The sequence below is a fragment of the Allobosea sp. RCC_152_1 genome (assembly GCF_041360765.1).
In the GTDB taxonomy this organism is placed as follows: Bacteria; Pseudomonadota; Alphaproteobacteria; order Rhizobiales; family Beijerinckiaceae; genus Allobosea; species Allobosea spartocytisi.
In genome coordinates, this window is sequence record NZ_JBFUPU010000010.1 from 110362 (window position 1) to 165775 (window position 55414).

A 55414-nucleotide genomic window follows, 5' to 3' on the forward strand; every position below is an offset into this window, starting at 1 on the left:
GCGAGGATCACGAGGCCGAGGCTGAGGCGCGCCGCATGGAAGCGCTCGAGGTCGAGGCGCTCGCGCGTCTCGGCATTGCCGACCCTTACGCCGATGCCGAGCTCGTGACCGAGCCGGCCCCGTCTTTCTCAGAACATTCACGGCCATGAGCGACGACAGTCGACAATCCCAGAACGAAACCGCCGGCCGGGGCCTCGGCCACTGGCTCGGCCAGTTCCTCGACCGGCTCGGATTGCGCGGCGGCGGCACGGCGCGGGAGGAGATCGTCGAGGCGCTGGCTGAGGCGAATGGCGAATTGGCCGACCTCTCGGCGCAGGAGCGCGCCATGCTCACCAATGTGCTGGGCCTGCGCGAGCGCCGCGTCAGCGATGTCATGATACCCCGGGCGGACATCGTCGCGGTGCCGGCGGATGTCACGCTCGACCAGCTCCTCGCCCATTTCCGCACGGCCGGCCATTCGCGCCTGCCGGTCTTCGACGATTCGCTCGATGATCCCCGCGGCATGGTCCATATCCGCGACTTCCTCGAATACATCGCCGAGAAGGCCCATCCCGCGGGCATGGCCGGCGCCGATGCCGATGAGGCGGGGACGGCTCCGCACGATCTGGCGGCGGTCGATCTGTCCACCCCGCTCGCGGCCACGAAGCTGCTGCGCCCCGTCCTCTACGTTCCGCCCTCGATGCCGGCAGTGGACCTGCTCGTCCGCATGCAGGCGACCCGCACCCATATCGCCCTCGTCATCGACGAATATGGCGGCACGGACGGGCTCGTCTCGATCGAGGACCTGATCGAGATCGTCGTCGGCGATATCGAGGACGAGCACGACATGGAGGAGGCGCCGATCACGCCGGCCGGCGACGACTGCTTCACGGCCGATGCACGCGCCACCCTCGACGAACTCAAGCAGGCGACCGGGGTCGATCTCTCCGGCAACGAGGTCGCCGACGACATCGACACGCTGGGCGGGCTGATCGTCACGCTCGCCGGCCGCGTTCCGGCGCAGGGCGAGATCGTCGACGGACCCGAGGGCCTGTCCTTCGAGGTCCTCGATTCCGATCAGCGCCGCGTGAAGCGCCTGACCATCCGTCGCCGCGACCGGACGGCGCCTGAAGAAGCGGCGATGGAGCCCGGCTGATGCCGATCACTGGGGTCGCGGAGGCCGTCATCCTGGCCTGGGGATGGCGCAGGCGGCTCATCGCCTTTGCCGCTGGCGCCAGCGGCGCGCTCGCCTTGCCGCCGCTGGATCTGTGGCCGCTCGTCGTCCTGCCGATGACCTTTGCCATCTGGCTGATGGACGGCGCGGTCGGGACGACGCGCTGGCAACGCTTCCGCTCCGCCTTCGTGGCTGGCTGGTGGTGGGGCTTCGGCTTCTTCATCGCCGGGCTCTGGTGGCTCGGCGCGGCCTTTCTGGTCGAGGCCGACAAGTTTGCCTGGGCGATGCCGCTCGGCGTCGTCGCGCTGCCGGCTTTCCTCGCGGTATTTCCGGCTTTCGCCTTCGGTGCGGCGCGGCTGTTCTGGCCGAAGGGCGCGGGCCGCATCCTTGTCCTCGCCGCAATGCTGGGGATCAGCGAGTGGCTGCGTGGCCATGTGCTGACCGGCTTCCCCTGGAACGTCTACGGCATGATGCTGGCCGGCGAGATCCATCTCGCGCAGGTCGCTTCGCTCTTCGGGCTCTATGGGCTCACGCTCTTCGCCGTGGCAATCGGCGCGGCACCCGCGACGCTCAGCACCGCGGCGGGCCCGTCCGGGCGCTGGGCGCCGTCGCTATTGGCGTTGGCCGCTCTCGCGGCCTTCTTCGCCTATGGCGTCTGGCGCGTGCCGTCCGGCCCCTCGCCGCTGGTCGCCGGCGTCAAATTGCGGCTGATGCAGCCGAACCTGCCGCAGGACGCCAAGTTCAACGGCAATAACGGCGCGGCGATCCTCGACCACTATCTCGAGCTCAGCGACCGGGCGACGAGTCCGCAGACGCCGGGCCTCCAGAACGTCACCCATGTGATCTGGCCCGAATCCGCCTTCCCCTTCCTGCTCGGGCGCACCCCGCAAGCGCTCGCGCGCATCGCGGCCGCCCTGCCGCCGGACGTGACCCTGATCACCGGCGCGGCAAGGGCCGGCGAGATCCTGCCGGGCGAGGGCCGGCCGCCGATCTACAACTCCATTCAGGTTGTGAACGACGAGGGCGCCATCGTCGCGAGCTACGACAAGGTCCATCTCGTACCCTTCGGCGAATATCTGCCGCCGATCCTCGGCACGCTGATCCGCGCCGTCGGCCTGTCGCAGTTCGTCTCGGTTCCCGGAGGATTTTCGGCGGGAAGCACGCATTTGCCCCTGGCGATCAAGGGGCTGCCGACCGCGGCGCCATTGATCTGCTACGAGGCCGTCTTTCCCGGCGCGGTTGTGCCGCGGGGGCCGCGCCCGGCCTTTTTCCTGAACCTCACCAATGATGGCTGGTTCGGCCAGACCAGCGGTCCCTATCAGCACTTCGCCCAGGCGCGGCTGCGCAGCATCGAGGAAGGCCTGCCGCTCGTCCGCGTCGCCAACACCGGCATTTCCGGTGTCGTCGACGCCTATGGCCGCGTCGTCGCCAGCCTGCCGCTCGGCAGCGAAGGCGTGCTGGATGCTGGCCTGCCGCGCTCGGGCGCCCCGACATTCTATGCGCGATGGGGCGATCTGGTCTTCGCCGGACTCTTGGCCCTTTTCCTCGCTCTGGCCCGGATTTTGCGGGTCTGAGGGCCTAACATTAACTTTTTCGAGACCAGTGGACCGGATCGCTGGCTTGTAATACATCACGACCTCCGCGCCGACCAGGATTGCGGCTCCTGGCCAAGACAATGATGCTAGGACAGGTTGAATGATGATCAAGAAGGTACCCAATCCGATCGACCGCCATGTAGGCAGCCGAGTTCGGATGAGACGCATGCTTGCCGGGATCAGCCAGGAGAGGCTGGGCGAGGCCTTGGGGCTGACGTTCCAGCAGGTCCAGAAATACGAGAAGGGCTCGAATCGCATCAGCGCGAGCCGCCTGCAGCAGATCGCCAAGATGCTCGATGTGCCGGTAGCCTTCTTCTTCGACGGAGCGCCGAGCGGCGATATGCCGGCCGGCGGTTTTTCCGATTCCGCGGCGACGACCTATATTTCGGATTTCCTGTCGACCAGCGAAGGCGTGCAGCTCACCAAGGCCTTCACCCGCATTAAGAATAGTCGGGTCCGCCGCCGTGTCATCGATCTGGTCGAGGCCTTGGCCGAGGAAGACAGCGAAAAGGCTTAGTTTTCGCTTCGTTTTGTTCGACTTGTCGAACGATCTTCCCGATAAACGAATTATAGCGCTTGACGGCGAACGCGTCCGGCTGCATTGACGGGGCGTTTTCCATGCTGGCGCATGCCGCGCCAGGCGCTTTCATCGTGCCCAGATTCAAGGGAAGCCGCGACCGTGTCACGCCAGAATTACCTGTTCACCAGCGAATCGGTCTCGGAAGGCCACCCCGACAAGGTCTGCGACCGCATCTCGGACGAGATCGTCGATCTGTTCTTCAAGGAGGCGGTGAAGGCCGGCTATGAGCCGTCCAAGGTCCGCGTCGCGGCCGAGACGCTGGCGACGACGAACCGTGTCGTCATCGCCGGCGAGGTCCGCACCCATCTCGACGAGAAGCAGATCAAGTCGAAGGTGAAGTCGGCGGCCCGCAAGGCGATCCGCAACATCGGCTACGAGCAGGCCGGCTTCCACTGGAAGACCTGCAAGATCGACGTGCTGCTGCACCCGCAATCGGCCGACATCGCCCAGGGCGTTGACGAGTCCGGCAACAAGGATGTCGGTGCCGGCGACCAGGGCATCATGTTCGGCTATGCCAGCCGCGAGACGCCCGAACTGCTGCCCGCCCCGATCTACTACGCCCACAAGATCCTGGAGACGCTGACGCTCGCCCGCAAGAAGGGCGAGGGCGACGCCGCCAAGCTCGGCCCCGACGCCAAGAGCCAGGTCACCGTCAAGTACGAGAACGGCAAGCCGGTCGGCGTCACCCAGATCGTGCTCTCGACCCAGCATCTCGACGAAAGCCTGTCCTCGGCCGATGTCCGCAAGATCGTCGAGCCCTATATCCGTCAGGCGCTGCCGGATGGCTGGATCTCGAAGGACACGGTCTGGCACATCAACCCGACCGGCAAGTTCGTCATCGGCGGCCCGGACGGCGACGCCGGCCTGACCGGCCGCAAGATCATCGTCGACACCTATGGCGGCGCGGCTCCCCATGGCGGCGGCGCCTTCTCGGGCAAGGACCCGACCAAGGTCGACCGCTCGGCGGCCTATGCGGCGCGCTATCTCGCCAAGAACGTCGTCGCGGCCAAGCTGGCCGACCGCGCCACGATCCAGCTCTCCTACGCCATCGGCGTCGCCAAGCCGCTGTCGATCTATGTCGACCTGCACGGCACCGGCAAGGTCGACGAAGCCAAGCTCGAGGACGTGCTCGGCAAGCTGGTCGACCTGTCGCCGAACGGCATCCGCAACCATCTCGGCCTCAACAAGCCGATCTATGCCAAGACCTCGGCCTATGGCCATTTCGGCCGCAAGGCCGGCCGCGACGGCAGCTTCTCCTGGGAGAAGACCGATCTCGTCGACGCGCTGAAGAAGGCCGTCGCCTGAGATTGACCCCCGGGTCAGGAATGGAAAGGCCGGGGTTCACCCGGCCTTTTTTCTTTGACTTGACGGATAAGGTCGCTGAAACACCCCCGTCATCCCGGGCCCGACCCGGGCTCCATCGTAAGGCTCCGCAGCTCTGTGACGGATTCCGGATCTCCGCTTCGCTGCGTCCGGAATGACGGCTCCATCGGACAAAGCGATACGAAGACGATCATGACCTACGACTCCGATCATGACGAACGCGCCTTCTACGGCCGCCGCAAGGGCAAGGCCTTGCGCGACGGCCAGAGCTTGCTGATCGAAGAGACGTTGCCGCGTCTGCGCCTGCCGGAGGGTGAGATCGCCGACCTCAAGGCGCTGTTCCCGCAGCCCGTCGAGGCGGTGCGGCTCGAGATCGGCTTTGGCGGGGGCGAGCATCTGCTGATGCGGATGCGCGAGAGCCCGCAGATCGGTTTCATCGGCGTCGAGCCCTTCATCAACGGCATGGCCAAGTTCCTGGCGGTCGCCGAGCGCGAGGGCCTGACCAATATCCGCGTCTGGGACGACGATGCCGCGTTGCTGCTGCCGCGCTTCCCGGCCGGTAGCCTCGACGCCATAGACCTGCTCTATCCCGATCCCTGGCCGAAGCGCCGCCAGCGCAAGCGCCGCTTCGTCTCGGAGCACACGCTTGGCTTGTTCGCTCGCGCACTCAGGCCGGGCGGTCGTTTCCGCTTCGCCAGCGATATAGACGACTATGTCGGCTGGACGCTGACGCGCCTGCTCGCCTCGCCGGATTTCGACTGGACGGACGAGCGCGCCGAGGATTGGCGCCGGCCTTATCCCGGCTGGATCCGCACGCGCTACGAGGCGAAGGCGGTCAGGGAAGGCCGCGTGTCCAGCTATCTCACGGCCTTGCGTCGCGCATCCTGAGGAAGCCGAGCACGCGCTGGGCCGTGCTCTGGGCGAGGTTGCGGAAGCTGTCGCGGGCCCGCTCGATGGCGGCTTCCGACTTGCCGAGGTCCTTGCGCAGCGAGATCAGCGCCGCCGTCGTCTCCCAGGACCAGCCGAGCCCGCGTGCGACGAGCAGCACGGCCTCGCGGTCGGAGCCGAGGATGATCTGCTCGGCCGCCGGCAGGCTGAGCTGCGCCAGGACGGCGAGCGCGCAGGTCGCATGTTCGGTCGCCCCGCTCTGGGCCAGGGCGCGCACCTTGGCCTCGTCGAGCTGGCCGGCCTCGTTCAGCTCCTTGATCTCCGTCAGGGCGGCGCTGATCGGGCCGAGCTCGCTAGGCATCTGACCGTCGGCGGCGAGCGCTTCGGCGCCCCGCTCCACGGCGTCGTCGATCTCGTCGACCAGCGCCAGGGCGAGGCTCTCGTTGAGGCGCTTGCGGGCGGAGTTCTTGGCCGCCCGGATCAGTTGCTCGGACAATTCGGTGGGGATGTCGCGGCGCATGCCCAGCGTCGCCTGCAAGGCGTCGTCCTGCACCGCCCGCATCACCAGCACGCCCATGCCGTGCCGCGAGAAGCGCGCTGTCTGGTTGGAGGCGACGGCATGCGTCACCACGCGGCCGCCGCGCAGGATCAGGAAATCGGTGACGGGCTCGCCGAGATTGGGCCGTTCGGTGATGGCGAGCATATGGTCCCGGCCCTTCGCCGCCGAGATCGCGACCAGATCCTGGTCGCTGAGCCGCGGCGATTGAATGAGGACCGGGCGCGCGACGGCGATTTCGTCGAGGGCGAGCTGGTGAATGACGCCGTTCGGCGCGTTCGGGATCGATGCCAGCCGCTCCGCCAGCTCGATGCGGGCATGGAGCTCGATGACGCGCGACAACCGCCCGATCACCACGTCGAAGACGCCGACCTGCTCTTCGTCCATGTGGATGGCGGTGGCGAGGAACAGATCCGTCAACCGGGCGAGGATCTCGGCACGCTCGTGGCCGGAGCCACGCTGTATCGTCGATTCCAGGTCTCGCAGCATCGTGCCGACCGCACTCATCCCGTGTCCTCGCGCAGGGTTTCACCGTGAAGGTGACACGCAAGGATGACCAACGGGTTAGCAGGAAAGGGCAAATCTCGGCCCTTCTGGCGCGGCGGTGGCCACGCTTGCATCTTGCCGCAAGGCGGACTACATAGCGGCCAACAGCTCTGGTATCGGTTAACGCCGGTGATCAAGAGCGGGCCGGCCGGCCCGCTCTTTTTTATTGGCCGCGACCCGCCAGGCAGACGGGACGGCCCGGGGCATGAACGAACCGACAAGCGAACCGACAGCATCATCCGCTCAGGAGCCGCGCCTCGTCGTCGAGAGCGGCGTGGCGGCGCGCGTTGCCATGATCATCGAGCCGGCGATCGTCGATCTCGGTTACCGGCTGGTGCGTGTGCGCGTGACCGCGCAGAATGGCTGCACCGTCCAGATCATGGCCGAGCGGCCGGATGGCTCGATGACGGTCGAGGGCTGCGAGGAAATCAGCCAGGCCGTCTCGCCGGTGCTGGATGTCGACGATCCCATCCAGGCGGCGTATTATCTCGAGGTCTCCTCGCCGGGGATCGACCGCCCGCTGGTGCGCGCGAGCGATTTCGAGCGCTGGGCCGGGCACCTCGCCAAGATCGACACGAGCGAGCTGGTCGCCAACCGCAAGCGTTTCCGCGGCATCCTGCGCGGGGTTTCCGGTACGGATGCGCTGCTGGCCCGCGACGATGCCAGGAGCGACGAGGAGCGCGACGTCGCCATCCCGATGCGATTGATCGCGGATGCGCGTCTCGTGCTGACCGACGCTTTGGTCACCGAGTCGCTGCGTCGCGGCAAATCGGGCCTGCCGCCCGAGATGCCGGCACCCGACGAAGTCGCCGGCCCGAAGAAGGGCCATGGAAAATCGCTCGGCCCGCGTCCGGGCAAGAAGCGCGGACCGGCTCCGCACGAAACAGATACGGAAGAGGAGTGAGCGCCATGGTGGTCGCCGCCAACAGGCTCGAATGGCTGCAGATCGCGGATGCGGTCGCCCGCGAGAAATCGATCGACCGGCAGATCGTGCTCGACGCGATGGAGGACGCGATCGCCCGTGCGGCCCGCTCGCGCTACGGCGCCGAGACCGACGTCCATGCCGAGATCAACACCAAGACCGGCGAACTGCGCCTCGCCCGCCACCTCCAGGTCGTCGAGACCGTCGAGAACCCGGCGATCGAGATCACCGTCGACGAGGCCAAGCGCCATAACCCGGCCGCCCAGGTCGGCGACGTCATCGCCGATCCGCTGCCGCCCTTCGATTTCGGCCGCATCGCCGCCCAGTCGGCCAAGCAGGTTATCGTCCAGAAGGTCCGCGAGGCCGAGCGCGACCGCCAGTACGACGAGTACAAGGATCGCATCGGCGAGATCGTCAACGGCGCGGTCAAGCGCGTCGAATACGGCAACGTCTTCGTCGACCTCGGCCGCGGCGAGGCGATCATCCGCCGTGACGAGATGATCCCGCGCGAGACCTTCAAGGTCGGCGACCGTGCCCGCGCCTATGTCTACGACGTGCGCCGCGAGCCGCGTGGCCCGCAGATCTTCCTGTCGCGCACCCATCCGCAGTTCATGGCCAAGCTCTTCGGCCAGGAAGTGCCGGAGATCTATGACGGCATCGTCGAGGTCAAGGCCGTCGCCCGCGATCCGGGCTCGCGCGCCAAGATCGCCGTGATCAGCCGCGATTCCTCGATCGACCCGGTCGGCGCCTGCGTCGGTATGCGCGGCTCGCGTGTCCAGGCCGTCGTCGGCGAACTCCAGGGCGAGAAGATCGACATCATCCCGTGGTCGCCTGATGTCGCGACCTTCGTCGTCAACGCGCTGCAGCCGGCGGAAGTCGCCAAGGTCGTGCTCGACGAGGAAGCCGACAAGATCGAGGTGGTGGTGCCCGACGAGCAGCTCTCGCTCGCCATCGGTCGCCGCGGCCAGAACGTCCGCCTCGCCTCGCAGCTCACCGGCTGGGACATCGACATCCTCACTGAAGCCGAGGAGTCGGAGCGTCGCCAGAAGGAATTCGTGCAGCGCACCGAGATCTTCATGAACGCGCTGAACGTCGACGAGACGGTCGGCCAGCTCCTGGCGTCCGAAGGCTTCCGCAATGTCGAGGAGCTCGCCTATGTCGAGCTCTCCGAGCTCGCCTCGATCGAGGGCTTCGACGAGGACACCGCCTCCGAGATTCAGAACCGGGCTTTGGAGCACCTCGCCGCCGTCGAGGCTGAATTCGACGAGAAGCGCCGTGCGCTTGGCGTCGAGGACGCCTTGCGCGAGGTCGAGGGCATCACCACCTCCATGATGGTGGCGCTCGGCGAGAACGACGTGAAGACCGTCGAGGATCTCGCCGGCTGCGCCACGGACGACCTCACCGGCTGGACCGAGCGCAAGGACGGTGAATCGACCCGTCATGCCGGCTATCTCGACGGCTTCGATCTCTCTCGCCAGGATGCGGAAGCCATCATCATGGCCGCACGCGTTCATGCGGGTTGGGTCGAGGCTCCGGCGGAGGAGCCCGAGGCAGAAGCCGACGAGGCCGCCGAAGCCTGAGCGGAGCGCCCGCGATGAAGGCGGCGACGCTGAAGGAAGGATCGGAGCGCAGTTGCGTCCTCACCCGTGCGGTGAAGGCCCCCGACGATCTGATCCGCTTCGTCGCCGGCCCTGACGGGACGCTGGTGCCGGATTTGCGGCGCAAGCTGCCCGGGCGCGGTGTCTGGGCGAGCCTCAGTCGCAAGGCCGTGACCGAGGCGATCCGGCGCAAGGCGTTCGAGCGCTCGTTGAAGACGAAGGTCGCGGTTCCCGCCGACCTTCCGGAGATGATCGACGCGCTGATGCTGCGGGACGTGCAGCAGGCGTTGTCGATGGCGAACAAGGCGGGCCTCGTCGTCGCCGGCTTCGGCAAGGTCGAGGCTCTGGTCGAAACCGGCCGCTGCCTCGCCGTCATCGCGGCGAGCGATGGCGCCGAGGATGGCAAGCGCAAGATCGGCCAGGCCATCCGGCGGGCCGAGGCGGCCCGCGAGAGCGAGGGCCTCAAGGTCCGCAGATTGCCCGTCGTCACGATTTTCGCGGCGGCGGATTTGGAATTGGCGTTGGGGCGGGCACATGTGATACATGCCGCGCTTGCTCCGGGTCCGGCGGCGGAGGGTGTCCTCTCCCGCTGGCGTCGGCTCGTCCGGTACCGGACGGACGATACCGCCGCATCCGACCAGAATGAACCCGAAGACACGACCGAACCGGCAGGACCGAACGCGGAATGACCGATAGCAAGACCCCGGGCGACAAGACTCTCAGCGTCAACCCGCCCAAGACCCTGTCGTTGAAGCGACCTGTCGAGCAGAGCACTGTTCGGCAGAGCTTCTCGCATGGGCGCACGAAGCAGGTGGTCGTGGAGGTCAAGCGCCGCGTCCCGGGGCACGAGGTCAAGGAGCCCGTCCCGCCGCGTCCGCCGCAGCCGGCGCCGGCCCAGTCCGCCCCGCGCCCCGCTCCTCAGGCGCCCGCGCCGCAGCGTCCGGCCGGCAGCATGCTGCTGCGCACCCTCTCCGATGAGGAGAAGGACGCCCGCCAGCGCGCTCTGGCCGAGGCCCGCAGCTCCGAGGCAGAGGCGCGCCGCGCCGCCGAGGACGAGGCCCGCCAGCGCGCCCAGGCCGCCGAGCGCGAACGCCAGGAGCGCGAGGCCGCCCTGGCTCGCCAGCGCCAGGAAGAGGAGCGCCGCCGTCACGAGGACGAGCAGAAGCGCCGCGCCGAGACCGTCGTGCGCCAGCGCGACGAGCAGGTCGCCCGCCCGGCTTCGCCGCCACCCGCGCAGCAGCCGCGTGAGTCCGCCCCGTCGCCGGACCAGGCTCCGGCGCCCCAGCCGACCCAGTATTATGGCCGCCCGGCCCCGTCCGGTCCGCGCGAGTTCACGCCGCGTCCGCCGATGCGCGACACCGGCGCGCGCCCGCCGCGGCTGGATTCGCGTCCGCCGCGTTCCGATGCGCCCCGTGCGCCGCGCATGGATGCTTCGGCTCCGGCCGAGCCCGCGGTCGCCCGCCCCGTGCGCCAGGCTCCCTCGGCCAACACCACGCGCAATCGCTCTGATGATGTCGACGTCAAGGCCGCGTTCCGCCGTCCCGGCCTGGGTGCGGGGCCTGGCCGCGGTCCCGCTCCGGCGGCGCCCAAGACGCCCAAGGTCAGCAATGACCGGCCCCGTGGCCGCCTGACACTGTCGACCGCCACCGGGAGCGAGGACGAGCGGACACGCTCGGTCGCCTCGTTCCGTCGCCGCGTGCAGCGCATGACCGGCCACCGCGCCTCCGACGCTCAGAAAGAGCGCGTGATGCGCGAGGTGATCATCCCCGAGACGATCACCATCCAGGAACTCGCGAACCGCATGACGGAACGCGGCGTCGACGTCATCCGCCTGCTGATGAAGCAGGGCGCGATGCACAAGATCACCGACGTGATCGACGCCGACACCGCTCAGCTCATCGCCGAGGAGATGGGCCACACGGTCAAGCGCGTCGCCGAATCCGACGTCGAGGAAGGCCTGTTCGATACGCCGGACACCGACGAGGCCCTGGAGGCCCGCCCGGCTGTCGTGACGATCATGGGCCATGTCGACCACGGCAAGACCTCGCTGCTCGACGCGATCCGCAAGACCAAGGTCGTCACCGGCGAGGCCGGCGGCATCACCCAGCATATCGGCGCCTATCAGGTGACGACGCCGCTGGGCAGCCAGGTGACCTTCATCGACACCCCCGGCCACGCCGCCTTCACGGCGATGCGCGCCCGCGGCGCCAAGGTGACGGATATCGTCGTGCTGGTCGTCGCGGCCGATGACGGCGTCATGCCGCAGACGGCCGAGGCCATCCATCACGCCAAGGCGGCCGGCGTGCCGCTGATTGTGGCGATCAACAAGGTCGACAAGGCCGACGCCAACCCCGATCGTGTCCGGGCCGAATTGCTGCAATACGAGATCCAGGTCGAGACGCTCGGCGGCGAGACGCTTGAGGTCGAGGTTTCCGCCAAGACCGGCCACAACCTCGACAAGCTGCTCGAGGCGATCGCGCTGCAGGCCGAGGTGCTCGATCTCAAGGCCAATCCCGACCGCGCTGCAGAAGGCACGGTCATCGAGGCCAAGCTCGACCGCGGCCGCGGCCCGGTCGCGACCGTCCTCGTTCAGCGCGGCACGCTGCGCACCGGCGACATCATCGTGGCGGGTGCCGAATGGGGCCGCGTCCGTGCGCTCATCGCCGACACCGGCGCGCAGGTGAAGGAGGCGCCGCCCTCCATGCCGGTCGAGGTTCTCGGCTTCAACGGCACGCCCGAGGCCGGCGACCGCGTCGCGGTGGTCGAGTCGGAAGCGCGTGCCCGCGAGGTCACCGAGTACCGGGAGCGGCAGCGTCGCGATCGTCTCGCTGCCCGTGGCGCTGCCTCCGGCGCCGGTCGCTCGCTCGCCGACATGATGCGCGATCTGAAGGAAGGCGCCGGCCGCAAGGAGTTCCCGCTCGTCGTCAAGGGCGACGTGCAGGGCTCGGTCGAGGCCATCGTCGGAGCGCTCGAGAAGGTCGGCAACGACGAGGTGCGGGCTCGCGTCCTGTCCTCGGGCGTCGGCGCCATCACCGAGTCGGACGTCACGCTCGCCCAGGCTTCGGGCGCGGTCGTGGTCGGCTTCAACGTCCGCGCGCATAAGGAAGCGCGCGAGGCGGCGGAGCGGGCCGGCGTCGAGATCCGCTATTACAACATCATCTATAACCTCATGGATGACGTGAAGGATGCGATGTCGGGCCTGCTGGCGCCGACCCTGCGCGAGACCATGCTCGGCAATGCGACGATCCTCGAGATCTTCAACGTCTCGAAGGTCGGCAAGATCGCCGGCTGCCGCGTCACCGACGGCACGATCGAGCGCGGCGCCAATGTCCGCCTGATCCGCGACAACGTCGTGGTCCACGAGGGCAAGCTCGCCCAGCTCAAGCGCTTCAAGGACGACGCCAAGGAAGTCGTGGCCGGCCAGGAATGCGGCATGTCCTTCGAGAACTACCAGGACATGCGCCCTGGCGACGTGATCGAGTGCTACCGCGTCGAGGAAATCAAGCGCACCCTCTGAGGCGGCGCTTCCTGAAACAGCGCGTCATGGCCGGGCTTGGTCCGGCCATCTCGTGACGAGAAGAGCGCGTCCAGCGCCTCATCTTTGAAGAGACGGTCGGGTGAGACCCGGCTGTGACGTTTGATCCGGTCCGATCCCGGAGAACGAGAACCATGGCCAAACCTGCAAAACCCTCCGGTCCGTCGCAGCGGCAACTGCGCGTCGGCGAACTTATTCGCCATGCGCTGGCTGAGATGCTCGCGCGTGGCGACATCCATGACGATGTACTGGCGAAACACGTCATCACCGTTCCCGAAGTCCGTCTCTCGCCGGATCTCAAGCTCGCCACGGCCTACATCATGCCGCTCGGCGGGCAGGATGTTAAGCCGGTGCTCAAGGCACTCGAAGCCAATAAGCGTTATATGCGCGGCGAGATCGCCCATCGCGTGAACCTGAAATACGCGCCGGATATCCGCTTCCGCGCCGATGAGAGCTTCGCCGAGGCCGAGCGCATCGACGCGCTGCTCGATACCGAGCAGGTGCGCCGCGACACGCTGGTGGAGCGCCTGAAGATCGACCAGGACCACGAAGACCAAGCCCCCGAAAACGACCGCCGTGACGATGACCGCTGAGAACCCATCCGAGATCGCCCCGGGCCAGGACGCCGCCCCGGCGCCGCGCCCGAAGAAGCGCGACGTCCATGGCTGGGTCGTCCTCGACAAGCCGGTCGGCATGACCTCGACCCATGCGGTCAGCGTCGTGAAGCGCGCCTTTTCGGCGAAGAAGGCCGGCCATGCCGGCACGCTCGATCCGCTCGCCTCGGGCCTGCTGCCGATCGCGCTGGGCGAGGCGACGAAGACGGTCCCCTTCGTGATGGATGGCCGCAAGGCCTATCAGTTCACCGTCGCCTGGGGCACGCAGACCAATACCGACGATACCGAGGGCAGCGTCATCGCCACCTCGGACAAGCGGCCGGACGAAGCCGCCATCGTGGCCTTGCTGCCGCGCTTCACCGGCACGATCATGCAGACGCCGCCGAAATTCTCGGCGATCAAGATCGCGGGCGAGCGCGCCTACGACCTCGCCCGCGACGGCGAGGATGTCGAGTTGCAGGCCCGCCCGGTCGAGATCGACGCGCTCTCCATCGTCAGCCATGACGGCGCGACCACCACCTTCGAGGCCGAATGCGGCAAGGGCACCTATGTCCGCGCCATCGCTCGCGATCTCGGGCTCGCGCTGGGTTGCCTCGGCCATGTCGCGCATCTGCGCCGCACCCGCGTCGGCCCCTTCGCCGTGGCGGACGCAGCCGCCGTTGAGACCCTGCGCGAGAGCCCGGAGGGCGCAGCCGCGGCGCTGAAGCCGGTCAAGGCCGCGCTGACGCTCATTCCCGAGGTCGTGATCCATCGCGACGCCGCGACCCGCCTCAAGCGCGGCCAGAGCGCCCTGCTGCGTGGCGCCGGAGCGCCGATCGCGGCCGAGGCGGCCTATGCGACCTGCGCCGGCACGCTGATCGCGACCGGCTCGATCGACAACGGCGAGTTCGTCCCCCACCGCGTCTTCAATCTCTGAAGGCGGATGGGCGAAAGCCGCAGGAAGCAACGGTTCGGGGGCCTTGCCCAGGATGGCAGGCTCCTGTTCTGGCGCATCGGCTGCGTTTTCGGGGTCGTTGCCGTCATTCTCGCGACGGCCTGCTATTTCACCTACAGCCATAACCAGAAGCTGCTGGCGCGTGCCGAGCGCGCCTCAGGAACCGTAGTCGAACTCCGGCACGGCGGTGGGAACTCGACCTACCGCCCGGTCGTGAGCTTTCAGACGGCGCAGGGACAGGCCGTCACCTTCGTGACCTCATGGGGCACGAGCCCACCGGCCTATCGCAGGGGCGATCAGGTGATCGTGCTTTACGACGCAGCAACGCCGGACAAGGCCGAGATCGAGGGTTTTCTGTCCCTGTGGCTGGGAACCCTGATCCTTGCTGGCCTCGCCACGGTCTTCGGGTTGCTCTCGGCGACCCTGATGATCGTGGCCAAGCGCGGCTGACCGGCCTCAAGCCGCGCGCTTCAGCCCATCCCGCGCCCAGATCGCACCGAGCGCCGCCACCAGCGCATCGATATCGGCGTCGGAATGGAAGGGCGAGGGCGTGATCCTGAGCCGCTCCGTGCCGCGCGGCACGGTCGGATAGTTGATCGGCTGGACATAGATGTCGAAGCGCGCCAGCAATTCGTCGCTGATCGCCTTGCAAGCCTTCGCCTCGCCGACCATCACCGGGACGATATGGCTGGGGTTCTCCAGATGCGGAATGCCGGCCGCGTCGAGCTTGCGCCGCAGTGCCTGCACCCGGTCCTGCTGGCGCTCGCGCTCGGCCGGGCTCTCCTTGAGATGCGCGATCGCGGCGATCGCGCCGGCCGCCACCGCCGGCGGCAGCGAGCTCGAGAAGATGAAGCCGGAGGCGAAGCTGCGGATGAAGTCGCACAGCGCCGCCGAGCCTGCGACATAGCCGCCGATCACGCCATAGGCTTTCGCCAGCGTGCCCTGGATCAGGGTGAGCCGGCCGGTCAGCCCCTCGCGCTCCGAGACGCCGCCGCCGCGCGGCCCGTAGAGCCCGACAGCATGGACCTCGTCGCAATAGGTCATGGCGCCGAACTCCTCGGCGATGTCGCAGAATTCCGCGATCGGCGCGATGTCGCCATCCATCGAATAGACCGACTCGAAGGCGATCAGCTTCGGCCTGCTCGGATCGAGCGCGGCGAGCTTGCGGCGCAGATCGGCCGGGTCGTTATGGGCGAAGATGTGCTTCTCGACGCGCGAATGCCGGATGCCCTCGATCATCGAGGCATGGTTCAGCGCGTCGGTCAGGACGATGCAGCCGGGGATGCGCGCGGCCAGCGTCGAGAGCGCGGCCCAGTTCGCCATGTAGCCGGAATTGAAGATCAGCGCCGCTTCCTTGCCGTGGAGATCGGCGAGCTCGCGCTCCAGCAGGACATGGTAGTGGTTGGTGCCGCCGATATTGCGCGTGCCGCCGGCGCCGGCGCCCGAACCGTCGAGCGCCTGATGCATCGCGGCGAGCACCTTCGGATGCTGACCCATGCCGAGATAGTCGTTCGAGCACCAGACGGTGACGTCGCGCGGGCCGCTCTCGCCGTGATAGGTCGCGGTCGGAAAACGTCCGACCTGACGCTCCAGATCGGCGAAGACCCGGTAGCGGCCCTCGCGTCGCAGCCCGTCGAGCTCGCTGCGGAAGAAACTCTCGAAATCCATGGCCAGCCTCCTGCGGCGCGCCTCTCCTAGGCCTTTTGGGGTCGCGGCGGAATGGCGCGCGGTGTCGCGGCTGGAACCCTTCTATTTCGAACGTTCGGCCAGTTCCAGCAGCGTTTCGAGCAGGACCTTGATGGCGGTGCCGGCATCGGCCTCGGTCATGTTCTCGCGCGGCGAGTGGCTGATGCCCTTCTCATTGCGCACGAACAGCATGGCGACCGGAGCGATCGCCGCCATCGCCATCGCGTCATGTCCTGCGCCGGAGGGCAGTCGCCGGGCGGAGAGGTTGCTGCCGGCCCGCGCCATGCCGGCGGCGAAAGCGTCCTGCAGCTGCGGGTCCATCGGGACGGCCGCGGCTTTCGCATAGGGCACGATCTCCAGCCCGACGCCGCGCCGCGCCGCGATGGCGCCGAAGCGGTTGCGGATCGCCGCCTCCATCGCGGCCAGCGTCTCGTTCCGGGGCGCACGGTAGTCGATGGTGAATTCGGCGGCGCCGGGCACGACATTGGTCGCGCCGGGCTCGGGGCTGAGCACGCCGACCGTGCCGACGGCGAGCTCATGCGCCGCGGCGATCTCTTCCAGCGCCAGCGCCATTTCGGCGGCGGCGGTCAGCGCGTCCTTGCGCAGGGCCATCGGCACGGTGCCGGCATGCCCTGCCTCGCCGGTGACGCGCACGCGCGCCCGGCTCTGGGCGTTGATGGCGGTGACGATGCCGACGGGCTCGTTCTCGGCCTCCAGCACCGGCCCCTGCTCGATATGCACTTCGAGATAGGCCCGGATCGAGCCGGGCTTGCGGGTGAGCGAAGCGATGCCGGCCGGATTGCCGCCGAAGGCGACGAGCGCGTCGGCGAGCTTCACGCCCTCGCTGTCGCGCGCCTCGAGCCAGGCCGGGTCGTAATGGCCGGCCAGCGCCTCGGAGGTGGAGAGATGCGTCGGAAAGCGGACATTCTCCTCATCGCCGAAGGCGACGACCTCGATCGGGAAGGGCAGGCCGATCCCGGCATCGCGCAGCGCCTGCGCCGCGAGGATGCCGGCGACGACGCCGAGATTGCCGTCGAAGCGCCCGCCATCCTTCACCGTATCGATATGGGAGCCGATCAGCACGGCGGGCGCGCCCGGCACAGTGCCCTCGCGCCGGCCCTGCACCGAGCCGGCCGCGTCGATGAAGGCGGAAAGCCCCGCCACCTCCATCGCACCCTTGACCCATTCGGCCGCCTGCCTGTGCGCCGGCGAGAGATAGAGCCGCGTCAGCTTGCCCGGCTCGTCGGAGAAGCGGTTCAGGCCGGAAAGCGCGGCGAAGGCACGGGCGCCGAGGACGGCGGCGGAGGGAAGCGTCTGCGTCATGGGCGCCAGGTCATAAGTCCGTCGATCGTGAGCCCAGACCCTAGAGCAGGAGGCCGGGAAGCGGGAACCGCTTTTTGGCAAAGCTGCTTCTCCGATCCGGCGTCTCGGTGCTGGGCTGCGTCATCAAGCTGGGTCGTGCGGTCTTGAGACGAAAACTACGCCGTCATTCCGGGCTTGATGATGGATTCCGGATCGGCGCCGCTAACGCGGCTTGTCCGAAATGACGGCGTTTTTCGATGGGGAATCGTGAATCCTAATACGTCGCCCGTCCGCCGGAGAGGTCGAAGACGCCGGCCGTGGTGAAGCTGTTCTCGGCCGAGGCGAGGAAGGCGACCATGGAGGCGACCTCCTCCGGCAGCAGGAAGCGTCCGCGCGGAATCTTCGCGAGCATGTAGCCGATATGCTCGTCGCTCATCTGGTCGAAGATGCGGGTGCGCGCCGCCGCAGGCGTGATGCAGTTCACGGCGATGTCCTTGTCGGCGAGTTCCTTGCCGAGCGACTTGGTCAGCGCGATCACCGCCGCCTTCGATGCCGAATAGGCCGAGGCGTTGGGGTTGCCTTCCTTGCCTGCGATCGAAGCGACGAGGACGATGCGCCCGTAATTGCGCTTGATCATGCCCGGGATCACGGAACGGCAGCAATGCAGCGTGCCGTCGAGGTTGAGCCGCATCACCCGCGCCCAGTCCTCGAGCGGATAATCCCAGGTCTTGTGGTTCGGCCCGGCGATCCCGGCGCTGGTGACGAGGATGTCGACGCTGCCATGTCTGGCTTCGAGCGCATCGCTTGCGGCCTGGACGGCGTCGGCGTCGGTGACATCGACCGCGCTGCCCGTCGCGCCATGGCCGATTTCGGCAGCGGTCTTCGCGGCGAGGCCGCCATCGACATCCCAGATTGCCACAGTCGCACCGCTTGCCGCGAAGCGTTCGGCCACGGCGCGGCCGATCCCCTGCGCGCCTCCCGTCACGATGGCGACGCGCTTCCTTAAATCGATTTGGTTCATTCGCTCAGCCTCCCCGGATTCGTTGCCAGCCAGCCTAGCGAGCGAGGGAGCGGCGAGCCAGAGCCAAGCTGCAGGCTTGCAGCCGTCGCGTGGCCGCTATGCAATCTGTTAATCACTCACCTCGTTTTGCCGCAGTTGAAACCGCCCGTCCGACGTTCCGAAACGGTACGACAGGGGTCTGTTCGTCCCACCCTGCAACAGATGCGGCCGGCGCCGACGCAACGGAAGCGACGGTCTTGTAGGCTTTCGTTTCGGTTCGGAACAAGTCATTGGTTTTGCTGCGGGATCGCCGTTAGTTCTTTCTCCTGGATTGCGTGAAGGCGGCGTTCACCTTTCGCTTGACTTCGCCTTGACCTGAGTGCTGGTTCCGCCTTCACATCCCGTCATCATGAGCCTGCCTCAGTTCTCAGGATCGAAAACGACCGTGCCTGCAGCGCTTTCTATGCCCCTCGCGAACGAGGCCGAGCCCCGCCGGCGCCAAGGCTATGGCAAGCGCGATATCGGCGGCATCGGCATCGCCGTGGTGACCCGCGATACCGCGATCGCCGAGCTGCGCGAGGCCATCGTCGAAGGCGGCCATGTCAAGCTCGCCTTCTGCAACGCCAATCTCGTCAATGTCGCAGCCGGCGACCTGGCTCTGCAGCGTAGCCTTTCGACCTTTCTCGTCCTCGCGGACGGCATCGGCGTCGATCTCGGGAGCTCGCTGCTCTACGGCAAGCCTTTCCCGGCCAATCTGAACGGCACGGATTTCCTCCCGGCCTTCTTCGGTGCGCAGTTGCGGCCGCTTCGCGTGTCCTTGCTCGGCGGCCGCCCCGGCGTGGCCGACCGCGCGGTCGAGAATCTGGCCCGGCGCTATCCGCAGCATCGCTTCAAGGTGGTCTCGCATGGCTACTACGCCCCGGAGGAGGAAGCGCGGCTGCTCGACGGGCTCAAGGCCGAGCGGCCCGATCTGCTGCTGGTCGCGATGGGCAACCCGATGCAGGAGCGTTTCATCGCCGAGAAGCTGAGCACCCAGCATTGCGCGGTCGCCGCCGGCGTGGGGGCTCTGTTCGATTTCTTCGCCGGCGAGGTGCAGCGTGCCCCGGAGGCGATCCGCAAGGCGCGCCTCGAATGGATCTATCGGCTCTGGCTCGAGCCGAGCCGGCTCTGGCGCCGCTATGTGCTCGGCAATCCGGCCTTCCTGATGCGGGTGGCGCGGCAATATCTCGCTAGCGGCCGGCAGGCCGGCTGACGCCCGTGACCTTCAGCTATGCCCTGGCGACGCCGAGCTACAGGGGCGACGTCGATCGTTGCCGCCTGCTCTGCGCCAGCATCGATCGCTTCGTCACCGGCCATGGCGTGCACTATCTCCTGGTCGAGGATCGCGACGTTCCGCTGTTTCGCGACCTCGAAGGGCCGAAACGGCGCATCCTCCCTGAATCGCAGCTCCTGCCGTCCTGGCTGAAGCCCAGGCCGGATCCGTTGAGCCTCGGCCGGCGTCGGGTCTGGACCGGCATGCGCGCGTTGGCGCGGGGCCTCCCGCCGCTGCGCGGCTGGCACGCCCAGCAACTGCGCAAATTCGCGGTCGCCACGGTCGCCGGGGAGGACGTCATCCTCTTCGCCGATTCCGACATGCTGTTCCTGCGGCCCTTCGATCTCGCGGATCTGGAGCGGGACGGCGCCGTCAGGCTCTATCGCAAGCCGGAGGCGATCGCGGCCGACATGGCGCGCCATCGGCCGTGGTGCGAGAACGCCTCGTCCCTGCTCGGGCTCGGCGCGCCGTCCTATCCGGGGCCGGACTACATCAACAACATGGTGAGCTGGCGCCGCGACCACGTGCTCGGGCTGCTCGCGCATATCGAGACGGTGAGCGGCCGCGACTGGGTCTCCGCCATCGCGCGGGACCGGCAATTCTCCGAATACATGATCTACGGCTACTACGTCGAACGCGTCCTCGGGCTCGAGGCCGCGCGGCACTGGCCCGATCCACGCGAGCTCTGCAAGGTCTACTGGTTCCCCGAGGATGTCGCCGGTCTCGACCTGCTGAAGACCTTCGAGGAGGTGCTGGAGCCCTGGCAGGTCGCGGTCGGCGTGCAGTCCTTCATCGGCCAGCCGCTCGACAAAGTCCGGGCGCTGTTCGAGAGACAGGCCTCGGCCTGACCCTCAGCGCTGTTTGTAGCCGCCGCGCGCCAGCAGCCGGTAGGTGAAGCTCGCGGAGACCAGATAGACCAGCCCGAAGACGAGGTTCATCCAGCTCGCCCAGGCCTCGCCTGCGGCGAAGCGGGTCATCACCAGCGAGATCAGCCCTGCCTTCAGCGCCGTCAGCAGGCACAGCAGCACGATCCGCGAACCGGTGCGCTCGCGCGCATAGAGCAGTTCGGCATGGTATTCGACGAGGTTGCGGAAGGCCGGCACCAGCAGCATCGGCGCGAAGAGATAGGCGGCTTCCGAGACATTGCGGCCGAGCAGCCCCGGAAAAGGCTTCAGCGCGATGATGACGGCGACGAGGCCGGCGGTCGAGACCAGCGCGATGCCGATCTCGAAGGCGGCGAGGCGCCGCCCCCCGCCGAGCCCGCGATCCTGCATGATCTTCTGCACCAGCATCTGGTTGAAGCTGCGCACCGGCATGGCGGTGAGGTCGATCACCCTGAGCGCGATGGCATAGAGGCCTGCGGTCCGCTCGCCCGCCAGGCCGAGCACCAGCAGCTTGTCCAGCTCCGACTGGACGTAAAAGACGATATCGGCCGCACCGGCGAAGACGGCATCCGCCATGCGCCGCGGATAGAGCGCCCGCACGAAGCGCCAGCGCGCCGGCGGCAGGAAGGCGGCGAGCGCGACGACGAGGCTCAGGAAGGTTGCGGCGAGATAGGCGCCGGCCCAGATCTCGAGGCTGCGATGGCCGAAGGCGATGAAGAGCAGCGCGGCCAGCGTCCGCAGCGACGAGCCGATGATCACGAGCAGCGCCGCCTGCCGGAAGCGCCTGAGCCCGTTATTGACGATGGCGACGACCTCGACCGGCCGCCAGCACAGCACCTCCGCCACGATGATCAGGGCGAAGGGCAGCGCTGCCAGCCGCTCGGCGAAGAGCAGCCAGTAGGCGCCGGCCGAGATGGCGGCGATCAGCGGCAGCGAGGCGAGGCTCAAGCCCGCGAAGCCCGCCAGATAGGCGCCGAGCAGGCGCGGCTTGACGGTCGCCACCCGATAGAGCGGCGAGACGAAACCGAAGGCGAGCAGGCGCGAGAGGATGAGCCCGGTCGAGGAGGCCGTGGCGAAAAGGCCGAACTCGCCCAAGGTCAACGTATTCGCAACGATAAGGAAGTAGACAAGGGAGATGACGAGCCGGCCGGCCGAGCCGCTCAGGATGGTGAGATAGGAGAGGGTGGTGGCACGGCTCGGTAACATGGACGGTACTCGGGGACGCTGGCCCGGCCCATGCCTGCCATCGCGCGGATGATGGAATTCACTTAGCCGAGAGGCGTTGAGCGACCCTAAACGAAACGGAAGCGCACCAACTTCATGCAGGAAGCCGAACCGGACCGGGACGACCTCGCGCTCACGCGCCGCGCTGCGCTGCGTGCGGGAGCCGTTTCCGCGGCCGTCGCCATGCTCGGCTCCGCCCCGGGGCAGGCGGCCGCGCGCCCGATTGCCATGGGTTCGGCCGCGGAGATCGGCGCTTTCCGGAGCGATCCGCGCTATCGCGAGGCGCTGAAGCGCTATTGCGACGTCGTCGTGCCCATGAACGACCTGAAATGGGAGGCGCTGCGCCATGACCGCGCGCGCTTCGATTTTTCTGGTGCCGACGAGCTCGTCGCCTTCGCCGAGGCCAACCGCAAGGCGCTGCGCGGCCACACGCTGCTCTGGGGCGAGGCCCTGCCCCCCTGGGTCAAGGAGATGAAGACCCGCGCCGAGGCCGAGCGCGAGCTCGTCAACCACATCGAGGTGGTGGTCGATCGCTACAAGGGCCGCATCGCCACCTGGGACGTGGTGAACGAGGTCATCAAATACGACCCCACCTCCGGCGGCCCCTGGCGCGACACGATCTGGCAGCGCCTGCTCGGGCCGGAACATGTCGAGATCGCCTTCCGCACGGCCGCCCGCACCGATCCGAAGGCGCGCCTCGTGCTCAACGATTTCCATTTCGAGGAGCCGGACCCCGGCGCCGCCGCGCGCCGCAAGGTCGCGCTCGACATCTGCCGGCGCCTCAAGGACAAGGGCATCCCGATCCATGGCGTCGGCATGCAGGCGCATCTCTATGCCGAGAAGCAGATCGATACCGACGGGTTGCAGCGCTTCATGCGCGATCTCGACGAGCTCGGCCTCGATGTCGAGATCACCGAACTCGACGTGATCGATTGGAAGATGCCGGCCGATGCCGCGCTCCGCGACAAGCATTCCGCCGCGCTGGTCTCGACCTTCCTGAATGCCGTCGTTTCCGCGAAGCGGCCGAAGGCGATCGTCACCTGGGGTTTGAGCGACCGCTATTCCTGGGTGGGCGAGACCTTCCCGCGCAAGGACGACGCCAAGGCGAGGCCCCTGCCGCTCGATGCGGATTACCGGCCGAAGCCGATGATGGCAGTGCTCGAGCGCTATCGGCGCGGCACGGGGTGAGTTCGGAAAGTGAAGCGTAGCGTCATGTTCACCACCGAAACGGCCGACAAGGATCGACTGGAAGGGGCCGATCGCGGCGCTCCGCCGGAAACGGCGCGCCCGGTCGAGATCGGCCGCCTCGCCGATCCGCTCTGGATCGTGGCGACGCTCTGGCGCCGCAAGGGGCTGATCCTGCTCTGCGCGCTCGTCGGCTTCGGCCTCGCCGTCCTGGCGAGCCTGCTGATCGCGCCGAAATACACCTCGACGGCGCAGCTCTTCATCGACCCGCGCGATCTGCGCGTGCTCCAGAACGACGTCTCCCCGAACACCGTCGGCAGCGACCCGACCTCGATTCTCAGCTATCTCGAAAGCCAGGCACGCGTCATCGCGTCGGACAGCATCAAGTCGCGGGTGATCGAGAAGCTCGGGCTCGACAAGGATCCCGATTATGGCGGACCGGCCCGTGGTGGCCTCCTCTCCGGCCTGTTCGGCCCCGACAAGGCGACGACCGATCGCAACGCCATGCTCTATGCGCTGGCCGCGCTCGACAAGAGCGTCGCCGTGCGTCGCGGCGAGCGCACCTTCGTCATCGACATCTCCGCCACGGCCGGCGACCCGGACAAGGCCGCGCAGATCGCCAATGCCCTCGCCGAAGCCTATCTGGAGGACCAGGCGCAGGTCCGCGTCGATGCAGCCCGGCGCGCCACGTCTGCCCTGACCGCGCGGCTCGAGGAATTGCGCGGCCGCCTGCGCATCGCCGAGGACAAGGCCGAGGCCTACAAGGAAGCCCACAACATCGTCGGGCTCGGCAGCAACAAGTCGCTCAGCGAGGAACAGCTCTCGCTCAACGCCACCCAGCTCGTCGCCGCCCGCCAGCGCACCACCGAGGCCAAGGCGAAATACGACCAGATCGCCGCGACCCGCGCCTCCAACGTCGAGGCCGGCGCGATCCCGGAGGCCGTCGCCTCCAACACGATGACGGCGCTGCGCGCCCAGCTTGGCGCGGCACTCAGCAAGGAGGCCGATCTCGTCGCCTCGCTCGGCGCGCGCCATCCGGCCCTGACGGCCGCCCGCGCCCAGGTGACCGATTCCCGCCGCCAGATCGCCGACGAGCTCAGCCGCATCGCCCGCGCTGCCAAGGCGGAATACGACCGCGCCGCCGAGGCCGAGCGCCAGCTCTCGCGCCGCGTCGACCAGCTCACCACGGCGCAATACGCCGCCGGCCGCGCCTCGGTCGAATTGCGCGAGCTCGAACGCGAGGTTGAATCCTCCCGCGCGATCTACGACGCCTTCCTGAAGCGAGCCCGCGAAACCGGGGAGCTCGGCGGCATCGACACGACCAATGCCCGCGTCATCAGCCCGGCCATGCCGCCGCTGGAGAAGAGCGGCGTCAGCCGCCGCAGCATTGCGCTGCTCGGCGCTTTCGGCGGCGGCGGCGCGGGAGCGTTGCTGGCGCTGGCTCTCGCATTGTTCGCGGTGCCCCGCCCGGTGCCGGAGGAGAAGGCCCCGTCGGCCCGCAGATCCCTCTGGCGGCGCAAGCCGCGCCCGGTCGAGTCTGAAGCCGAGGAACCGGCACCGCCTCCGCCGGCCCGACCGGCACCGCCGTCCGAAGCCGTGATTCTGACGCCTCCTCCGCCTCCGCAGCCGCAGCCGGTCGCGCCACCCGTGCCCGAGCAGCCCGAACCCGTTCCGCCGCCGGTGAGCCCCGCCGCTGTCCAGACGCCTCCCCCGGCCGGCGACAAGGCGGGCTGGCGCCGCCTCATCGCGATTCCGGGCGGTCAGCCGGACCGGAAGCCGGAAAAGCCGTCGCCGCCGCTGGTCCTGACGCCGCTCGGCAAGATTCCGGCGGTGCGTAACCGGCGCTGGCGCCGCGAACTCGAGGCCGCGCGCTCGGTCTTCCAGGCCAAGGCGCATCTCGTCGATGTCATCGACAAGCCGCAGGCGAGCTTTGCCATGGCCGTCGCCGCTGTCAGGGCCGAACTGGTTCATGGCGCCGGCGACAATCCGCGCCGGCGTATCCTGGTGCTCGGCCTGCAGCCGCAGGTGGGCGCGACGACGCTCGCCCTCAATCTCGCGCTCGATGCCGCTCTGGCCGGCCAGCCGGCGCTGCTCGTCGATGCCGCCGACGGCGCTCTCGCCCTGACGCGGATCTTCGCGCCCGATGCGTCGGCCGGTCTGGAAGAGGTGATCGGCGGCAGCCGCACGCTTGCCCGCGCGATCCTGAAGGATGAAGGCAGCGATCTCGCCTTCCTGCCGCGCTCGAACCGGCCGGGCCTGCCCGCGACGGGCTCGCTGGAAAACGGCCTATTCGGCGCAGCGCAGCGTTTCGGACCGGTCATCGTCGATGCCACGGCCGGCAGCGCGCTGGCGCGGCGCTTTGCCGAGGTCGTGGACGACATCCTCGTGGTCTCACGCCAGGCCAAGCTGTCGGATGCCGATATCGAGCGCCTGAAGACGCAGCTCGGCGTCAACGCCAACAAGCTGCGCGGCCTCGTCGTGAACGAGAGCTGAGGCGGCGCCTGCTGGCGGTCCGGACTCCCCAAGCCCTCATCCTAGACTCCTCCTAAGAGCGTGCTGATTTTGTACGGAACCACGCGGTCATCCCGGGCTTGACCCGGGATCCATGCCGGAACGTACCCGACAAGGTTCAGGCATGGATCCCGGCTCTCCGCTTCGCTGCGGCCGGGATGACCCGCATTTTCTTGAAAACGCGGCTGATTCCAAGGAAACGCGCCTTCGGCATTCCTCAGGATGAGGGCTTGACCCCGCTCGACCGACCTCAGTTCTTCTCCGGCTTGCGATACTGCTCGTTGGCGACGCCGAATTCCGACATCAGCCGGCCGAGCGCGACCTGGGTGTGGTAGAGCCCGATCGTTCCCGAGCGGCTCTTCAAGCCGAGCGCGATGCCGCGCGGTACGGAAGCGGCGAGCAGCGCGAGCGATTTCGCCAGCACCTTGAGCCGGCCCGCGGCGCCCGGATTCTGCCGCCGCGCGATCGTGGCCGAGATCGCGCCGTTGCGCAGGCCGCGCGCGGCGATCCAGCCGAATTCGGTGCGGCGCTGCGGCATTGTCTCGCGCTGCGCCGCCTCCTGCACCCACCAGAAGCGGAATCCGGCGGCCCTGGCGCGGGTGAAGAAATCCGTGTCGCCGCCGCCGGTGAAGTCGAAGCTCTCGTCGAGGAAGGGGAAACCCAGCCGTTCCAGCACGTCGCGCCGGATCAGGTAGTTCGCGCTCGAATAGAGCATCGGCACCGGGCCGGAGGCCGCATAATGCGAGCGGAAGACCGGATGCGCCGCGAGCCAGGCCCGCGAGCGGTCGGCGAAGACCGGTGTCACCGAGCCGCCGAAGAGCTCGGCCGGGGCGGTCGCCGCCGCCTTGAGGAAGGCGTCGAGCCAGCCGGGCTCGGCCTCCTCGTCGTCGTCGATCCCCAGCACCTGCTGCAGGGCCGGAAAGCGTGTCAGCGCGCAGCGCCAGGCGGCGTTATAGGCCTTGCAGTTGCCCTGGCGCGGCTCGACGATGACGAGGCCCTTGAACAGCCCGGCTTCGAGCAGGGTCTTCGCGCGCTGCGCGCCGGCCTGTTCCTGGCCCTCGTTCTCGACGACGATCACCGCGAAATCATGCCCGCCGGTTTGCGCCGCCAGCGAGCGCAATGTCGCCTCCAGCATGTCGGGGCGCCTGAAGGTCGGCACGCAGACGACGCTCGCAACGCCGGCCAGCATCTCGGGCGGCGATTGCGCCACCACGCCGAAGCTCTCGGGCGTCGCGAAGCGCAGCGGCGAGGCATCGCCTCGCGCGCCGGCATCGGTCTGTTTCGTCGATTCAGCCGCAACCATGGCGAACCTCATAGATCCGGCCGGCTTAAAGTTCGGTGTTCGCAAAGCGCGATCCACCGGCCTTTTCCGGCAAAGCCTCGTTGAGCATAGCAGACGGGGCGGCTTGACCTGCCGCGGCAATCGGCCGACTGAAAGACATCTTGCCGCGGACCCGCTTTCCTTGCGCCTCGCCTTTCTGACTTCGCTCATTCCGGTTGCCCGGCCGGATACGGGTTTCGAGATCGCCAATGCCGCGATCCTCTCGGCGCTGCGCGCCGCCGGCCATGAGGTGACGGCCATCGGCTTCATGCGCCATGGCGAAACGCCGGCCGATCCCGAGCAGGCCGTTGTCGTGGCCGAGATCGACATCGAGAATGCGGTCGCCTCGACGGGGCGGCAACTGCGCTGGATCGCGGCCGCTTTCCGCTTCGGCCTGCCGGTCGCCTGCGCCAAGCTGAGGCTCGCGGGCGCCGGCCGGCTGGTCGAGGCCGTGCGGGCGCAGGGACCCTTCGATGCGCTCATCCTCAACTCGGTGATGCTGCCCGGCGCTTTCCCGGAACTGCTGGAGATCGCGCCCTGCGTGCTGGTCGAGCACAATATCGAGCACGCCTCGGCGCGGCAGAATGCCGAAAATGCCGGCAATGTCCTGCTCCGCCGGCTCTTCGCCCGCGAGGCTCGGTTGCTCGAGGCCATCGAACGCCGGCTCTGGCGACAGTCGCGCTTCGTCTGGACCCTTGCCGAGGAGGATCGGCGGGCGATGGGCGCCGAAGCCCGGGACAAGTCCGCCGTGCTGCCTCTGGTTTCCGGCACGGCGCCGCCCGCGATCGTGGCGGGGCCGGACGCGCCCGCGAGCTTCGACATCGGGCTGATCGGCACCTGGACCTGGCTGCCGAACCGGGTCGGCCTCGAATGGTTCCTGCAGGAGGTCTGCCCGCTGCTGCCGGACGATCTGCGGATCGCGGTCGCCGGCCGCGTCCCCTCCGAGCTGCGCATGCCGCTCAATGTCACGCTGGTCGGCCGCGTCCCGGCCGCCGACGCGTTCCTGCGCTCCTGCCGCATCGTGGCGCTGTCGAGCCGGGCCGGCACGGGGGTGCAGCTCAAGACCATCGAGGCGATGCAGCTCGGCCTGCCGGCCGTCGCCACCACCTTGTCCTGTCGCGGCTTCACTGAATTGCCGGCTAACTTCACGCTCGCCGACGGCGCGCCGGACTTCGCCCGCGCGCTCGCGGAGCGGCTGGCCGTGATCAGGGCCGGCGACGCGCAGCGCATCGATGGCGAGGCTTTCCTGACGCGCCAGCGGGCGGCGCTCGCCGCCGGCCTCGCACAGGGCCTCGCCGCGGCGGCGCGCTGAGGCCCATCCGCCGATTTGCCTCCTGCGGCCGTCCGGGGCTATGAATCGGCGCACGCCTGCCAGCGTGCGCGGACCATCGCCCAGCCCGAGGCCGGCCCATGCGCATCGAAAACGATCCCAAGCTCGACTTCCGCGACGTGCTGATCCGCCCCAAGCGCTCGACGCTGGGCAGCCGCGCCCATGTCGACGTCGAACGCAGCTTCCGCTTCCCGCACACAGGCGCGGAATGGAAGGGCTTCCCGCTGATCGCGGCCAATATGGACGTGGTCGGCACCATGGCAATGGCGCGGGCGCTGCGGAAGCACGGTGCCATGGTCGCCCTGCACAAGCACTACGACGCCGAGGCCCTGATCGCCTTCTTCCGCGAGCCGGAATCGGCCAACGCCTTCTATTCGCTCGGCACCACCGAGGCCGATCACGACAAGCTCAAGGCCGTCCACGCCCAGTCGCCGATCTCCAAGATCTGCCTGGACGTCGCCAATGGCTACACCGAGAAATTCGTCGATACGGTCAAGGCGACGCGTGCCGCCTTTCCCGACGCGGCGATCATGGCCGGCAACGTCGTCACCGGCGACATGACCGAGGCGCTGATCCTGGCCGGCGCCGACATCGTCAAGGTCGGCATCGGGCCGGGCTCGGTCTGCACTACGCGCAAGATGACCGGCGTCGGCTATCCGCAGCTTTCGGCCATCATCGAATGCGCCGATGCGGCCCATGGGCTGAAAGGCCTGGTCTGCGGCGATGGCGGCCTGACCGTGCCGGGCGATGTCGCCAAGGCTTATGGCGGCGGCGCCGATTTCGTGATGATGGGCGGCATGCTCGCCGGCCATGACGAATGCGAGGGCGAGATCCGCTACGAGGAGCGTGACGGCGAGAAGGTGCCGGTCGCGATGGTCTTCTACGGCATGTCCTCCGACACGGCGATGCACAAATATTCCGGCGGCGTCGCCAAATACCGGGCGTCCGAGGGCAAGACCGTCGAGGTGCCCTATCGCGGCCCGGTCGAGGGCACGATGCAGGAGATCATGGGCGGGGTGCGCTCGGCGATGACCTATATCGGGGCGGTCTATCTGAAGGAGATGTCGAAGCGCACCACCTTCATCATGGTCGGCGCCCAGCTCAACACGGTGTTCGGCAACTGACTGACGCCTCCCGGCAGGAATGCTCACTTCGTCGGGTACCGCTTGCGGTCCATCTGTTGCATAGTCCCGGCCTCAATGCAGAAAGCCGCTCACGGCTTCGGGGAGACGATATGACGATCAGGATTTTGGGTGCGGCTGCCTTTCTCGCCGCCGGGGTTTCGCTGGCGAGCGCTCAGCAGCTGGCGCCGAGCCCCACACTCGATGCCGTGAAGGCGCGCGGCAATCTCGAATGCGGCGTGCATCTCGGCCTGCCGGGCTTCTCCTTCGCCAATGACAAGGGCGAGTGGACCGGCCTCGACGTGGATTATTGCCGCTCGCTCGCGGCCGCCATCCTGGGCGACGCGACCAAGGTCAAGTTCACGCCGACCTCGGTGCAGCAGCGCTGGCCGATCCTGCAATCGGGCCAGGTCGACGTGCTCGCGCGCAACTCGACCATCACCTTCTCGCGCAACGCCACGCTCGGCCTCAACTTCCAGGGCATCAATTTCTACGAAGGCCAGACCTTCATCGTCCGCAAATCGGCGAATGTGAAGGAGGCCGAGGGCCTCGACGGCGCCTCGGTCTGCGTCGCCGCCGGCTCGACCGAGGAGAAGAACGCCGCCGACTGGTTCCGCGAGCGCAATCTCAAGGTCACCATCACCAATTTCCAGAAGAACGACGACGCCATCGCGGCCTATGACGCCGGGCGCTGCGACGCCTACACCGCCGGCGTCGGCGCGCTCGCCGGCCAGCGCATCAAGCTCAAGGTCCCCGACGATCACATCATCCTGACCAAGCCGATTTCGAACGACCCGCAGGGGCCGGTGACGCGCTGGGGCGACGAGCGCTGGCAGCTCATCGTGCGCTGGGTGCTGAACGGCACCATCGCGGCCGAGGCGCTCGGCGTCACCTCCAAGAACGTCGACGAGATGAAGGCGAGCTCGAAGAATTCCGAAGTCCGCCGCCTGCTCGGCGCCGAGGGTGGCTTCGGCGAGATGATGGGGCTCCCGAACGACTGGATGTATAACGCCATCAAGCAGGTCGGGAATTACGGCGAGAGCTATGAGCGCACCGTCGGCATGGGATCGCCGCTGAAGCTCGAGCGCGGCCAGAACCAGCTCTGGACCAAGGGCGGCCTGCTGTTCACCCCGCCCTTCCAGTGAGAGCGGTCTGAAGAACGTCATGGCCGGGCCTTGACCCGACCATCTCGGAAACCAGCCTGAGCGTCACGAGATTCCCGGGTCTGCGCTTCGCACCGCCCGGGAATGACGCCCGCGACTCCTGATCGAGGCCGGCGTGAGCAGCTTCCTCTCCTTCATCAACGACAAGCGCGTCCGCGACTGGCTCTATCAGATCGCCGTTGTGGTCCTGCTCGTGGGCCTGACGATCTTCTTCGTGCGCAACGCCTCGGAGAACATGGTCAAGGCCGGCATCGCCTCGGGCTTCGGCTTCCTCTGGCGCACCTCCGGCATCGAGGTGCCCTTCGTCCTCACCGGCTACACCCAGGCCGACAACATCCTCGGCCTGTTCTGGGTCGGCGTTGCCAACACCATGCTGGTGACGGTGATCGCCATCATTCTCGCCACCGCGCTCGGCTTCGTCGTCGGCATCGCCCGGCTCTCCTCGCACTGGCTGCTCTCGACCATCGCCGGCGCCTATATCGAGTTCGTCCGCAACATCCCGCTGCTGTTCTTCGTGCTGTTCTGGTATTTCGGCGTCATCGCCGCCCTGCCGGCGCCGCGCCAGAGCATCGGACTGTTCGGGGTCGCCTTCCTCAACAATCGCGGCCTGACGATTCCCCTGCCGGACGGCATGGACAACCTGCGCATCGCCGGCCTGATCATCCTCGCCTGCGTCCTGGCTTACGCCGCTTTCCATGTCTGGGCTCGCAAGCGACAGGAGCGGACCGGGCTCCACGCGCCGACGCTGCGCGTCGGGCTCGTCCTGCTGCTCGCGGTGCCGGTGCTGGCCTTGACCTGGGCCGTGCTGGCGACGCGCTGGGACGTGCCGGTGCTGCGCGGCTTCAATTATCGCGGTGGCTTCGCAGTCATCCCTGAATTCGTCGCGCTGCTGGCGGCGCTCGTCACCTACACGGCGGGTTTCATCGCCGAGATCGTGCGCGGCGGCATCCAGTCGGTCTCGCATGGCCAGACCGAGGCGGGTTCGGCGCTCGGCCTGCGCTCCGGCCAGATCCTGCGGCTCGTCACCATCCCGCAGGCGCTGCGGGTGATGATCCCGCCCTTGACCAACCAGTATCTCAACGTGCTGAAGAACTCCTCCTTCGGCGCGGCCATCGCCTACCCCGATCTGGTCAGCCTGTTCATGGGCTCGGCGCTGAACAACACCGGCCAGGCGATCGAGATCATCGCGATGACGCTTGCGGTCTATCTCGTCATCGGGCTTGCGGTTTCGGCGATCATGAACTGGTACAACGCCCGCATCGCTCTGGTGACGCGATGAGCGGCCTGGCTTCCCCCCGGAGCGCCTCGTCGCTCTCGCTCTGGCGCGAGCGCCTATTCGGCACGCCCTTCACCGCCTTCGTCACGGTGGTGCTGGCGCTTGCCATCGCCTGGGTCGCGGTGCCGCTGATCCGCTGGGCGCTGATCGATGCGAGCTGGCGCGGCACGACCCGCGCCGACTGTACCGCAGGCGGGGCCTGCTGGGTCTTCATCCGCGCCCGCTTCGGCCAGTTCATGTATGGGCTCTATCCCGCCGACCAGCGCTGGCGCGTCGATATCGCCGGCATCGCCTTCGTGCTCGGCGTCGCGGCGGTCGTCTTCGCGCCGCAGCGGCTCAAGCTGAAGCTCGGCGTCGCCATGCTCGTCCTGCTGCCGCCGCTCGGCATCTGGCTGCTCTCCGGCGGCTTCGGCCTGCGCCATGTCGAGACGCGCGACTGGGGCGGGCTGATGCTCACCCTGTTCATCTCGGTCTATGCGAGCCTGATCGCGATCCCGCTCGGCATCCTCTTCGCGCTCGGGCGGCAATCGGGGCTGCGCGTCATCCGGTTGATCAGCATCATCTTCATCGAGTTCTGGCGCGGCGTGCCGATCATCGCGGTGATCTTCCTGGCTTCGCTGCTGCTGCCGCTGATCATGCCGGGCGGCATCGACATCGACCGGCTGGCGCGCGCCGTGATCGGGCTCGGCTTCGTCATCGCCGCCTATATGGCCGAGGCCGTGCGTGGTGGCCTGCAGGCGCTGCCCAAGGGCCAGCGCGAAGCCGCGACGGCGCTCGGACTGACCTATTGGAAGGCGACGGGGCTGATCGTCCTGCCGCAGGCGCTGCGCATCTCGCTGCCGGCGATGACCAACGAGTTCATCGCGCTGATCAAGAACACGACGCTGGTGCTGGTCGTCTCGATCCTCGACCTGCTCGGCATCGCCCAGGCCTCGCTCGCCGATCCCAACTGGGTCGGCATGAACATGGAGGCCTATGCCTTCTCGGGCGCGATCTACTGGCTGATCTGCTTCGCTCTCTCGCGCTGGAGCCGCTCGCTGGAGAAGCGGCGCAGGTTGTGAGGATGCCGCTTGCCGTCATGCTCGGGCGGAGCGAAGCGCAGACCCGGGAATCTCGTTCGGGAGAAGGCTCTGGCGCCTCCTCGTCATGAGATGCTCGGGTCAAGCCCGAGCATGACGCAAGCTTTCGACCAGCCAACAAAAAACCGGCCTTTCGGCCGGTTTTCTGATTTCAAAGCCATCGGCCTGATCAGGCTCGCACCTTGCTCCGGTCGCGCCGGCGGTCGGCAGCGGGCTGGTAGGCGATGCGGGCGTGGTGGCTGCAATAGGGCATACCGGTCTGCGAGCGCGCGCCGCAGAAGCGGAATTCCGGCGTCGTCGGGTCGCCCATCGGCCAGCGGCACATATATTCGCGCAGCTCCATGATGGTGACCCGCTCCGAGAACGGGATCACCACGTCCTCGGACGGCCGCGGCGCCTGCTCGGCCTCGATATCGGCTTCAGGCTGCGTCGCGAAATGCGGAGCGAGCGCATGGGTGCCGCGGGTGGCGCCGGCGGCGTTGTTCATCGGATGGCTCGGCGCCCGTGCCGGGGCCTTGCGCGGGGCGGCATTGCGCGGCGTGGCCGGCGCAGCGGCGCTCTTGGCACGGCCCGACAGGCCGAGCCGGTGCACCTTGCCGATCACCGCGTTGCGCGTGACGTTTCCGAGCTCGGCGGCGATCTGGCTTGCGCTCAGACCGTCGCTCCAGAGCTTCTTGAGCAGTTCGACCCGCTCGTCGGTCCATGCTCCGGCTTCGTTCATCCGCATCACCTGTCTTGTCCGGCCGGCCCCTCGCGGTGCCGCCCTTAAGGGTGCTTCGTGGCGGAATCCGGAACCGGCGGCTTCTGTCGCTGAGACAAAAACCGTTGCTTCCGCAACAGACGGGACTGGGGACGCCGCACGAAATGTCGTATCTGACGAATGAGACCATACAAGGGGCGGTGACTCGCGGACAAGAGTCGCCGAATCCGAATTGGGCTTTTCCCCAGGCGATTCGCGATTGGCGGGTCAAGCGAATCTTTTCGGCAACACTGCCGTCACGGCAGAGCCGGCAAGGGAATCGGCGGCATGGAATTGACAGTGCCGGCTGCCTTAAGCATATTTATCCACAAGGTGACGCCGCCCGCTCGGGCGGCGCTTATGTTTTGCGGATCAAGGCCCCGAACGATGCGGATGACGGCGCGACGAGAGGTCAGGAACTGGCTGCGACGATAACGTCGTCGCCGGGTCGCAACTTGGCCGCATGCTGCGGCATCTCACCCGGATCGCGTTCTCGACCCCAGCGCCAATCCGTTCTCATCCGTCCCCCTCGCGAGGATTTTGCCTCATGGCTCCCGCCCCCGTTTCCGCCAGCCAGTCCGTGCTCGTGCCGACCTATGCCCGCGCTCCCGTCGCCTTCGAGCGCGGTGAGGGGCCCTGGGCGATCACCGCCGACGGCACGCGCTATCTCGATTTCGGCGCCGGCATCGCCGTCAATGCGCTCGGCCACGCCCATCCGCATCTGGTCAAGACGCTGACCGAGCAGGCCGGCAAGATCTGGCACACCTCGAACCTCTATGCGGCGCCGGAAGGCGAGCGCCTCGCCCGCCGGCTCTGCGAGGCAACCTTCGCCGAGCGGGTGTTCTTCACCAATTCGGGGGCCGAGGCCAATGAGTGCGCCATCAAGATGGCGCGGAAATACCATGCCGCGAAGGGCCATCCCGAGCGCTACCACATCGTCACCTTCGAGGGCGCCTTCCATGGCCGGACGCTGGCGACCATCGCCGCCGGCGGCCAGCAGAAATACATCGACGGCTTCGGCCCCAAGGTCGACGGCTTCGACCAGGTGCCCTTCGACGACGAGAAGGCGCTGCGCGCCGCGATCACGCCCGAGACCGCCGCGCTGATGATCGAGCCGATCCAGGGCGAAGGCGGCTTGCGCTCGGTGCCCTCGCGCTTCCTCAAGCTGCTGCGCCAGATCTGCGACGAACAGGGCCTGTTGCTGATCTTCGACGAGATCCAGACTGGCGTCGGCCGCACCGGCAAGTTCTTCGCCCATGAGCACTACGGCGTGACGCCGGACATCATGTCGATCGCCAAGGGCATCGGCGGCGGCTTCCCGATGGGCGCCTGCCTCGCGACCGAGGAAGCGGCCTCGGGCATGACGCTGGGCACGCACGGCACCACCTTCGGCGGCAACCCGCTCGCCATGGCGGTCGGCAATGCCGTGCTCGACGTGGTGCTGGCGCCGGGCTTCATCGAGAATGTCGGCCAGATCGCGCTTCGGCTGAAGCAGTCGCTGGCGGAGCTCAAGGACAGGCACCCCGACATCATCGCCGAGATACGCGGCGAGGGGCTGATGCTCGGCCTCAAGCTCCACACGCTCAACACCGACTTCGTCAACGAGGCCCGTGCCCAGGGTCTCCTTGTCGTCGGCGCCGGTGACAATGTCGTGCGCCTGCTGCCGCCGCTGATCATCACCGAGGCGGATGTCGCTGAGGCGGTCTCGCGGCTCGACAAGGCGGCGAGCGCCGTCGAGGCGACGCTGAAGCGCCCTGCGGCAGAGTAAGTTCAACCGATCCCATCCAGCGAAGCGAAGGAAGCGCCCGTGACGCGCCATTTCCTCGACCTTTCCGATTTCTCCGGCAGCGAGCTGCGCTCGATCCTGCGCGCCGGCGAGGAGATCAAGGCGCGACGCCGCACCCCTGCCGCCGCGGGGGACCGCCTGCTCGAAGGCAAGGTCATCGCCATGATCTTCGAGCAGCCCTCCCTACGGACCCGCGTCTCCTTCGATGTCGGCATCCGGGAACTCGGCGGCTCGCCGATGATGGTGACCGGCCGGGAGATCGAACTCGGTGAGCGCGAGACCATCGCCGACACCGCCCGCGTGCTGTCGCGCTATGTCGATGCGATCATGATCCGCATGCTCGACCATGATGCCGTGGTCGAGATGGCGAAATACGCCTCGGTCCCGGTTATCAACGGCCTGACCAAGCGCCAGCATCCCTGCCAGGTCATGGCCGATGTCATGACCTTCGAGGAGCGCAAGGGCTCGATCAAGGGCAAGCGCATCGCCTGGACCGGCGACACCAACAACGTGCTGACCTCCTGGATCCATGCCGCCGGCCGGCTCGATTTCGAGCTCGCCATCGCCACGCCCGAGGAGCTGGCGCCCCCACCGGCCCTGGTCGCCTGGGCGAAGAAGCAGGGTGCGAAGCTCTCGCTGACCACCCATCCCGAGGCGGCGGTCGAGGGCGCCGATTGCGTCATTACCGATTGCTGGGTCTCGATGGGCGACGAGGAAGGCACCCGCCACAACCTTCTGCGGCCCTACCAGGTCGATGAAAGGCTGATGGAGCGCGCCGAGAAGGAGGCGATCTTCATGCATTGCCTGCCGGCCTCGCGCGGCGAGGAGGTCACCGACCAGATCATGGACGGCCCGCAATCGGCCGTCTTCGACGAGGCCGAGAACCGGCTGCATGCGCAGAAAGGCATCCTCGCCTGGTGCTTCGGCGGGGTCGCGGCCTGATGGCCGCCGACGTCACGGCCGGGTTCGACGACAGCGTCCTGCCCTTCGCCGTCCCCGATCTCGACGTGCGCGGCCGCGTCGTGCGGCTGGGCGCGTCGATCGACACCGTCCTCGCGCGCCACGATTATCCCGAGCCCGTCTCCCGCGTGCTCGGCGAGGCGGCGGCGCTCACCGTGCTGCTGGGCACGGCGCTGAAGTTCGAGGGGCGCTTCCAGCTCCAGACCAAGAGCGATGGCGCCATCCCGATGATGGTGGTCGACTTCACCGCCCCTGACAATTTCCGCGCCGTCGCCCATATCGACGAGGCGAAGCTCGTCGAGGCGGTCGCGCTGGACAAGCTCTCGACCGGCGATCTGCTCGGCGAAGGTCATCTTGCGATGACCATCGACCAGGGCTCGGCGACGACGCGTTATCAGGGCATCGTGCCCCTGACGCGGCAGAGCCTGGAAGAGGCGGCGCACCAGTACTTCCGCCAGTCCGAGCAGATCCCGACGCGGGTTCGGCTCGCCGTCGGCACCGTCACGACCGGAGGGCGGCCGCATTGGCGCGCCGGCGGCATCCTCGTCCAGTTCATGCCGCATTCGCCCGAACGCCTGCGCGCGGCCGACATCCATCCCGGCGACGTGCCCGAGGGCCACGAGATCCTGGCCGGCAACGACCCCGACGGCGTCAGTGACGATGCCTGGATGGAGGCGCGCTCGCTGGTCGAGACGGTCGAGGACCATGAACTGCTGGACCCAACGCTGGCGAGCGAGCGCTTGCTCTATCGCCTGTTCCATGAGCGCGGCGCCCGCGTCTTCGAGCCGGTTGTCGTGCACGAGGCCTGCCGCTGCTCGCGCGAGCGCGTGCTCTCGATGCTGCGCGGCTTCTCGCCCGAGGATCGCCGCGCCATGATCGCCGATGACGGCAAGCTCGGCGTCACCTGCGAGTTCTGCTCGCGGCGTTATTCCTTCGAGCCGTCGGAGGTCGAGCAGGGGGTGACGTCGGGACTTTGAAGGCCGTCGTCATTCCCGGGCGACGCGAGGCGGCGGCCCGGGAATCTCTTGCCGAATGAGACGGCAAAGCCCTCGCGTCACGAGATGCTCGGGGCAAGCCCGAGCATGGTGCCCGCGATTACCCCGCTTTGCACTCCGCTATCAGCTTGCGCATGAAGGCCTCGCCGGCCTGGAGCTGCTCCAGCGTGATGTACTCGTCCGGCTGATGCGCCTGGTCGATCGAGCCGGGACCGCAGACCACGGTCGGCAGGCCAGCGCGCTGGAAATGCCCCGCTTCGGTCGCATAGGCGACGGCGATGGTGTGGTTGCGGCCGGAGAGGCGCATGGCGAGCCGCTCCGCTTCCGAGCCGGGATCGGGCGCGAGGCCCGGCACATCCGAGGTCATCACCGTCTCGATGGTCGAGGACGGCGCCGTCTTCCGCATCCGCGCCAGCACCGTTTCCGACAGGCGGCCGAAGCGCGCCGGTCCGGCCTCCGGGTCGGAGCCCGGCAGGGTGCGGATTTCCCAGGACAGCTCCGCCTTGTCGGCAAGGATGTTGCGGGCGATGCCGCCATGGAACTTGCCGACATGGACGGTGTCATAGGGCGGGTCGAAGCGGCCGCTCCCGTCGGGCCGCTCCTTGGCCTCCTCCTGCATCCGGTCGAGCTCGGCTGCCAGCAGGGCGCCGGCGTGGACGGCGCTGGCGCCGAGCTGCGGCTTGGAGGAATGCGCCGCGAAGCCTGCGATCGACGTCAGGAAGGTGCGGATGCCCTTATGCGCGTCGGCGATGTCGAGCGATGTCGGCTCGCCGACGATGACCGCGAGCGGCCGGGGCAGCGTCCTGCCCATCGCGGCGATGCCGTCGATGACGCCGAGGCAGGTCACCTCCTCGTCATAGGAGAAGAACAGGTGGATCGGCGTCCTGAGCCCGGCCGCCAGAAAATCCGGCACCAGTGCCAGCGCGAGCGCGACGAAACCCTTCATGTCGACGGCGCCGCGCCCATAGGCGCGCCCGCCCTCCACATGCAGCGTGAAGGGATCGCGGCTCCAGGCCTGCCCCTCGACCGGCACGACATCGGTATGGCCCGAGAGTACGATGCCGCCCCGGTCCTGCGGCCCGAGCGTGGCGAAGAGCGCCGCCTTGTCGCCGGCGGCGTTGGGGAAGCGTGTGGAGGCGACGCCCCAGCCGGCGAGATAGTCCTCGACGAAATCGATCAGCGGCAGATTGGATTTATGGCTCACCGTATCGAAGGCGACGAGGCGGGCGAGCATCTCGAGCGGCGTGTAGCGCTGCCCGGCGGGCGGATGGGCGGTCAATGCAGAACCTTCTTCACATGGGGGGAATCGAGCGGAAACAGCGGCACCTCGACATCGAAGATCTCGCCGTTCTCGCCGAGCATGGCGTAGAAACCGTGCATCGAGCCATCCGGCGTCGCCAAGGGGCAGCCCGAGGTATAGCTGAAGCTTTCGCCCGGCCGCAGCACCGGCTGCCGGCCGACGACGCCGTCGCCGCGCACCTCATGGACTTCGCCATGCCCGTCGGTGATGAGCCAGTGGCGCGTCAGCAACTGCACGGTCTGCGTCGAGAGATTGGCGATCTCGATCGAATAGGCCCAGAAATAGCGGCCTTGCGGCGGCGATGATTCCGCTTCCATGAATTTCGGCACCGCGGTCACACACACGCCATGCGTCTGCGCCTGATACATTGCCAGGACTCCGAACCAAAATGACACCGAACTTCAAAGACGCCGGACTTCGAGAACGCCGCGCCTCCAGGGCCGCGGGCCTAGCTGTCGCCGTGCTGTTATGAACCGGCTGGCGGCAGCGTCAATGCCGCCGGCATGCATGCAGGCGTGGACAACACGGCGAAAGCCGCGCATTCGGCTTGGCCTGCGCCCGCGCCTTCGCTAGCCCTAACCGATTATCCTCGCGGACCTCGCATGCTGCCCTTCAAGCCCGGAATCCAGCCCGACAGCTCCATCCGCGCCTTCATCGAGCAGGGCGTGATCCGGCTCGCCCATCCGCCGGCCGAAGGGCAGGTGCAGCCGGCAAGCCTCGACCTGCGCCTGGGCGAGCGCGCCTATCGCGTGCGCGCCAGCTTCCTGCCCGGCCCGGACCGCACGGTGCGCGGCCGCATCGACGAGCTCTCCCTGCACGAGATCGACCTGACGCGCGGCGCCGTGCTGGAGACCGACTGTGTCTACATCGCCGAGCTGATGGAAGGCCTGCGGCTGCCGAAGGGCCTGCGCGCCGCGGCCAACCCCAAGAGCTCGACCGGCCGGCTCGACGTCTTCACCCGCGTCATCACCGACCGGGCCCGCGAGTTCGACCTCGTCGAGGACGGCTATGAGGGCCCGCTCTTCATCGAGATCTCGCCGCGCACCTTCCCGGTGCTGGTGCGCTCGGGCTCGCGGCTCTCGCAGATCCGCTTCCGGACTGGCGAGGCCCGCCTCGACGACCGGGCGCTGCAGGAGGTCCATGCCCGCGAGACGCTGGTCAGCGCCGCCGAGCCGTCCTTCCAGGGCGGCGTCGCCGTCAGTGTCGACCTCTCCGGCTTCGATGGCCTGCTCGGCTATCGCGGCAAGCACTACACCGCGTTGATCGATGTCGACCGGGTAGGGGCTTATCGCGCCGCCGATTTCTGGGAGCCGATCCCCGATGACGGTTCGCGCAGCCTGATCCTCGATCCCGGCCAGTTCTATATCCTCGCCTCGAAGGAGGCGGTGCATGTCCCACCTGATTACGCGGCCGAGATGACCCCCTTCGACGCGCTGGTGGGCGAGTTTCGCGTCCACTATGCGGGCTTCTTCGACCCCGGCTTCGGCCACAGCGCCGCTGGCGGCCAAGGCGCGCGAGCCGTGCTCGAGGTGCGTTCCCGCGACGTGCCTTTCATCATCGAGGACGGCCAGATCGTCGGCCGGCTGGTCTACGAGACGATGGCGGCCCGACCGGCCGCGCTTTACGGCGCCGGGTTGAGCTCGAACTATCAGGGCCAGGCCCTCAAGCTCTCGAAGCATTTCAAGGGCTGAGCTTCTCCCGGAAATTCCCGGATGACACCTGCTCGCGGAGCCGCTATGAAACTGCGCCTGCCACGGCGCTGCTTTGCAGTCCGGGCGGCATGCGGGCGTAGTTCAGTGGTAGAACGTCAGCTTCCCAAGCTGAATGTCGTCGGTTCGATCCCGATCGCCCGCTCCAAATTTCCTTGAAGCTTCAGCATGTTGTGGCGGCCTGCCGTGAGACCTGCGCTTGCCGGCGTGGCCTTCGCCCTTAGCCCGGGTTGAAGACCGACCAGCCGGTAGCCTCGGCGAGCCGCTCCAGCGCGAGCGTTCCCAGCATGGAATTGCCGTTGGCGTTGAGGCCCGGCGACCAGGCCGCGATCGCGGCCTTGCCCGGAGCGATGGCGAGGATGCCGCCGCCGACGCCGGATTTTCCGGGCAATCCGACGCGAAAGGCGAAATCGCCCGAGGCGTCGTAATGGCCGCAGGTCAGCATCAGCGCGTTGATGCGCCGTGCCCGTTGGGCCGAGACGACCCGCGGCCCGCCCGGCAGATGCAGCCCGCCATGCATCAGGAAGCGCCCGGCCATGGCGAGCTGCCGGCAGCTCATGGCGATGGCGCATTGGTGGAAATAGACGCCGAGCGTCAGCTCCGGCGCATGGTGGATGTTGCCGAACGCCTTCATGTAGTTGGCGAGCGCGATGTTGCGGAAGCCGGTCGCCTGTTCGGCCCGCGCCACCGCCTCGTCGATGATGATGCCGTCGTCATCGGCAAGATAGCGCGTGAAGCGCAGCAATTCGCCGATCGCCTCGCGCGGTGCGTGCCCGGCGAGATTGATGTCGGAGACCACCAGCGCGCCGGCATTGATGAAGGGGTTGCGCGGGATGCCCTGCTCGCGCTCGAGCTGCACGATCGAGTTGAACGGCGTGCCCGAGGGTTCGCGCCCGACACGGCGCCAGAGCGTGTCGCCGACCTTGCCCAGCGCCTGTGTCAGCGCGAACACCTTGGAGATGCTCTGGATCGAGAAGGGCTCCTCGCTTTCGCCGGCGCTGTGGACGGCACCCTCGGCGGTCACGACGCAGAGTCCGAACTGGCGGGGATCGACGCGGGCGAGCGGCGGGATATAGCTCGCGACCTCGCCTCGGTCGCTTGCGTCGCGCATCTCCGTCGCGATGTCCTGCACCAGGCGCGCGAGATCGGCCAAGCTTCCCCTCCTGCCCTTCTGTCGCAATGAGGCAAGCCCGATGCACGCGCTCAGGTCAAGCGAGGCGGGGGCGATGCCGCCTCTTCGCCCTTGGAGCCGGATGATGCCATCTGAAATCTGAATCCGTCTCTCGCCGAGGAGTCGCAGCAGGATTCCTGCGAAAAACCGGTTCTCCCTTAGTGCAGGAGAGGGCGGTTGCCGGCGCCCTGCCCGTCGATGACGGCGCGCTGGCTGGCGATGACGCAAAGCGATTTTCCGCGCGACTTCGCCTGGTAGAGCGCTGCGTCGGCCGCCACCATCAGGGCGTTCATGTCGGTTCCGTGCTCAGGGGCCAGCGCAATGCCGACCGAGGCGCCGATATGCAGCCGGTGGCCGCTGTCGAGCTCGTAGGGCTCGGAGATCTCCGCAACGAGGCGCTCGCCGATGCGCTGCAGCTGCACCCGCTCGGTCTGCTCGGACAGGACGACGAATTCGTCGCCGCCGATCCGCGCGGCAAGGTCGGAGCTGCGCACGAGGCCGCGCAATCGCTCGGCGACGAGCTGCAGCAGCGCGTCGCCGGCCGGGTGGCCGTGGGTATCGTTCACGGATTTGAAGCCGTCGAGATCGAGATAGATCAACGCCAGGCCGTGCGGGGCGGAGGCACTGCCGAAGCGGGTCTCGAAGGCACGTGTCAGCCCGGCCCGGTTCGACAGGCCGGTCAGCATGTCGTGACGGGCGTGGAAGGCGTTCTCGCGCTCGGCCCGCATCGTCGAGATCAGCATCCCGTTCAGCTTGTAGGCCGCGACCGTCATGCTGAAGAGATAGAGCGGGATCTGCATGAAGGTGATGAGCATGATCGGCTCGCCGGCGAACAGCGTCGCGAAGCAGCATGGTCCCAGCGTCAGCCCGATCATCACGCCCGCCATGCGCGGCGCTCCGAAATTCCGGAAGCAGATGCCGCCGACCATGGCGGCTGCCGACAGGCAGGCGAGGGTGGCGACGACCCAGTCGCCGCTCGTCAGGCTCAGAAAGGTGCCGGCGCCGATGCCGGCCGCCCAGGCCACGCCGAGCAGGAGATAGGTATCTGTCCAGGTTGGCTCACCGCGTTCCGCCCTGCGGCGGGCGTTGATGAGCACGAAGAGCCGGGCGAGGCAGCACAGCACCTCGAAGACGCACCAGAGCTGGAACGGCAGAGTCGGGATGCGCCAGGCGATCAGGAAGGAAACAGCGAGCGAGTTGATGACGCCGCCGGCGAAGATCGGCAGCGTGCCGAACAGGCTGGCGATCAGCGCGGCCCTGATCTCGGCGGGAACGTCCGGGCCGGCATCGGCGAGCCAGCGCGTCACGCGCCAGCGCGGCAGAGTGTAACGCAGGGCTGCACCGCTCATGGGGCCGGTCGAAGTCCTCGCTGCGAACAGGTCCGATGCGGTGCCTGCTCCAACAGGCTGTCTAACGTCGAGCGGTTACGATTCGGTTCGGCTGGCCCGCATTATTTGCATGGCCCGCAACCGGATCGGACGGGGCTCAGCTCGCTTCGCGGTAGACCCAGACCCGCGCCGGCGGAATGTTGCGCAGGACCCAATCGGAGACGAAGGCCTTCAGGCCGGAGCCCTTGCGCGGGATCGGCGAGATCACCGAATAGGTGAACTGGATGAAGGGCGCGCCTTCGACCATCAACGGGAACGCCTCCTTCGCCAGCGCCGTCCGGCTCGGGGGCGGGCGGTTGAACAGGGGCAGGCTCGAAACCAGGGCGGCGGCCTTCTCGGTCAGGTGCCCCGCCAGCGTCGTCGAGAGGGCGTAGGCATCGCCCTGGACGACGGTGGCCCGCGGGAAGCGCTTGCGCAGCAATTCGCAGAATTCGGGGCTGTATTCCACGAGGATGAGACGCTCCTCGTCGACGCCGCGCTCGATCAGGGCTTCGGTCACGGGACCGGTACCAGGGCCGATCTCGATGACGGGGCCGGGCTGCTCCGGATCGACATAGGACGCCATGCGCCGCGCCAGGGCCGGGCTCGACGGGGTTACCGAGCCGGTCCGCAGCGGATCGTCGATCCAGGATTTGATGAAGCGCGCCTCGTCGCCCAGCTTCTCCGCGGCCACGCTGACGCGGCTCTTGAGCTTTTCCGCCTTGTTGCGGACCTCGCCTTCGACCTTGTAGCGGACGGCCGCGACCTTGAGCCTGGCCTCGGCCACGCAATCGACCAGATCGGCCGCGGTGACGCGCACCTCGCCTTCGAGCCGGCTGGCGACGCGCGACTGGCCGAGCCGGGCCGCGATCGAGCCCGCGCGCGGCGGACGATGTCTGATCGTCGAAGACATGATACCCCTTGCGCGCCCCGAACTTCGCCTTCAAGCGCTGCGGAACGTTACCCACCCGGCATATGGGGTCAAGTCCGGCCTCTCGCCAAGCCCCATCTCGGCCGTTGGCCATGAAATGGCGTCAGATCAGCGGCCGCGGCGCTTTGCTTTGCTCGTAGACAGCGGCCATGCGGGCGGTAAGGCGCGGATTCAGCAGGGTCAGCCGTCCGCCGGAAATGGTGAACAGCCCCGCCTTGCGCAGTTTCGACCAGGTCTTGCTGGTATGGACGAGGGAAAGGCCGAGCGCATCGGCAAGCTGTTGCTGCGACAGGGGAAAGTCGAAGCTGCCGTCGCTGACCAGCCCGAGCGCATCGGCGCGGCGATAGAGCGTGATGACGAGGGCTGCGATACGCTCGCTGGCATTGCGCTGGCCCACCGAGGTCAGGTTGTCGTCGATCATGGACTCCTCGCGGGAGCCCAGCCAGGCGAGCTCATAGGCGAGATTGGGCATCCGCACGAACAGGTCCCAGATCCGTTTGCGCGGGAAAACGCAGAGTTCGACATCGGTGAGCGCCTCGATGCCGTGCTGGGCCGCGGCGAGCAGGGAGGCCTGCAGGCCGACGATGTCGCCGGGCAGGAGAAAGTTGAGGATCTGGCGGCGCCCGTCCGGCAGGGATTTGTAGCGGAAGGCCCAGCCCGAGAAGAGCGTGTAGAGCTCGGCGCTTTCCTGGTCCGGGCTAATGATGTCGCTCCCCGCCTTCAGGCTGCGGTGATCGGTCTTCATCGCCTGGATGAAACGGATCTCGTCATCGGTCTTGTCCTCGAAGGCGGGCTTCATGCGCAAAGGACAGGCAAGGCAGGGCGTGCCGATGCGGCCCGGCCTCGAATTGAGGTTCATCATTGAATCTGTTCCCCCCTCGCGGCGGAAGATTGCGCCGGCGGCCGAATAACGCCGGGAAGCCGTTCGGCGTTCCACGAGGGCCGGTTTCGACCAGCTTTTGCCTTCGTCGTCCCGTCCCGGGGAACCGGAAACCGTCCGGCTGCGTTTCTATCTCGTAACAGCCGGCCCATCCGGGCTGGCGCAGGCGTTGGGAGACGAAGATGCTGAACGACAGCCTGGCCCCCGCCAAGCGCGCCTTGTTCTTTTTCGGCTGCATGGCGGCCGTGGTGACCGGCCTGAGCTTCGGCGCCGGCTTGCAGATGCCGACCGACCAGAGTTCGACCACCGTCGCCGCCTTGCGGGGTCATGCGCAGCCGGGTGAAGCCCGCTTCGCCGCCGTCGATCGGGCGGACCGCAGCGAGAACGCCGCCCGCCGCAGCATCCCGGCGCCGTCGAAGCAGGCGATGGCGGATGGCGTCCGCGCCCTGATCCTGCGCTAGAGCATTTCCGCGCTTCTCCGATCTCCTTGTTTTATCGCATTTTCTTCACGCAAACCGCTGTCCACTTCGCTCGAAAATGCTCCAGGAGCAGCGGAACCAATCACGCTTTTCCGCGTTGAGCCCGCAGCGCATCCTCGCGCCGCACTTCAAAGCCGCCCTGGGGCGGCTTGTTTTTTGCGGGTGAAGGGCGCCGACAGGGGAACCGATGCATCTGCGTGTCCGCCATGCCACGACCTACCGCTATGCCGAGCCGGTCAGCTTCGGCCCGCATCGGCTGATGCTCAGGCCGCGCGACAGCTTTGATCTGCGGCTGGTCGATACTGCCCTGGCGATCTCGCCTCCTGCGATGCTGCGCTGGATGCACGATGCCTATGGCAACCCGGTCGCCGTCGCGACATTCGCGGAACCCCACGACACGCTCGAGATCGTCAGCGAATTGATGCTCGAGCGCTTCGGTTCGGCGCTGCCGCGCAGCAGGCTCGCACCGGGCGCGGCCTTGACCGGTGTCGTCTACAGCGACGGCGAACGCATGGTCCTGCAGCCCTATCTCCACCTCGCCGCGGCCGATCCCGACGGCGTGATCGAGCGCTGGCTCGCCGATTTCCGTGCCGGGTTCGGCCCGGGCTCGGGCCATCTCCTGCGCGATCTCGCCCATGCGATCCATGCCGGGCTGAGCTACGCCGTCCGCTACGACGAGGGTACCCAGCATCCGGCCGACACGCTGCTGCTCGGCAGCGGCTCCTGCCGCGACTACGCCTGGCTGTTCATCGAGCTGGCGCGCCGCATGGGTTTCGCGGCGCGCTTCGTCACCGGTTATATCCAGGATCAGACGCCGGACGCGGCCGGGCTCATCTCGCCCGTCGGCCTGACGCATGCCTGGGCGGATGTCTTCATCCCCGGCGATGGCTGGGTCGAGTTCGATCCGACCAATGATCTCGTCGCCGATCGGCAGCTTCTGCGCATCGCGGTGGCGCGTGTCCCCGAGGACGCATCGCCGATCGCCGGCAGCTTCACGGGGCCGCCGGGCGCCTTCCTGGGGTTGAGCGTCGGTGTCCTGATCGAACCGGTTGAGGCTCCGCCGGAAAAGCCCTGCTGACCGACGCGCTGGAGACCCGCCCGCGCAGCGGTCTCAGCCTTTATGGCTGACGCGCCAACGCCCGAGATTGCGCCCCTCCGGCGGTCCGGACTGAACCGCCTCGATCTGCGCGAGCAGGCCGGCGAACAGGCGCGGTGGCTCCTGATGCACGATCTCCCGGTCGGCCTCGATCGCGACCTCGATCGTCGTGTCGTCGAGATCGTGGACCGTCAGCGTGATCCGCACCCCGGGCGTGCTGCGCAGCACGCGTGAGGCGACGTCGGCGACGAGAAAGCCGAGAGGGATGATGCGATCGACCGACAAGGTCGCGGCTGTCTCGATCCGGCCCGAGATCCACTGATCGCGCCGGCGGATCAGGTTCGAGATCATCGTGACGACGTCCTCGAGGAACAGGTCGACCCGGACCGGTTGCATCTCGCCATCCGCGAGGGTGAAGCGATAGGCTGCGGACAGGACGTGGACGCGGCATTCCGCGTCGGCCAAGGCGAGCCTGGCCTCGTCGCGATAGTCGCGCTTGGTCAGCCCGATATAGCTCTGCACCACCTGGAGGCTGTTCTTCACCCGGTGATGCAGTTCGCGCACCAGGAAGCGGTTGTCGTCGAGGGCGGTCTGCAGGCGCCGCTGCCGCACCTCCTGCTCGTCCACCATCATGTTGAAGGCTTCGGCGACGCTGCGGATGTCGCTCGGCATGTCGTCGGCGACGGCCGCACGCGCCGCCCGTCGCGCGGTCGCACGGGAGCGGGCCGCCGCCTCGATGCTGCGCAGCCAGCGCACGCAGTGCCGGTCGATGGCGCGCAGATAGACGATGCACAGCAAGGTCAATGTCAGCAACGGCGCGAGCAGGAGCACCGCGAACTGGATGCGCGCGGCCTGCTCGCGCGAATCGTCGAAGGAGGCGACGACGTAGAAATCGGGTTCGGCGACCATGCGCGCGACATAGACGCGTTCGTCGCCCTGGCGGCTCGGCGCGCGCCAGCGCTCCAGCTCCTGCGGGAGACGGGCATCGCGCGGCAGCCAGCCCAGAGCCTCGCCGTCGCCGCGGCTGGCGACCACGCCGCTGCCTTGCGAGACGAGCGCGACATCCATGTCCGTGCCGCCCTCGCCGAGGTCGAAGACGTTCTCCAGCACCTCGGGCTCGATCAGCAGCAGAGCCTCGCGCAGACCCGCTCCGGATGCCGTCGGATTTTCGGTATGCACGGTGAGATAGCGCCGGTTGCCGATCGTGGCCTGGTCGTAATGCGACTTGCCGAGATCGATGCCGCTCCAGGGCGCCACGGCGGGAAGGTCGCGCAGGCGCGTCGCCGTTCGATCCAGCGTTTGCGCATCGATACCGGCATCGAGCGCTGCGGTGCAAAGCTGCCCGTCGGCGCCGCGCACCAGCACGGCGGAGAAGCCGCGGACCTGGGCGAGCATCTTGAGGCCGGCCTCCCTGCAAAGCTCGGGCGAAAGCCCGGCTTCGGCCGTGGCCGTGCCGAAGGACAGGAGCGAGCGCAGGGCGCCGCGATACCAGATCCGCGTGCGAATGGCGAACTCGTCGGCCGCCCGGATCTGCGCGGTCTCGATCGCGCCGGTGATGGTGCGATAGGCCGTGGCCGCGGCCAGGGCGGTCACGCAGCCGATCGGAAGCGCGATCGCGATCAGCAGCGCCAGCAAGCGCCCCCGGACAGTGCTGAATCGCGTCAGGCGCATTCAGGAGCCGACTGGTTCGGAGCCCGCCCTTTGCATGGCGGCAGCGCTGGTCCGATCCGGTCCGAGATCGTCGACGCTGCCAATGGAGAGGAGTTCGGCGAGCTTGGTGCGGGCACGATTGACGCGGCTCTTGATGGTTCCGATCGCGACGCCGCAGATCTCCGCCGCCTCCTCATAGGAGAGCCCGGTCGCGCCGACCATGATCAGCACCTCGCGCTGCTCCTCGGGCAACTTGGCCAGCGCCTTGCGGAAGTCGGCGAGATCGAGATGGCTTTCCTGGTTGCCATGCGTCGCCAGACGCTCGGCATAGGTTCCTTCGCTGTCCTGCACCTCGCGGCCGCGCTTGCGGTAGAGCGAATAATAGGTGTTGCGCAGGATGGTGAAGAGCCAGGCGCGCAGGCTCGTTCCCGGCTCGAACTTCTCCGAATTGCCCCAGGCCTTGAGCAGCGTGTCCTGAACGAGATCGTCGGCGAGCTGCATTGAGCCGGAGAGAGAGGCGGCGAAGGCGCGGAGATTCGGAATCTCCTTGATCAGGCCGTCCTTGAACTCATTGGCCTTGAAGTCGCTCGCCTTGCAGTCATTGGCACTCATGGGACGACGCTCCGCCTGCGCGCTGCTCCGTCGCCTCCAGCTGCGCCAGCAGCACGAGAAACTTGTCGGGTATCGGCGCGTTCACGATGTCGTCGTAATGCGCTTTCAGCGAGCGGCCGATGGATTCCTGGACCCTGGGATCGAGAACCATGTCGAGATCGTCGTTGTCGCCTCCGGGATCAGGCATTGCAGCATCCAGATTCGTCATATCAGCCCTCGCGCCGAGACCAGGCCTGCTTTTCCAGCAGGTCCCGCATGTAACTTCCGATCATGGCGGAACCAGCCTCGGGCGGCGACGGCGACACCAATGCGCCCTAATAACAGCCTCCCTCTTGAAAGGTTCCCACTTTCCAAAAAAATAAATTGCTTGTCTCCTGCGGTACCTAAGTCATTATCCGCGCACAATAAAAAGGACGGTTTGATGACGATAGCCAAGGAAATTGCGCCTTATCTTCCTTACCTGCGCCGCTTCGCTCGCGCGTTGAGCGGCACGCAGACCAGCGGCGACGCGCATGTCGTCGCCATGCTGGAAGCGCTCATCGCCGACCCCTCCAGCTTTCCCCGTGACCTGGACCCGCGCATCGGGCTCTACCGGACCTTCCTCAAGCTCTGGTCCTCGGTCGGAATCGACACGCGCGAGACGGTTGTCGAGCTCGGTAATTCGCCGGCCGAGCGCAATCTCGAGGCACTGACGCCGCGTCCGCGCCAGGCCTTCCTGCTACGGACCGTGGAGGGCTTCTCGATCGAGGAGGTTGCCGCGATCATGGAAATCTCGTCCCCGGACGCCGCCGCGCTGGTTCAGATCGCGGGCCAGGAAATCGCCGAGCAGGTCGCGACCGATGTCCTGATCATCGAGGACGAGCCGATCATCGCGCTCGACATCGAGACGATGGTCGAGGAGCTCGGCCACAGCGTCACCGGCATTGCGCGCACCCAGCGCGAGGCGATCGCTCTGGTCGCCAAGAAGCGCCCCGGGCTCGTGCTCGCCGATATTCAGCTGGCCGATGGCAGCTCCGGTCTCGACGCCGTTAACGAGATCTTGACCTCGATTGACGTGCCGGTGATCTTTATCACCGCCTATCCGGAGCGGCTTTTGACGGGCGACAGGCCGGAGCCGGCCTTCCTCATCACCAAGCCGTTCCAGCCCGAGGCGGTGAAGGCTGCGATCAGCCAGGCGCTGTTCTTCGATCGCCGGGCCGGCCGGAAGGCGGCGTGAAGGATCTGTGAAGGATAATTGGGCTCGCCTTCGCTGCGGGCCTTGCTTTTGGCGCACGCTGCGGAACAAGCCTCGTCACGCTGCGTTCGCGACTTGATGTCGGGTTGGTTTGCAGTTGGGGAGGGTGTGGGCCATGGCAACGACCTTCGTGGTTGCAGCAGGGGGCGCGGCGACGGTTGCGGCTGCGTTGTTTTCCGGAACGGTGCAGCCTGGAGCGATCAGCAACGAGATTCTCTCGCTGGCGCTCGCGGCATTGACCAGCATTGCGGTGGCCAGCGCTTCGGCCCTCGACGGCTGATCTGGCCCGCTCGCAGCCTCGCTGTGGCATTGGCTCTCTGTTGCGGCTTGCCGCTTCTTTCCGACGTCCCTGCCGCCGCGCAGGCGTCGCGGAAGGACGGCGGGGCGTTTTCGCGCACGCTTCCGCCGGTCCGGCCGGCCGAGCTTGGCCCTTCCACTGAACAGCAGACGATGCGGCCTGCCGCAGCTCCGGGGGGCGCTGCCGCGCAGCCTCTCGCCAGCGAGCGGCCGGAAGCGCTACCCCCGGGCGGGGAAACGTCCTGCCTGGCGGCTCTCAAGGCAATCCCGGGCAACAGCGTCGAGGCCGCCGATCCGAAGCTCGCGCAGGGCGATCCCGCCTGCCGCGTCGACGAGCCCGTCATCGTGAAGGCACTTGCCCTCCGCGCAACCGGGACGGCGGGCGCGGGCACCGTCACCTTCGCGCCGCCGGTGACGCTGAGCTGCGTCATGGCGAAGACCGTCGCAGGCTGGCTCGACGACAGCGTCCGGCCGCTGGCACGGGGACATTTCGACAGCGATCTCACCGAATTGCGCGTCGGCGGCGGGCATGAATGCCGGCGACGCAACCGCGCCTCGGCCGGGCCCGTCAGCGAGCATGCCACGGGCAAGGCGCTCGACATCTTCGCGTTCCACCTCGGCGAGGGGAAAGCCGCGACGCAGGTTTCGGTGGAGAAGCCGGCCGGCCTGGCTCAGAACCGGTTCCTGACGGCCGTGCGCCAATCGGCCTGCGGCGCGTTCATGACGGCGCTGGGGCCCGGCTCGGATGCCGCCCACGCCAATCATCTGCACATCGACATTCAGGAGCGCCGCACGCATGCCTCGCGCTTCTGCCAATAGGTTCGCGGTCGTTTTGCGCTCAGAAGATCAGCTTGAAGCGGCGGGCGGCGAGCTCACTGGCCGGGTCGGCCTCAGGCTCCGAGCCGTCGACCAGCCTCAGCGCGGCGCGGCGGGCGGCCATCACCTGAAGGGCCGCCTCGCATGCGAGCCCGTCGGCGAGCAGATCCTCGAGCTCCCAGAACGGCGGCACGAGCAGATCCGGTCCGGCGGTCGGCTCCGGGGGTGTCGGGGTTTTCCCACTCAGGCGACTCACGGACATCGACATTCCCATGCCAGGATGAAGCCGCAACGCAACAGGCTCTCGGTGGTTCCATTATGCCGGAACTGTGGGCATCTTGAGGCGTTTCGTTGGGTCACCCGGAGCCGGACCCGATCGTGTCGAAATCGACCCGAACAGTGCATCCGTCTTCGCATATTGATAGGGAATGCATGATCACCCAGATTGCAGTGCGATCCGGGCGGTGAGTCCTCTGGCGGGAGCTTTCAAGATGAGCATTCGGCACTACACGTCATGCTTCGGCGCCGCGGCCGCGCTCGCCTGCCTGTTCGGCCCGGTCCCGGCGCGGGCGCAGTCGGGGCCTCCGACCGGGCGGCTGTCCTGTACGGTCGGGGCGAGCTTCGGGGCCGCCGTGAAGACGCAAAAGCCGCTCGAATGCCGTTTCAGGCCGAGGCGAGGGCCGATGCAGTACTATACCGGCATCGTCCGCCAGTTCGGCCTCGATCTCGGCTCGATCCGCCCCACGACGATGTCCTGGCATGTCTACGGCCCTTATGCGCGCGCTCCGCTCGGCGCGCTGAACGGCCGCTACACGGCGCAGACGGCCGCCGCCGCGCCCGCAAGCGGTGCCGCCTCATCGCCCTTGATCGGCGGCGAGGATGACAAGGTCAGCTTGCAGCCGCGTGCGATTCAGACGACGCGCGGCTTCAATGCCGCCGGTGGCGTCACGCAATTCGAGTTGACGCTCGCGAGCTCCGGTACCGGGCGCCGGCGCTGATCGCGTGGGAGGGGGCGCTTACCCTTTGCTAACCGTGATCCGGCAGAATTGAGTCAAACCGGATGTAATCCTGGCGGCGGCGCGTTGGAGGCAGGAACATCGTGACCCCTGTTACGTTGGGGGGTAACAGGTTGAAGTGAGTGAGAAAGCCGTTCCAATGGCTGCTGTTCGCGTTCTGATTGTCGAAGACGACCCGTTCATCGCCATGGACATCGAAATGGCGGTGGCGGAGCAGCTCGGCGAGGCGGCCGAGCTCATCGTCGTCGAATCCGTCGCTCAGGCCCGGCGGGCTGCAGCCGGGCAGCTCTCCTGCGCCCTGCTCGACATCGACGTCGTCGACGGCAAGACCTTCGAAGTCGCGGACACGCTGCGCAAGACCGGCATTCCCTTCGCCTTCGTGTCCGGCTCGGCGCCGCAGGAGGTGCCCAAGCCGCTGCGGCAGGCCCGCTTCCTGCGCAAGCCCTTCTCGACGCGGGAGGTCGTGGCTTTCGTCATGGCGGCGATCGGGGGCATCGTTCCCGAAAGCATCGCCTGATCCGCCTGCCCCCAGAGGTCAGGCGCCGTCGCGCTTCGGGAAAATCACGGTGACACGAGTTCCCGGGCGGTCGGCGCCGGGGTGAAGCGGCAGCGTCGTCATCGTCGCCCGCATGCTGCGCAGCAGGCTCGCGATCACGGTCTGGCCGAGCCCCTTGCTGTGGTTCTCCGCCGGCATGCCGATGCCGTCATCCTCGATGGATAGCGACAGGGCCGGCTCGCCGTCCTGCTCGGCGCGTTCGAGGCGGATCGCGATCCGTCCGGCCATATTGTCCGGAAAGGCATGCTTGATCGCATTGGTGACGAGCTCGTTGACGATGACGACGTAGGACACCGCGTCGCGGCCGGGCAGCCGAATCGAATCCATGTCGAGCTCGATCGTGATCGGCCGCCCTTCCGCCGATTTGGCGATCTCGGCGAGCAGGTCCTCCATATAGGGACGCGCCTCGATGGCATCGGTCTCAATGTCCAAGCGCAGCCGCCTTTGCCCGGCGGCGATCGCCTGGATGCGGGACTGCGCCTGCCCCAGCGCCGCCTTGACCGCAGGCTCGCGCGTCTGCCGGCTTTGCACGTTCAGCAATGCGGAGACCATGGCGAGGTTGTTGCCGACGCGGTGATTGACGTCACGCAGCAGCGCCTCGATGCGCAGGCGCTCGCCTTCGAGCTCACGGGTCCGATCGTTGACCATCTGCTCGAGCTCGGCATTGCTGACCGCCAGCTCCGTGCTGCGACGCTGGCGCCTGCGCAGGAGTTGCCAGGCGGCGAAGGCCAGCCCGGCAAGGGCGACGACGATGCCGGTGCTTCCCCAAAGGCGTCGCCGTTCCTCGCTGCGGTAGAGCGAGCGCAGGCGGATGTTCTCCGTCTGCTGGATTTCCTGGACCGCGTCGCGCAGCTTGTCCATCGTGGCGATGCCGGGCCCGTCGCGCATCATGGCGACGGCCTCCTCGCGGCGCCCGTTGCGCGTGAGTTCGATCGTCCTGTTCAGCTCGGTGAGCTTGAGCCGCATGGTCTCGCGCAGGCTGGCCACGCGCTGCTTCTGGGCAGGGTCGGCATCGACCAGCGCCTCGAGCACGTCGAGCTCCGGACCGGCCGTCGCACTGCCTTCGGTGAAGGGTTCGAGATAGGCGGCCTGACCGGTCAGCAGATAGCCGCGCTGGCCGGTCTCGGCATCGCGGAGCCGGCCGAGGAAGCGTTCCGCCCGTTCCCGGATCTCGATCGCGTGCGAAACCTGGTCCGCGGCGTGGCGCGCCTGCAGATTGATCCAGGCCGCCAGAACGATCGCGATGGCGACGACGCCGATCGCGCCGATCGTGATCGTTGCTGAGCGCAGCCGCGCGCCGAGCAGGGGAAAGGCGGGGAGCGGCAAGCGGTTCCGGGGCCTCACGAGATCAGACATGCCTGTCCTGTTACAGGACGCATACCCGTATCCCTATGTAAAAAGACAGCCTCCGTCCACCCGCGCCGGGTGAGGCGCTTCAGGCCTCATCCGTGTCCTCGCCGTCACCGCCCGAAAAAAGCTGCCGGCCGAGGACGGTGCCCAGCACCGCGATTCCGGCCAGGGCCGCGATGCGCCATCCGGTCCGCGAGGTCAGCATCTTGGCGGCCAGCGGAGCGGCGGCGAAGGCCGCGGTGGCGGCGATCGGGCGCTGCGGGCGCGGGCGGTTCCTGACGAAGAGCGCGATGCCGAAGGCGATCAGTGCCGAGATCGCGAGGCCGCCCGCGATCCACAGGCTTGCCGCGACCGCGCCATAGCGCTCCGTCAGAACGATGTGCAGCGCATTGAGCGCATAGCCTCCGGCGCAGAGCAGCAGCAGGGCCGCGAAGGCGAACAGGCCGAAGACCGTGGCGTTGCGTTTCACCGTTCCGGAGACTTCCGAAGCGATGAAGGAACCGAGCCCCCCGAACATCGGCTATCGCGCCGAAAGGTAGCCGACGAAGAGGCCGACGGCGGCCGCCAGCCCGAGCGCCCGCAGGGGCCGCTCGCGAATCTCGTCCTCGACCAGCTTCTGCAATTCTGTCGCCTGTTCCTTGGCGACGTCGACCATCCGGTCGGTATCGACGCCGACGGAGCGCAGCCGGTCGCTGACGGTTGCGGCGATATCCTCGGCGCTGCGGGTCAGGGTCTCCTCGAGCGCGCTCGCCTGACGCTTGGCACGGGCACCGGCGCGGCGCGCTTTCTGCGCGACATCCTCGGTGCCGGCTTCGATCCCGGCCTTGGCGTCCTTGACGGCCGCGGCCGCCGAACGTTTCGGAGATGTCGTTCTTGCCATGACGCTGGTTTCCTGTCGCTCGATGCCGTGAAGACCAATGGTGTCCGGACTGGACGTTGGCCGCAAGAGACCCGCCTGATGCGGGTCTCTCTCATGGCGCCAACGCGGGCGGACCTGCTTCTGTTCCGCAGCCGGCGACGGGGCGAGGCTTCAGTGCGCCTCGTCCCAGTTGCCGGCGGCGCGGGCCTCGACGGCGAGCGGCACCCTGAGCTGCACGGCCGGATGCGGCGCCTCGATCATCACCCTCTCGATCACCGGCAGCGTCTTCTCGACCTCCTCGTCGGGAACCTCGAAGACGAGCTCGTCATGGACCTGCAACAGCATGCGGGCATTGAGCCGCTGGGCGGCGAGCGCCGCGTCCATGCGGATCATCGCCCGGCGGATGATGTCTGCGGCCGAGCCCTGGATCGGGGCGTTGATCGCCTGGCGCTCGACGAAGGCGCGCTCGGACGGGTTCTTCGAGGCCACCGCCGGGAAATGGCAGACGCGGCCGAAGATCGTGGTGACCTGGCCATGGGCGCGCACATGGGTCTTGGTCTGGTCCATGTAGTCGCGGATGCCGGGGAAGCGCTCGAAATACTTGCGGATATAGGCGCTGGCCTCCTCGCGGCCGATGCCGAGCTGGTTGGCCAGCCCGAAGGCCGAGATGCCGTAGATGATGCCGAAATTGATCGCCTTGGCGCGGCGGCGCACCTCGCTCGGCATGCCCTGGACGGGAACGCCGAACATCTCTGAGGCCGTCATCGCATGGATGTCGATGCCATCCGCGAAAGCCTGCCGAAGTTGCGGGATCTCGGCGATATGGGCGAGCAGGCGCAGTTCGATCTGGCTGTAATCGGCCGAGACCAGCTTGAAGCCCTTTTCCGGAATAAAGGCCGTCCTGATCTTGCGCCCGGCCTCGGTGCGGATCGGGATGTTCTGCAGGTTGGGCTCGGACGAAGAGAGCCGGCCC

54 protein-coding genes and 1 tRNA gene (2 of these 55 running past the window's edge) are annotated in these 55414 nt (G+C 67.7%); 34 read left to right on the forward strand and 21 right to left on the reverse strand.

Annotated features, from left to right (window positions below):
* The 6 genes from ybeY to trmB all read left to right on the forward strand — a co-directional run.
* On the forward strand, positions 1-149 hold the 3' portion of the coding sequence (gene ybeY, locus AB6806_RS24875) for an rRNA maturation RNase YbeY (RefSeq protein WP_370955759.1). Its footprint begins 436 nt before the window's first position; the window shows 149 of its 585 coding nt (coding positions 437-585); its start codon lies beyond the left edge, outside the window; its stop codon occupies positions 147-149.
* Complete coding sequence (locus AB6806_RS24880) at positions 146-1135, forward strand: hemolysin family protein (protein WP_142023424.1); 990 nt, start codon at positions 146-148, stop codon at positions 1133-1135. Before ybeY ends, AB6806_RS24880 begins: the two co-directional genes overlap by 4 nt.
* Positions 1135-2727, forward strand: a complete 1593-nt coding sequence (gene lnt / locus AB6806_RS24885; protein ID WP_370955760.1) for an apolipoprotein N-acyltransferase — start codon at positions 1135-1137, stop codon at positions 2725-2727. The genes AB6806_RS24880 and lnt overlap by 1 nt, the downstream gene beginning before the upstream one ends.
* 124 nt (positions 2728-2851) lie before the next feature.
* A complete protein-coding gene (locus tag AB6806_RS24890) occupies positions 2852-3265 on the forward strand; it encodes a helix-turn-helix domain-containing protein (protein ID WP_185748081.1) in 414 nt (137 codons plus the stop codon).
* Between the two features lie 111 nt (positions 3266-3376).
* Positions 3377-4633 carry a methionine adenosyltransferase gene (gene metK / locus AB6806_RS24895; RefSeq protein ID WP_210323529.1) on the forward strand — a complete coding sequence of 419 codons (1257 nt, stop codon included), beginning with the start codon at positions 3377-3379 and terminating at the stop codon, positions 4631-4633.
* Between the two features lie 210 nt (positions 4634-4843).
* Positions 4844-5539, forward strand: coding sequence for a tRNA (guanine(46)-N(7))-methyltransferase TrmB (gene trmB, locus AB6806_RS24900; protein ID WP_370955761.1), 696 nt, complete (start codon positions 4844-4846; stop codon positions 5537-5539).
* On the opposite strand, the gene AB6806_RS24905 is transcribed toward trmB, so the two are convergent.
* Positions 5514-6602, reverse strand: a complete 1089-nt coding sequence (locus AB6806_RS24905; protein WP_142023422.1) for a DUF2336 domain-containing protein — start codon at positions 6600-6602, stop codon at positions 5514-5516. The genes trmB and AB6806_RS24905 overlap by 26 nt on opposite strands.
* 244 nt (positions 6603-6846) lie before the next feature.
* Between AB6806_RS24905 and rimP the strand changes: the two genes are divergently transcribed.
* The 7 genes from rimP to AB6806_RS24940 all read left to right on the forward strand — a co-directional run bounded on the left by rimP (position 6847) and on the right by AB6806_RS24940 (position 14694).
* Positions 6847-7545 carry a ribosome maturation factor RimP gene (gene rimP, locus AB6806_RS24910; protein WP_051988256.1) on the forward strand — a complete coding sequence of 233 codons (699 nt, stop codon included), beginning with the start codon at positions 6847-6849 and terminating at the stop codon, positions 7543-7545.
* Positions 7546-7550: 5 nt separating this feature from the next.
* Positions 7551-9143, forward strand: coding sequence for a transcription termination factor NusA (gene nusA / locus AB6806_RS24915; RefSeq protein ID WP_038365079.1), 1593 nt, complete (start codon positions 7551-7553; stop codon positions 9141-9143).
* Positions 9144-9157: 14 nt separating this feature from the next.
* The gene (locus tag AB6806_RS24920) at positions 9158-9850 is read left to right on the forward strand and encodes an RNA-binding protein (protein WP_142023421.1); all 693 of its coding nucleotides are present in this window, start codon (positions 9158-9160) and stop codon (positions 9848-9850) included.
* Positions 9847-12678: a translation initiation factor IF-2 gene (gene infB, locus AB6806_RS24925; protein WP_142023420.1), complete on the forward strand. Its 2832-nt coding sequence runs from the start codon at positions 9847-9849 to the stop codon at positions 12676-12678. Before AB6806_RS24920 ends, infB begins: the two co-directional genes overlap by 4 nt.
* Positions 12679-12830: 152 nt before the next feature.
* On the forward strand, positions 12831-13289 hold the full coding sequence (gene rbfA, locus AB6806_RS24930; protein WP_038365076.1) for a 30S ribosome-binding factor RbfA: 459 nt from the start codon (positions 12831-12833) through the stop codon (positions 13287-13289).
* Positions 13279-14226 (forward strand): tRNA pseudouridine(55) synthase TruB, encoded by a 948-nt coding sequence (truB, locus tag AB6806_RS24935; RefSeq protein ID WP_142023434.1) that lies wholly within the window; start codon positions 13279-13281, stop codon positions 14224-14226. The genes rbfA and truB overlap by 11 nt, the downstream gene beginning before the upstream one ends.
* Positions 14227-14232: 6 nt before the next feature.
* Positions 14233-14694, forward strand: a complete 462-nt coding sequence (locus AB6806_RS24940) for a DUF3592 domain-containing protein (protein ID WP_051988254.1) — start codon at positions 14233-14235, stop codon at positions 14692-14694.
* A 6-nt stretch (positions 14695-14700) separates the two neighbouring features.
* Here the strand turns inward: AB6806_RS24940 and hemA are convergent, their stop codons facing one another.
* The 3 genes from hemA to AB6806_RS24955 all read right to left on the reverse strand — a co-directional run bounded on the left by hemA (position 14701) and on the right by AB6806_RS24955 (position 18253).
* On the reverse strand, positions 14701-15912 hold the full coding sequence (gene hemA, locus AB6806_RS24945) for a 5-aminolevulinate synthase (protein WP_142023419.1): 1212 nt from the start codon (positions 15910-15912) through the stop codon (positions 14701-14703).
* 81 nt (positions 15913-15993) lie between these two features.
* Entirely contained in the window at positions 15994-17253 is a 1260-nt protein-coding gene (locus AB6806_RS24950; RefSeq protein WP_142023418.1) for an allantoate amidohydrolase, read from the reverse strand.
* A 253-nt stretch (positions 17254-17506) separates the two neighbouring features.
* Positions 17507-18253: an SDR family NAD(P)-dependent oxidoreductase gene (locus AB6806_RS24955; protein WP_038365070.1), complete on the reverse strand. Its 747-nt coding sequence runs from the start codon at positions 18251-18253 to the stop codon at positions 17507-17509.
* 442 nt (positions 18254-18695) lie between these two features.
* Between AB6806_RS24955 and AB6806_RS24960 the strand changes: the two genes are divergently transcribed.
* Both AB6806_RS24960 and AB6806_RS24965 read left to right on the forward strand, forming a co-directional pair.
* Positions 18696-19484 carry a WecB/TagA/CpsF family glycosyltransferase gene (locus AB6806_RS24960; RefSeq protein ID WP_051988253.1) on the forward strand — a complete coding sequence of 263 codons (789 nt, stop codon included), beginning with the start codon at positions 18696-18698 and terminating at the stop codon, positions 19482-19484.
* A 5-nt stretch (positions 19485-19489) separates the two neighbouring features.
* Positions 19490-20392, forward strand: coding sequence for a DUF6492 family protein (locus AB6806_RS24965; RefSeq protein ID WP_142023417.1), 903 nt, complete (start codon positions 19490-19492; stop codon positions 20390-20392).
* A gap of 3 nt (positions 20393-20395) precedes the next feature.
* Here AB6806_RS24965 and AB6806_RS24970 read toward each other — a convergent pair whose 3' ends face one another.
* Positions 20396-21634: a lipopolysaccharide biosynthesis protein gene (locus AB6806_RS24970; RefSeq protein WP_142023416.1), complete on the reverse strand. Its 1239-nt coding sequence runs from the start codon at positions 21632-21634 to the stop codon at positions 20396-20398.
* 114 nt (positions 21635-21748) lie between these two features.
* On the opposite strand from AB6806_RS24970, the gene AB6806_RS24975 reads away from it, so the two are divergent.
* Together AB6806_RS24975 and AB6806_RS24980 are read left to right on the forward strand one after the other, a co-directional pair.
* The gene (locus AB6806_RS24975; protein WP_370955762.1) at positions 21749-22840 is read left to right on the forward strand and encodes an endo-1,4-beta-xylanase; all 1092 of its coding nucleotides are present in this window, start codon (positions 21749-21751) and stop codon (positions 22838-22840) included.
* Positions 22841-22864: 24 nt separating this feature from the next.
* Positions 22865-25330, forward strand: coding sequence for an exopolysaccharide transport family protein (locus AB6806_RS24980; protein ID WP_370955763.1), 2466 nt, complete (start codon positions 22865-22867; stop codon positions 25328-25330).
* Between the two features lie 268 nt (positions 25331-25598).
* On the opposite strand, the gene AB6806_RS24985 is transcribed toward AB6806_RS24980, so the two are convergent.
* Positions 25599-26651, reverse strand: a complete 1053-nt coding sequence (locus AB6806_RS24985) for a glycosyltransferase family 2 protein (protein ID WP_370955764.1) — start codon at positions 26649-26651, stop codon at positions 25599-25601.
* A 160-nt stretch (positions 26652-26811) separates the two neighbouring features.
* Between AB6806_RS24985 and AB6806_RS24990 the strand changes: the two genes are divergently transcribed.
* The 5 genes from AB6806_RS24990 (at position 26812) to AB6806_RS25010 (ending at position 32620) form a co-directional block, all read left to right on the forward strand.
* Complete coding sequence (locus tag AB6806_RS24990; protein WP_370955765.1) at positions 26812-27981, forward strand: glycosyltransferase; 1170 nt, start codon at positions 26812-26814, stop codon at positions 27979-27981.
* Positions 27982-28079: 98 nt separating this feature from the next.
* Positions 28080-29123, forward strand: a complete 1044-nt coding sequence (locus tag AB6806_RS24995; RefSeq protein WP_038365063.1) for a GMP reductase — start codon at positions 28080-28082, stop codon at positions 29121-29123.
* Between the two features lie 110 nt (positions 29124-29233).
* A complete protein-coding gene (locus AB6806_RS25000; protein ID WP_038365060.1) occupies positions 29234-30265 on the forward strand; it encodes an amino acid ABC transporter substrate-binding protein in 1032 nt (343 codons plus the stop codon).
* Positions 30266-30398: 133 nt separating this feature from the next.
* Entirely contained in the window at positions 30399-31562 is a 1164-nt protein-coding gene (locus tag AB6806_RS25005; protein WP_260368382.1) for an amino acid ABC transporter permease, read from the forward strand.
* Positions 31559-32620, forward strand: a complete 1062-nt coding sequence (locus AB6806_RS25010) for an amino acid ABC transporter permease (RefSeq protein WP_191123791.1) — start codon at positions 31559-31561, stop codon at positions 32618-32620. The genes AB6806_RS25005 and AB6806_RS25010 overlap by 4 nt, the downstream gene beginning before the upstream one ends.
* A 187-nt stretch (positions 32621-32807) precedes the next feature.
* Here AB6806_RS25010 and AB6806_RS25015 read toward each other — a convergent pair whose 3' ends face one another.
* The gene (locus AB6806_RS25015) at positions 32808-33359 is read right to left on the reverse strand and encodes a GcrA family cell cycle regulator (protein WP_038365055.1); all 552 of its coding nucleotides are present in this window, start codon (positions 33357-33359) and stop codon (positions 32808-32810) included.
* Between the two features lie 565 nt (positions 33360-33924).
* On the opposite strand from AB6806_RS25015, the gene AB6806_RS25020 reads away from it, so the two are divergent.
* From AB6806_RS25020 to AB6806_RS25030, 3 genes are read left to right on the forward strand one after another with little or no spacing between them, the layout of a single operon-like run.
* Complete coding sequence (locus AB6806_RS25020; protein ID WP_113252821.1) at positions 33925-35145, forward strand: aspartate aminotransferase family protein; 1221 nt, start codon at positions 33925-33927, stop codon at positions 35143-35145.
* Positions 35146-35184: 39 nt separating this feature from the next.
* The gene (gene argF / locus AB6806_RS25025) at positions 35185-36105 is read left to right on the forward strand and encodes an ornithine carbamoyltransferase (protein ID WP_370955766.1); all 921 of its coding nucleotides are present in this window, start codon (positions 35185-35187) and stop codon (positions 36103-36105) included.
* A complete protein-coding gene (locus AB6806_RS25030) occupies positions 36105-37100 on the forward strand; it encodes an Hsp33 family molecular chaperone (protein WP_112762539.1) in 996 nt (331 codons plus the stop codon). The genes argF and AB6806_RS25030 overlap by 1 nt, the downstream gene beginning before the upstream one ends.
* A 118-nt stretch (positions 37101-37218) precedes the next feature.
* Here AB6806_RS25030 and argE read toward each other — a convergent pair whose 3' ends face one another.
* Both argE and apaG read right to left on the reverse strand, forming a co-directional pair.
* Positions 37219-38352, reverse strand: coding sequence for an acetylornithine deacetylase (argE, locus tag AB6806_RS25035; protein WP_370955773.1), 1134 nt, complete (start codon positions 38350-38352; stop codon positions 37219-37221).
* A gap of 41 nt (positions 38353-38393) precedes the next feature.
* Positions 38394-38786, reverse strand: coding sequence for a Co2+/Mg2+ efflux protein ApaG (gene apaG / locus AB6806_RS25040; RefSeq protein WP_142023407.1), 393 nt, complete (start codon positions 38784-38786; stop codon positions 38394-38396).
* A gap of 234 nt (positions 38787-39020) precedes the next feature.
* On the opposite strand from apaG, the gene AB6806_RS25045 reads away from it, so the two are divergent.
* Positions 39021-40109, forward strand: a complete 1089-nt coding sequence (locus AB6806_RS25045) for a 2'-deoxycytidine 5'-triphosphate deaminase (RefSeq protein ID WP_038365045.1) — start codon at positions 39021-39023, stop codon at positions 40107-40109.
* Between the two features lie 91 nt (positions 40110-40200).
* Positions 40201-40275: transfer RNA gene (locus tag AB6806_RS25050), tRNA-Gly, on the forward strand.
* A gap of 72 nt (positions 40276-40347) precedes the next feature.
* Here AB6806_RS25050 and AB6806_RS25055 read toward each other — a convergent pair.
* From AB6806_RS25055 to AB6806_RS25070, 4 genes are all read right to left on the reverse strand, one after another.
* Positions 40348-41280, reverse strand: a complete 933-nt coding sequence (locus AB6806_RS25055) for a glutaminase (protein ID WP_038365043.1) — start codon at positions 41278-41280, stop codon at positions 40348-40350.
* A gap of 176 nt (positions 41281-41456) precedes the next feature.
* Positions 41457-42647 (reverse strand): diguanylate cyclase domain-containing protein, encoded by a 1191-nt coding sequence (locus AB6806_RS25060; RefSeq protein ID WP_142023406.1) that lies wholly within the window; start codon positions 42645-42647, stop codon positions 41457-41459.
* Between the two features lie 136 nt (positions 42648-42783).
* Positions 42784-43578 (reverse strand): class I SAM-dependent methyltransferase, encoded by a 795-nt coding sequence (locus tag AB6806_RS25065; protein WP_113252820.1) that lies wholly within the window; start codon positions 43576-43578, stop codon positions 42784-42786.
* Between the two features lie 121 nt (positions 43579-43699).
* A complete protein-coding gene (locus AB6806_RS25070; RefSeq protein WP_133561329.1) occupies positions 43700-44458 on the reverse strand; it encodes a Crp/Fnr family transcriptional regulator in 759 nt (252 codons plus the stop codon).
* Positions 44459-44658: 200 nt separating this feature from the next.
* Between AB6806_RS25070 and AB6806_RS25075 the strand changes: the two genes are divergently transcribed.
* Together AB6806_RS25075 and AB6806_RS25080 are read left to right on the forward strand one after the other, a co-directional pair.
* A complete protein-coding gene (locus tag AB6806_RS25075) occupies positions 44659-44937 on the forward strand; it encodes a hypothetical protein (RefSeq protein WP_112762410.1) in 279 nt (92 codons plus the stop codon).
* A gap of 205 nt (positions 44938-45142) precedes the next feature.
* The gene (locus AB6806_RS25080; protein ID WP_142023405.1) at positions 45143-46033 is read left to right on the forward strand and encodes a transglutaminase family protein; all 891 of its coding nucleotides are present in this window, start codon (positions 45143-45145) and stop codon (positions 46031-46033) included.
* Between the two features lie 33 nt (positions 46034-46066).
* On the opposite strand, the gene AB6806_RS25085 is transcribed toward AB6806_RS25080, so the two are convergent.
* Genes AB6806_RS25085 through AB6806_RS25095 form a run of 3 tightly spaced genes read right to left on the reverse strand, consistent with a single transcriptional unit; the run spans position 46067 to position 48521 of the window.
* Positions 46067-47722: a histidine kinase dimerization/phosphoacceptor domain -containing protein gene (locus AB6806_RS25085; protein WP_142023404.1), complete on the reverse strand. Its 1656-nt coding sequence runs from the start codon at positions 47720-47722 to the stop codon at positions 46067-46069.
* Positions 47723-48313 (reverse strand): sigma-70 family RNA polymerase sigma factor, encoded by a 591-nt coding sequence (locus AB6806_RS25090; RefSeq protein ID WP_038365035.1) that lies wholly within the window; start codon positions 48311-48313, stop codon positions 47723-47725.
* Positions 48300-48521, reverse strand: coding sequence for a NepR family anti-sigma factor (locus tag AB6806_RS25095; RefSeq protein ID WP_038365032.1), 222 nt, complete (start codon positions 48519-48521; stop codon positions 48300-48302). Before AB6806_RS25095 ends, AB6806_RS25090 begins: the two co-directional genes overlap by 14 nt.
* 213 nt (positions 48522-48734) lie before the next feature.
* Here AB6806_RS25095 and AB6806_RS25100 point away from each other — a divergent pair, with 213 nt between their 5' ends.
* The 3 genes from AB6806_RS25100 (at position 48735) to AB6806_RS25110 (ending at position 50663) form a co-directional block, all read left to right on the forward strand.
* Positions 48735-49529 carry a response regulator gene (locus tag AB6806_RS25100; RefSeq protein ID WP_038365029.1) on the forward strand — a complete coding sequence of 265 codons (795 nt, stop codon included), beginning with the start codon at positions 48735-48737 and terminating at the stop codon, positions 49527-49529.
* Positions 49530-49662: 133 nt separating this feature from the next.
* On the forward strand, positions 49663-49827 hold the full coding sequence (locus tag AB6806_RS25105; protein WP_162719994.1) for a hypothetical protein: 165 nt from the start codon (positions 49663-49665) through the stop codon (positions 49825-49827).
* A gap of 170 nt (positions 49828-49997) precedes the next feature.
* Positions 49998-50663, forward strand: a complete 666-nt coding sequence (locus tag AB6806_RS25110; protein ID WP_185748078.1) for an extensin-like domain-containing protein — start codon at positions 49998-50000, stop codon at positions 50661-50663.
* A gap of 19 nt (positions 50664-50682) precedes the next feature.
* On the opposite strand, the gene AB6806_RS25115 is transcribed toward AB6806_RS25110, so the two are convergent.
* Entirely contained in the window at positions 50683-50922 is a 240-nt protein-coding gene (locus AB6806_RS25115) for a hypothetical protein (protein ID WP_370955767.1), read from the reverse strand.
* A 229-nt stretch (positions 50923-51151) separates the two neighbouring features.
* Between AB6806_RS25115 and AB6806_RS25120 the strand changes: the two genes are divergently transcribed.
* Both AB6806_RS25120 and AB6806_RS25125 read left to right on the forward strand, forming a co-directional pair.
* Positions 51152-51658 (forward strand): DUF992 domain-containing protein, encoded by a 507-nt coding sequence (locus AB6806_RS25120; RefSeq protein WP_051988248.1) that lies wholly within the window; start codon positions 51152-51154, stop codon positions 51656-51658.
* Positions 51659-51815: 157 nt separating this feature from the next.
* Positions 51816-52193 (forward strand): response regulator, encoded by a 378-nt coding sequence (locus tag AB6806_RS25125; protein ID WP_112762414.1) that lies wholly within the window; start codon positions 51816-51818, stop codon positions 52191-52193.
* An 18-nt stretch (positions 52194-52211) separates the two neighbouring features.
* Here AB6806_RS25125 and AB6806_RS25130 read toward each other — a convergent pair whose 3' ends face one another.
* From AB6806_RS25130 to polA, 4 genes are all read right to left on the reverse strand, one after another.
* Positions 52212-53588, reverse strand: coding sequence for a sensor histidine kinase (locus AB6806_RS25130; RefSeq protein WP_142023401.1), 1377 nt, complete (start codon positions 53586-53588; stop codon positions 52212-52214).
* Positions 53589-53667: 79 nt separating this feature from the next.
* Positions 53668-54099, reverse strand: coding sequence for a hypothetical protein (locus AB6806_RS25135; RefSeq protein ID WP_038365022.1), 432 nt, complete (start codon positions 54097-54099; stop codon positions 53668-53670).
* A 3-nt stretch (positions 54100-54102) separates the two neighbouring features.
* The gene (locus tag AB6806_RS25140; protein ID WP_038365020.1) at positions 54103-54462 is read right to left on the reverse strand and encodes a DUF883 C-terminal domain-containing protein; all 360 of its coding nucleotides are present in this window, start codon (positions 54460-54462) and stop codon (positions 54103-54105) included.
* Positions 54463-54612: 150 nt separating this feature from the next.
* Positions 54613-55414 carry the final stretch of a DNA polymerase I gene (polA, locus tag AB6806_RS25145; RefSeq protein WP_142023400.1) on the reverse strand. 2240 nt of this gene lie beyond the right edge of the window, so 802 of the gene's 3042 nt are visible here — the last part of the coding sequence; the start codon falls outside the window, past its right edge; its stop codon occupies positions 54613-54615.

Excerpts from the sequence above, each read along its gene's own strand:
- AB6806_RS24880 (WP_142023424.1), top strand. The coding sequence starts at position 146 with ATGAGCGACGACAGTCGACAATCCCAGAACGAAACCGCCGGCCGGGGC.
- lnt (WP_370955760.1), top strand. The coding sequence starts at position 1,135 with ATGCCGATCACTGGGGTCGCGGAGGCCGTCATCCTGGCCTGGGGATGG.
- AB6806_RS24890 (WP_185748081.1), top strand. The coding sequence starts at position 2,852 with ATGATCAAGAAGGTACCCAATCCGATCGACCGCCATGTAGGCAGCCGA.
- metK (WP_210323529.1), top strand. The coding sequence starts at position 3,377 with ATGCCGCGCCAGGCGCTTTCATCGTGCCCAGATTCAAGGGAAGCCGCG.
- trmB (WP_370955761.1), top strand. The coding sequence starts at position 4,844 with ATGACCTACGACTCCGATCATGACGAACGCGCCTTCTACGGCCGCCGC.
- AB6806_RS24905 (WP_142023422.1), bottom strand. The coding sequence starts at position 6,602 with ATGAGTGCGGTCGGCACGATGCTGCGAGACCTGGAATCGACGATACAG.
- rimP (WP_051988256.1), top strand. The coding sequence starts at position 6,847 with ATGAACGAACCGACAAGCGAACCGACAGCATCATCCGCTCAGGAGCCG.
- nusA (WP_038365079.1), top strand. The coding sequence starts at position 7,551 with ATGGTGGTCGCCGCCAACAGGCTCGAATGGCTGCAGATCGCGGATGCG.
- AB6806_RS24920 (WP_142023421.1), top strand. The coding sequence starts at position 9,158 with ATGAAGGCGGCGACGCTGAAGGAAGGATCGGAGCGCAGTTGCGTCCTC.
- infB (WP_142023420.1), top strand. The coding sequence starts at position 9,847 with ATGACCGATAGCAAGACCCCGGGCGACAAGACTCTCAGCGTCAACCCG.
- rbfA (WP_038365076.1), top strand. The coding sequence starts at position 12,831 with ATGGCCAAACCTGCAAAACCCTCCGGTCCGTCGCAGCGGCAACTGCGC.
- truB (WP_142023434.1), top strand. The coding sequence starts at position 13,279 with ATGACCGCTGAGAACCCATCCGAGATCGCCCCGGGCCAGGACGCCGCC.
- AB6806_RS24940 (WP_051988254.1), top strand. The coding sequence starts at position 14,233 with ATGGGCGAAAGCCGCAGGAAGCAACGGTTCGGGGGCCTTGCCCAGGAT.
- hemA (WP_142023419.1), bottom strand. The coding sequence starts at position 15,912 with ATGGATTTCGAGAGTTTCTTCCGCAGCGAGCTCGACGGGCTGCGACGC.
- AB6806_RS24950 (WP_142023418.1), bottom strand. The coding sequence starts at position 17,253 with ATGACGCAGACGCTTCCCTCCGCCGCCGTCCTCGGCGCCCGTGCCTTC.
- AB6806_RS24955 (WP_038365070.1), bottom strand. The coding sequence starts at position 18,253 with ATGAACCAAATCGATTTAAGGAAGCGCGTCGCCATCGTGACGGGAGGC.
- AB6806_RS24960 (WP_051988253.1), top strand. The coding sequence starts at position 18,696 with ATGCCCCTCGCGAACGAGGCCGAGCCCCGCCGGCGCCAAGGCTATGGC.
- AB6806_RS24970 (WP_142023416.1), bottom strand. The coding sequence starts at position 21,634 with ATGTTACCGAGCCGTGCCACCACCCTCTCCTATCTCACCATCCTGAGC.
- AB6806_RS24975 (WP_370955762.1), top strand. The coding sequence starts at position 21,749 with ATGCAGGAAGCCGAACCGGACCGGGACGACCTCGCGCTCACGCGCCGC.
- AB6806_RS24980 (WP_370955763.1), top strand. The coding sequence starts at position 22,865 with ATGTTCACCACCGAAACGGCCGACAAGGATCGACTGGAAGGGGCCGAT.
- AB6806_RS24985 (WP_370955764.1), bottom strand. The coding sequence starts at position 26,651 with ATGGTTGCGGCTGAATCGACGAAACAGACCGATGCCGGCGCGCGAGGC.
- AB6806_RS24995 (WP_038365063.1), top strand. The coding sequence starts at position 28,080 with ATGCGCATCGAAAACGATCCCAAGCTCGACTTCCGCGACGTGCTGATC.
- AB6806_RS25000 (WP_038365060.1), top strand. The coding sequence starts at position 29,234 with ATGACGATCAGGATTTTGGGTGCGGCTGCCTTTCTCGCCGCCGGGGTT.
- AB6806_RS25010 (WP_191123791.1), top strand. The coding sequence starts at position 31,559 with ATGAGCGGCCTGGCTTCCCCCCGGAGCGCCTCGTCGCTCTCGCTCTGG.
- AB6806_RS25015 (WP_038365055.1), bottom strand. The coding sequence starts at position 33,359 with ATGAACGAAGCCGGAGCATGGACCGACGAGCGGGTCGAACTGCTCAAG.
- AB6806_RS25020 (WP_113252821.1), top strand. The coding sequence starts at position 33,925 with ATGGCTCCCGCCCCCGTTTCCGCCAGCCAGTCCGTGCTCGTGCCGACC.
- AB6806_RS25030 (WP_112762539.1), top strand. The coding sequence starts at position 36,105 with ATGGCCGCCGACGTCACGGCCGGGTTCGACGACAGCGTCCTGCCCTTC.
- argE (WP_370955773.1), bottom strand. The coding sequence starts at position 38,352 with ATGCTCGCCCGCCTCGTCGCCTTCGATACGGTGAGCCATAAATCCAAT.
- apaG (WP_142023407.1), bottom strand. The coding sequence starts at position 38,786 with ATGTATCAGGCGCAGACGCATGGCGTGTGTGTGACCGCGGTGCCGAAA.
- AB6806_RS25045 (WP_038365045.1), top strand. The coding sequence starts at position 39,021 with ATGCTGCCCTTCAAGCCCGGAATCCAGCCCGACAGCTCCATCCGCGCC.
- AB6806_RS25060 (WP_142023406.1), bottom strand. The coding sequence starts at position 42,647 with ATGAGCGGTGCAGCCCTGCGTTACACTCTGCCGCGCTGGCGCGTGACG.
- AB6806_RS25065 (WP_113252820.1), bottom strand. The coding sequence starts at position 43,578 with ATGTCTTCGACGATCAGACATCGTCCGCCGCGCGCGGGCTCGATCGCG.
- AB6806_RS25070 (WP_133561329.1), bottom strand. The coding sequence starts at position 44,458 with ATGATGAACCTCAATTCGAGGCCGGGCCGCATCGGCACGCCCTGCCTT.
- AB6806_RS25075 (WP_112762410.1), top strand. The coding sequence starts at position 44,659 with ATGCTGAACGACAGCCTGGCCCCCGCCAAGCGCGCCTTGTTCTTTTTC.
- AB6806_RS25080 (WP_142023405.1), top strand. The coding sequence starts at position 45,143 with ATGCATCTGCGTGTCCGCCATGCCACGACCTACCGCTATGCCGAGCCG.
- AB6806_RS25085 (WP_142023404.1), bottom strand. The coding sequence starts at position 47,722 with ATGCGCCTGACGCGATTCAGCACTGTCCGGGGGCGCTTGCTGGCGCTG.
- AB6806_RS25090 (WP_038365035.1), bottom strand. The coding sequence starts at position 48,313 with ATGAGTGCCAATGACTGCAAGGCGAGCGACTTCAAGGCCAATGAGTTC.
- AB6806_RS25095 (WP_038365032.1), bottom strand. The coding sequence starts at position 48,521 with ATGACGAATCTGGATGCTGCAATGCCTGATCCCGGAGGCGACAACGAC.
- AB6806_RS25100 (WP_038365029.1), top strand. The coding sequence starts at position 48,735 with ATGACGATAGCCAAGGAAATTGCGCCTTATCTTCCTTACCTGCGCCGC.
- AB6806_RS25105 (WP_162719994.1), top strand. The coding sequence starts at position 49,663 with ATGGCAACGACCTTCGTGGTTGCAGCAGGGGGCGCGGCGACGGTTGCG.
- AB6806_RS25110 (WP_185748078.1), top strand. The coding sequence starts at position 49,998 with ATGCGGCCTGCCGCAGCTCCGGGGGGCGCTGCCGCGCAGCCTCTCGCC.
- AB6806_RS25115 (WP_370955767.1), bottom strand. The coding sequence starts at position 50,922 with ATGTCCGTGAGTCGCCTGAGTGGGAAAACCCCGACACCCCCGGAGCCG.
- AB6806_RS25120 (WP_051988248.1), top strand. The coding sequence starts at position 51,152 with ATGAGCATTCGGCACTACACGTCATGCTTCGGCGCCGCGGCCGCGCTC.
- AB6806_RS25125 (WP_112762414.1), top strand. The coding sequence starts at position 51,816 with ATGGCTGCTGTTCGCGTTCTGATTGTCGAAGACGACCCGTTCATCGCC.
- AB6806_RS25130 (WP_142023401.1), bottom strand. The coding sequence starts at position 53,588 with ATGTCTGATCTCGTGAGGCCCCGGAACCGCTTGCCGCTCCCCGCCTTT.
- AB6806_RS25135 (WP_038365022.1), bottom strand. The coding sequence starts at position 54,099 with ATGTTCGGGGGGCTCGGTTCCTTCATCGCTTCGGAAGTCTCCGGAACG.
- AB6806_RS25140 (WP_038365020.1), bottom strand. The coding sequence starts at position 54,462 with ATGGCAAGAACGACATCTCCGAAACGTTCGGCGGCCGCGGCCGTCAAG.